This is a genomic window from Streptomyces populi (assembly GCF_002911015.1).
GTDB classification, from domain to species: Bacteria; Actinomycetota; Actinomycetes; order Streptomycetales; family Streptomycetaceae; genus Streptomyces; species Streptomyces populi.
This window is the reverse complement of the sequence record NZ_KZ626846.1, coordinates 113,688-171,358: the sequence shown is the minus strand read 5'-3', so window position 1 is coordinate 171,358 and position 57,671 is coordinate 113,688. Positions and strand designations below refer to the sequence as shown.

Below are 57,671 nucleotides of genomic sequence, written 5' to 3'. Positions count from 1 at the left end.
ACCGAGCACCGAGGTGGTGAGGACGGGCGTCAGGTCGCGGCCGTCGAACCAGTCGGGCAGCGGGCCGAACGCCAGGCCGAACGCGAGCGAGGGGATGGCGAGCACCCACAGCACGGACGTCATGACGACCGGCTGCCGGCCGTGGTCGGGGGCCTCGGCCCCGTGGCCGCGGAAGGCCAGCAGCCACAGTCTGGTGGCGTACGCGGCGGTGAGGACGGCGGTGACCAGACCGGTGACCAGGACGATCCAGCCCGCGGCGCCGGGGGCGTGCTCGGTGTGACCGGCGGCGACGTGCTCGGCGGCGCCGAGGACGGCCTCCTTGGAGAAGAAGCCGCTGAAGGGAGGGATCGCGGCGAGGGCGAGCAGTGCCACGGTCATCGTCCAGAAGGCGTCGGGGACCCGGGTGCGCAGGTCCTTCATCCGGGACATGACGGCCAGCGAGTTGGTGCCGGAGGCGTGGATGATCACGCCGGCGGCGAGGAACAGCAGCGCCTTGAAGGCGCCGTGCGCGAGGAGGTGGAAGACGGCGGCACCGCGGTCACCGACGGCGAGGGCACCGGCCATGTAGCCGAGCTGGCCGATCGTCGAGTAGGCGAGGACCCGCTTGATGTCGTCCTGGGCGAGCGCCGCAAGTCCCGAACCGACCATCGTGACACCGGCCATGACGGCGAGGACGACCATCGCGGCCGCGGAGGCCTGGAAGACGGGGAGGAGCCGGGCGACGAAGTAGATGCCGGCGGCGACCATCGTCGCGGCGTGGATCAGCGCGGAGACGGGGGTGGGGCCCGCCATCGCGTCGGGCAGCCAGGTGTGCAGCGGGAACAGTGCCGACTTGCCCGCCACGCCCGCGAGGAGCAGCAGGGCGACGACGGTCGGGTGGTGCAGCCCGCCGCTCGCGACAGTGCCGAGGACCCTGGTGATCCGGAAGGAGCCGGCGTCGGTGGCCAGCGCGAACAGACCGATGAGGAAGGGGACGTCGCCGAGCTTGGTGACCAGGAAGGCCTTGAGCGAGGCGGCGCGGGCCTCCGGGGTCTCCCAGTAGTGGCCGACCAGGAAGTACGAGCAGATGCCCATGACCTCCCAGCCGACCAGGAGCACCATCAGGTCGCCGGAGTAGACGACGAGCAGCATCGCGGAGGTGAACAGGGAGACGAGGGCGGCGTACGAGGGGTAGCGCGGGTCGTCGTGCAGGTAGCCCGTCGAGTAGATCTGCACGCAGGTGGCGACGACGCCGACGAGTACGGCGACGAGGGCGGCGAAGCCGTCGATGTGCAGGCCCAGTTCGATGGGGACCGAGCCGGTCGGCGTGAGTTCGGTGTGCGAGTCGATGGCCTGGCCGCCGCCCTGGCGCACCGCGACGAGCACGGCGAGGACGAGCGAGGCGAGGGTCGGCAGGACGGCGAGCGGGCGGACGAAGCCCGGGGCCGTGCGGCCGAGGAGGAGTCCGGCGGCGGCGCCGAGGAACGGAAGGAGGGGGACGAGGAAGGCGAGGGTGGTCGTGGTCACGCGGTGGCCTCAGCCTTCTCGGCCGCGGGGGCGTCGGGGTCGTCGGGGCCGTGGCCCTCGGCGGTGTCGCGGAGTTTGTCGATGTCCGAGGTGCCGCGGTTGCGGTACACGGCGAGGACGATCGCCAGGCCGATGCCGATCTCGGCGGCGGCGATGGCGATGGTGAACAGGGTCAGGGCCTGGCCGGAGTGCAGCGTGTCGCGGGCGGCCCGGGAGAGCCAGACGTCGAAGGCGACGAGGTTCAGGTTGACGGCGTTGAGCATCAGCTCGACCGACATCAGGACCAGGATCGCGTTGCGGCGCGCCAGGACTCCGTACAGGCCCGTGCAGAACAGCAGGGCCGCGAGCACGGCGGGATAGGCGAGGTGCATCAGCGGACACCTTCCTTGTCCTGCTCGCCGTCGCGGCTTCCGGGGACGCGCGGGGCGGTGGCCTTCGTGCCTCCCGCGGCGGTGTCCGCCTTCGCCTTGCGGGAGAGGACGATCGCGCCGACCAGGGCGGCGAGGAGGAGGACGGAGAGCGCTTCGAAGGGAAGGACCCAGTTCTGGAAGAGGCTCGCCCCGGTCACCTCGGTGGAACCGGCGGGGGCACCACCCAGGTCGACCCAGGTCGTGCGGAAGGCGTCGACGACGACCCAGACCAGGGCGCCGGCCGAGGCGACGGCCACGGTCAGGGCGGCCCAGCGGTTGCCCGAGTCGGCGTCCGGGGAGCGGCCGATCGGGGCCTTGGTGAGCATCAGCCCGAAGAGGAGGAGGACGACGACGGAACCGACGTAGATGAGGACCTGCACCCAGGCGATGAACTCAGCCGTCAGCAGGAGGTACTCGACGGCGAGGCCGCCGAGGGCGACCACCAGCCACAGGGCGGCGTGCACCAGCTGCTTGGTGGTGACGGTGACGACCGCGGCGCCGAAGGTGAGCAGGCCGACGAGGAGGAAGGCGATCTCGACGCCGGTCGGGGAGAGGAAGCCGTGCTGTCCGGCGGCGACGGTGGTGGCCGCGCGGGCCGCCATGGACGCGGCCGTGGCTGCTGCGAAGGTCACGACTGTCCCTCCTGCGGGCCGGAGGGGGGTGCGGCCGGAGCATCCGGCCGCCCGGCTTCCCCGGCTCCTGCCGCCTGCGCCGCTCGCTCGGCCTCGGCCGCCTGCTCGGCCGCCAGTTTGTCGGCGGTCTTGCGGGCTGCCGCGATCTCCTTGGGCTCCTCGGCGCCGGGGTCCAGGGCGGGCGGGGCCGGGACGGTCCACATCCACTCGCGGAGCTTGTCGCGTTCGTGGGTGAGTTCGTGGATGTCGGTCTCCGCGTACTCGAACTCCGGTGTCCAGAACAGCGCGTCGAAAGGACAGACCTCGATGCAGATGCCGCAGTACATGCACAGGGAGAAGTCGATGGCGAAACGGTCGAGGACGTTGCGGCTGCGCTCGCGGCCGCCCGGCGCGGCGGGCGGGACCGTCTCCTTGTGGGAGTCGATGTAGATGCACCAGTCCGGGCACTCGCGGGCGCACAGCATGCAGACCGTGCAGTTCTCCTCGAAGAGGGCGATGACTCCACGGGTGCGGGGCGGGAGTTCGGGCTGGACGTCCGGGTACTGCGCGGTGACGGTCTTCTTCGTCATCGTGCGGAGGGTGACGGCCAGGCCCTTGGCGAGGCCGGAGCCAGGAATGGGGGCCATGGTTACGCGATCACCACCTTGACGATGCCGGTGAGGGCGATCTGGGCGAGGGACAGGGGGACGAGGAGGGTCCAGGAGAGTTTCTGGAGCTGGTCCTCGCGCAAACGGGGGTAGGTGACGCGGAGCCAGATGACGACGAAGGCGAGGATCGCGGCCTTCAGGAGGGTCCAGACCCAGCCGAGGCCGTCGGCGCCCCAGGGTCCGTGCCAGCCGCCCAGGAAGAGGACGGTGGTCAAGCCGCACAGGACGACGATGCCGGCGTACTCGGCGAGCAGGAACAGGGCGAAGCGCAGACCCGTGTACTCGGTGTACGCGCCGAAGATGATCTCGGAGTCGGCGACGGGCATGTCGAAGGGGGGCCGCTGGAGTTCGGCGAGGCCGGCGACGAAGAACACGATCGCGCCGACGATCTGCCAGGGCAGCCACCACCACCGGAAGGCGTCCACGATGCCGGGGAGCGAGACCGTGCCCGCCGCCATCGCGACCGAGGCCGCGGCCAGGAGCATCGGGAGTTCGTACGCGAGGAGCTGGGCGGCGGTGCGCAGTCCTCCGAGGAGGGAGAACTTGTTGGCCGACGCCCAGCCCGCCATGAGCGAGCCGAGGACGCCCACGCCCATGACGGCGAGGACGAAGAAGATGCCCGCGTCGACGACCTCGCCGACCGCGCCCTCACCCGGGCCGATCGGAATGGCGAGGAGGACCAGGAGGTACGGGAGGAGGGCCACCGCGGGGGCGAGCTGGAAGATGCGCCGGTCCGCGCCCGCGGGTACGACGTCCTCCTTCTGCGCGAACTTCACGCCGTCCGCGACGAGCTGGGCCCAGCCGTGGAAGCCGCCCGCGTACATCGGGCCGAGGCGGCCCTGCATGTGGGCCATCACCTTGTGCTCGGTCTGGCCGACGATCAGGGGGAACGTCAGGAACACGACGAAGACGACGAGGAGGCGTAGGGCGACGTCGAGAGCGTCGTTCACTGCGTACCTCCGGAGGAGTCGTCGGGGTCGGGGGCGGGGTCCTCGCCCGGAGCGGGCGTGGACCCCGGCCGGGTCTGGGACCCGGCCTTCGTCTGCGGTTCGGGCTCGGGCTCCGTGTCAGGGGCCTGGGCACTTTCTGCCTCGGGCTCCGTCTCAGGGGCCTGGGCACTTTCTGCCTCGGGCTCCGTCTCAGGGAGCTGGACGGTCCCTGCCTCGGGCTCCGTCTCAGGGGGCCGGGCAGTTTCTGCCTCGGGCTCCGGCGCGGACCCGGACTCCTCCCGCGGCCGGGACTCCGGCTCGGGCTCCGTCTCAGGGGTCCGGGCGGCCCCGGCTTCGGACTCCGGCGCCGACGTCGAGGTCGGCATCGGGGCCGGTGTCGAGGTCGTCTCCGGCTCCGGGGCCCGGTCGGGCTTCGGTTCCGGGGTGGGCTTCGGTTCCGGGGCGTCGAACGCGGGCTTCGGCTGATGCCACGGCGCGTCCGAGCTGCGCGGCGGGGCGGGCCTTCGGGCGGGCCTCGCCGCCGCGTCGGGCTCGGTCGCCCGGGAGGCGGCACCCGCCGGAGCCGTCGGCCCGGAGGAGGCCGTCGGTTCCGTAGCGGCCGCCGGTTCCGTCGCGGCCGTCGGCTGGTCCGGGGCAGCCGCTTCCGGCGCGGCCGACGGTTCGTTCCCGGCCGTCGTCGGCGGGGCGGCCGTCGGGGCCGGAGGGGTCGCCTGCTGGGCCCGCTGGCTGGCGGAGCCCTGGCTCGCGCTGCGGGACCGGCGCGCGGGACGCGCGGCCTCGGTGCCGGGGGCGGCACCCGCCGCGGCGGACGTCGCGTCCGCTTCCGTGACACCGGTGCCCGCGGTCGTGGCGGGCGCAGTGGTGCCCGCTGCTGTGGCGGGCACAGTGGTGCCCGCCGCCGCGGCGGGGGCCGGTGTCTGGCTGGCCGAGCCCTCACCCGCCGTGCGGGCCCTGCGGACCGGGCGGTCGCCGGCGGGGCGGGCCGCGCCACGGGCCGGGCGGGCCGGAGCCGGGGGGAGCTGGCCCTTGAGAGGACCCCACTCGTTGGGGTCGGGGACGCCGGGCGGCAGCATCTGACGGCGCTTGGGACCGCCGTGCTCGGACTCGCCGGGCTCCTTCGCGCCCGGCCAGGCCTTGGCGACGCGGGCGGCCAGGACGAAGTCCTTGCGCAGGGGGTGGCCCTCGAAGCCCTCCGGCAGGAGCAGGGGGTCGAGGCCGGGGTGGCCCTCGAAGGTCACCCCGAACATCTCGTGGGTCTCGCGCTCGTGCCAGGCGGCGCCCGCGTAGACGGAGACCGCCGACTCGAGCGCCGGGGCCGTGTGCGGGACCGTCGTGCGGACGAGGAGGCGGTGCAGCGGGGACAGGGCCACGACGTGCGCCGAGACGCGGAAGCCCGTGCCGGGTTCGTCGACGGCGCTCAGCCAGTCGAAGTAGGTGCAGCCCAGGGTGGAGCGGGCCGTCTCCAGGGCCGCGGTCCAGGAGGCCGGGGGCACGTCGACGGTCAGGACCTCGTAGGACTCCTCGGCCGTGGCGTCGGGGCCGAAGAGTTCCTCGGCGGGACCGGGAAGCCAGCCGACGGTCATCGGTCCTCCTCACCGGGGGTGGCCGGGTCCGTCCCCGGAGCGGTCGTCGCCGGAGCGGTCGTCCCCGGAGCGGTCGTCGCCTCGGGGGCCGGCGGCTTCACCAGGCCGCTCTGGAGCGCGGCGGCGGACGGGCGCGGCGCGTCGGACCCGTACCGCTCCCCCAGCGATTCCCGGGCGATCTTCTCCTGGAGCTTGAGGATGCCCTGGAGCAGTGCCTCGGGGCGGGGCGGGCACCCCGGGACGTAGACGTCGACGGGGATGATCTGGTCGACGCCCTTGGTGACGGAGTAGGAGTCCCAGTACGGACCGCCGCAGTTGGAGCAGGCGCCGAAGGAGATGACGTACTTGGGCTCGGGCATCTGCTCGTACAGGCGCTTGACGGCGGGCGCCATCTTGTCCGTGACCGTGCCCGACACCACCATCAGGTCGGCCTGGCGGGGCCCCGGCGCGAACGGGATCACACCGAGGCGGATGAAGTCGTGGCGGGCCATCGACGCGGCGATGAACTCGATCGCGCAGCAGGCGAGGCCGAAGTTGAAGACCCAGAGCGAGTAGCGGCGGCCCCAGTTCAGGACCACCTTCATGGGCTCGGGGGCGAGGCGGGCGAGCACACCGAGCCGCTTGGGCTCGGGCAGCGGCACCGGCGCCGACGCGGGCTGCTCCGGGGCGGAGGGGGTCACGTCCATGTCAGGACGCCCTTCTTGTATGCGTACAGCAGGCCCACGGCCAGGAAGCCGAGGAAGATGAACATCTCGACGAGCGTCGCGGCACCGTAGCCGGGAGCGGCGAAGACCGTGGCCCAGGGGAAGAGGAAGATCGAGTCGACGGCGAAGATGACGTAGAGGAAGGCGTACACGTAGTAGCGGACCTGGGTGTGGGCCCAGCCCTCGCCGACGGGGTCGACGCCGCACTCGTACGTCAGCAGTTTTTCGGGGGTGGGTACCACGGGCCGCAGCAGGCGGCCCGCCCCGAAGGCGACGGCGACGAACAGCACGCCCACGACGGCGAGCAGCCCGACGACCGAGTAGGACTGGAAGTAGTCCGCCGCGACGACGGCCCCGGTCGCCGTGACAACGGTCGGTTCCGGCACGTCAGTCCCTCACTCCCTGACCTCGTTGCGCCCCGTCGTGCGCCGTCGCGCACTCTGTGATGCGCCATGTTCGACGATCTGTACGGACGGGAGTCTAGGGCCTGCTAAAGAGAGCGTAAGCAGCCCGTCACACGTCGACCATTCCTCGGTCCCCGGTGACCTGTTCACGTCTCACGGTGTGAACACGGCCCCGTGGTGCTCCGTCGGCCCGTCCCGACCCGCGCCGACCCGTGCCTGCCCCTGCCGGGTCGGTGTCCTGTCCGCTCCTCACCTCCAGGGTTTCTCCAGGAGTCCCCTGGGGGTGGGGTTATCCCCAGTGCATCGCGGCGGCCCACCTCATGGCGCGGCGGCGCGCCGCCGGGCAGGGTAGCGGATATGACCGAACGCATCATGCCCGCCGGTCCGTCGGACGGCCCGTCCGACGGTGACCGGCCACCCGCCGTACGCCTCGCCCTGGACCCGGTGACCTGGAAGGAGATCTCCCATCTCCTGGTGAACCTGCCGGCCTCGATCATCGGGTTCGTGTACGTGGTGACGATGCTCGCCACGGGCGCGGGGCTCGCCGTGACCGTCGTCGGACTGCCGCTGCTCGCGGCCGGGCTGCGGGGTTCGCGGCAGCTGGGCAAGCTGGAGCGGGGACGGGCACGGCGGCTGCTGGGGCTTCGGATCGACGAGCCGAGCCCGTTGCCGGTGCGCCGGACCGGCTTCTTCGGCTGGCTGTGGTCGAGCCTGAAGGACCCGGTGGGCTGGCGGGCGGTGCTGTACGACCTCATACGGCTTCCCTGGGGCATCGCCACCTTCACGATCACGCTGGTGTCGTTGTTCGTGCTGTGGCCGGTGCTGCCGTTCATCGCGCGCGGGCTGACGAACGTGGACCGGGCGATGGTGCGCGGGCTGCTGTCGCCCTCCGACGAGCTGGAGCGGCGCATCGCCGAACTGGAGTCGGACCGCGGGGTGGTGGTCGACACGGCCGCCGCCGATCTGCGCCGTATCGAGCGCGATCTGCACGACGGGGCGCAGGCCCGGCTCGTCAACCTCGCGATGGGGCTCGGCCTGGCGAAGGAGAAGCTCCTGGAGGACCCCGACGCCGCGGCGTCGATGGTCGACGAGGCGCACGGCGAGGTGAAGCTCGCCCTTCAGGAACTGCGTGATCTGGCCCGGGGCATCCACCCCGCGGTCCTCACCGACCGGGGACTGGACGCCGCCCTGTCCTCGATCGCCTCGCGGTGCACCGTGCCGGTGAAGGTGACCACCGAACTGGAGACGCGGCCGGCCCCCGCCATCGAGGGCATCGCGTACTTCACCGTCTCCGAACTGCTCCAGAACGTCAGCAAGCACAGCGGGGCGCGGTCCGCGTCGGTCGACGTCTGGCGGACCGACGACCGTCTGCTCATCCAGGTCCGGGACGACGGCCGCGGCGGGGCCGGTGTCGACGGCGGTACGGGCATGGCGGGGCTCGCGGACCGGCTCGGCGCGGTGGACGGGCTGTTCGTCGTCGATTCGCCGGTGGGCGGACCGACGGTCATCACGGCCGAACTGCCGTGGCGGGACCGCCGGAACGAGCCCGCGCGGTAGCCGCCGCGAGGGGCCCGGGGGTTCACTCGATGGATACCCCGGCCAAGGGCCGCGCATGGAGGGCCCGGGAGCGAGGACCCCGAGCGGTGGTCCCCGGTCCCGGGCCCTCCCCCGTTCGCGCGGCTCTCGCCCGTTCGCGCGGCCCTCCCCCGTTCGCGCGGGCCGGCGCAGGCCCGCCGGGGTAGGGAAAACCCCCCGCCCAAGACGCCGATCCGCTCCATGTCCGGCGGGCCTCCCGGACGGCAGGCTTGAGGAAGCAGCCGACGCGCGGAACGAGTGGACGCGCGGAAGAAGCCGAGGCGCAGGACGAGACGAGAGAACGGACGGACCGATGGCCACGGAGTACGGACACGGATACGGGCACCGCGGCGGGTCAGGATTCGGCGGGGCGGGCGCCGACGGGTGGCGGCACCGTCTCCCGGCGCCGCTGCGGGCTCCGTTCGAGGCGCGCAGCTGGCGCGAGTTCGGCTACGTGATGCTGGGCCTGCCGCTCGGGATCCTCATGTTCACGTTCGCCGTCACGATGGTCTCGCTCGGCGCGGGCCTGCTGGTCACCTTCCTGGGCGTTCCGGTGCTCGCCGCCGCGCTGGCCGGCTGCCGCGGCCTCGGCTCGCTGGAGCGGGCGCGGGCGCGCGGGCTGCTCGGCGCGGAGGTGGCCGAGCCCGAGCCGCTGAGGACGGAGAAGCACGGGGCGATGGCGTGGATGGGGGCCGTGCTCAAGAGCGGCACCTCCTGGCGGCACCTGCTGTACGCGGTGGTCCAGTTCCCGTGGTCGGTGTTCTCCTTCGTCGTCGCGCTGACCTTCTGGACGTACGGATGGGCCCTGCTGACGTATCCGCTGTGGTTCTGGGTCTTCCCGATGTACGGCGGTCAGGACGGACTACAGCTGTACGGCGACGGCACGCACTCGATCTACCTGGACAACCCGTTCGAGATCACGGTGACCGCGCTGGTGGGGCTGCTCTTCACGATGGCGACCCCCTGGATCGTGCGGGCGCTGACGACCGTGGACCGGCTGATGGTGCGCGGGCTGCTCGGTCCCTCGCGGCTGGCCACGCGCGTGGTGGAACTGGAGTCGGACCGGGGGACGGTGGTCGACACGGCCGCCGCCGATCTGCGCCGTATCGAGCGCGATCTGCACGACGGGGCGCAGGCCCGGCTCGTCAGCCTCGCGATGGACCTGGGGCTCGCCAAGGAGAAGCTGGCCGAGGACCCCGCGGCCGCGGCGCGGATGGTGGACGAGGCGCACGGCGAGGTCAAGACGGCGCTCCAGGAGCTGCGGGACCTCGCGCGCGGTATCCATCCGGCGGTGCTGACCGACCGCGGGCTCGACGCCGCGCTGTCCGCGGTGGCCTCGCGGTGCACGGTGCCGGTGCAGGTCGAGGTGGATCTGGCGGCGCGGCCGGCGCCCGCGATCGAGGGGATCGCCTACTTCACCGTCTCCGAACTGCTCCAGAACATCAGCAAGCACTCCCGTGCGACGCGGGCGAGCGTGGACGTGTGGCGGGTGGAGAACCGGCTGATGATCCAGGTCTGCGACAACGGGGTCGGCGGGGCCGGTGTCTCCGGGGGGTCGGGTCTGGCGGGGCTCGCGGAACGGCTCGACGCGGTGGACGGGATCCTGGTGGTGGACTCACCGGTGGCCGGTCCCACCCGGATCACCGCGGAGCTGCCCTGGCGGGGCTGAGACGCCCCAGGTACGCACACGCGCACGCGGATGCCCCGGTGCACCCCACCGGGGCATCCGCGTGCGGCCGGGTGGCCGCGCCGCGCATCCCACCGGGGAACACCCTCGTGGGCGTGGGCGGCCGGCCCGTCGCGCGGTGCCCCGCCGGGGCGGCCGCAACCGCCCCGGGGAGGAGATCCGGGCAAGGTCCGGGTGCGTGATCCGGACCCGAAGTCCGGGCAAGGACGCCGGGGAGCGACCGGGCGACCGGCCTGGCGACCGGAACAGAAAAAGATCAACCCTTCGAGCAGGACCCCTCCGGACCCGTCCGGGTCCGGTCCAGCCCCTCTCCGGACCCCTTCTTCACGTCGCCCGGGCGCGTCCCGGTCCGAATGCTGGAATGCTGGGGTCTGTCGTACGAGCGGGCACGAACCCGGTGGGACCGGGGGCGGCCGGGGTGGGCTCTGGGGGGCCGAGGAATCGTGGAGGACAGGGTGCGGGTGGTCATCGCCGAGGATTCAGTGCTGCTCAGGGAGGGCCTGACCCGGTTGCTGACCGACCGCGGACATGATGTCGTGGCGGGGGTCGGGGACGGCGACGCGCTGATCAAGACCATCACCGAGTTCGCGGCGCAGGACGCGCTGCCGGACGTCGTCGTCGCGGACGTACGGATGCCGCCGACGCACACCGACGAAGGCGTGCGCGCGGCCGTGCAGCTGCGCAAGGCACATCCGGGACTGGGCGTGCTCGTACTGTCACAGTACGTGGAGGAGCGTTACGCCACCGAACTGCTGGCCGGTTCGAGCCGCGGTGTCGGCTACCTGCTCAAGGACCGGGTCGCCGAGGTGCGCGAGTTCGTGGACGCGGTGGTGCGGGTGGCCCAGGGGGGCACCGCGCTCGACCCGGAGGTCGTGGCGCAGCTGCTGGGCCGCAGCCGCAAGCAGGACGTGCTGGCCGGGCTGACGCCGAGGGAGCGGGAGGTCCTCGGGCTCATGGCCGAGGGCCGGACGAACTCCGCCGTCGCCCGTCAGCTGGTGGTCAGCGACGGCGCCGTCGAGAAGCACGTCAGCAACATCTTCCAGAAGCTCGGCTTGTCACAAAGTGACGGGGATCACCGGCGCGTTCTGGCCGTCCTCACGTACCTGAACTCCTGACGGGACTGACAGTCTGTCAGTTGTCGAGCGGGACCGGAGGGCGAGCGGGGGGAAGGGCGCTCGAGGAAGGGTCCGACGGCAGAAAAAATCATAACAAATAAGCATATCAGGACGTCTCGGAACGGCGTCCATCATGCGAATGGCCGAAGGAAGGCGACCCTTACCGACGTAGGGTTGGAAAAGGAAGGGTCTGCGGGAAGGCCACTCCCGGACAGCCGCCTCAAAGGAGGTCCAGTTCAGTGACGAGCAAGGTCAGCAGCCCAACGGAACAGGCCGACGAAGCCGTCGTAGGAGAACAGCGCAAACCGCCGGGGGCGAAGGACGTCCGCCGGCTCGACCGGGTCATCATCCGGTTCGCGGGGGACTCCGGTGACGGTATGCAGCTCACCGGCGACCGCTTCACCTCGGAGACCGCCTCCTTCGGCAACGACCTCTCGACCCTGCCGAACTTCCCCGCCGAGATCCGCGCGCCCGCAGGCACACTGCCGGGCGTTTCGTCTTTCCAACTGCATTTCGCCGACCACGACATCCTCACGCCGGGCGACGCGCCCAACGTGCTCGTGGCCATGAACCCGGCGGCCCTGAGGGCGAACATCGCCGACGTGCCGCGCGGCGCCGAGATCATCGTCAACACGGACGAGTTCACCAAACGGGCGATGCAGAAGGTCGGCTACGCGGCCAGCCCGCTGGAGGACGGTTCGCTGGACGGCTACAACGTCCATCCCGTCCCGCTCACGACGATGACCGTCGAGGCGCTGAAGGACTTCGAGCTCTCCCGCAAGGAGGCCGAGCGCTCCAAGAACATGTTCGCGCTGGGGTTGCTGTCGTGGATGTACCACCGGCCGACCGAGGGCACCGAGAAGTTCCTGCGGACCAAGTTCGCCAAGAAACCCGACATCGCGGCCGCCAACCTCGCCGCGTTCCGGGCCGGCTGGAACTTCGGCGAGACGACCGAGGACTTCGCCGTCTCCTACGAGGTCGCGCCGGCCTCGAAGACCTTCCCGACCGGCACCTACCGCAACATCTCCGGGAACCTCGCCCTGTCGTACGGCCTGATCGCCGCCTCCCGGCAGGCCGATCTGCCGCTCTACCTGGGCTCCTACCCCATCACCCCGGCCTCCGACATCCTTCACGAGCTGAGCAAGCACAAGAACTTCGGGGTGCGCACGTTCCAGGCCGAGGACGAGATCGCGGGCATCGGCGCGGCGCTGGGCGCGGCGTTCGGCGGCTCCCTCGCGGTGACGACGACATCCGGGCCCGGTGTGGCGCTGAAGTCGGAGACGATCGGGCTCGCCGTCTCCCTCGAACTGCCCCTGCTCGTCATCGACATCCAGCGCGGCGGACCCTCGACCGGTCTGCCGACCAAGACCGAGCAGGCCGACCTGTTGCAGGCGATGTACGGGCGCAACGGCGAGGCCCCGGTGCCGATCGTCGCGCCGAGGACCCCGGCCGACTGCTTCGACGCGGCGATGGAGGCGGCCCGTATCGCGCTGATGTACCGGACGCCCGTCCTGCTGCTCTCCGACGGCTACCTGGCCAACGGCTCCGAGCCCTGGCGCATCCCCGAACTCGACGAACTGCCCGACCTGCGCGTCCAGTTCGCCCAGGGGCCCAATCACACCCTGGACGACGGCACCGAGGTGTTCTGGCCCTACAAGCGCGACCCGCAGACCCTCGCCCGCCCCTGGGCCGTCCCCGGAACTCCCGGCCTGGAGCACCGCATCGGCGGCATCGAGAAGCAGGACGGCAGCGGCAACATCTCCTACGACCCCGCCAACCACGACTTCATGGTCCGCACCCGACAGGCCAAGGTCGACGGCATCGACGTGCCGGACCTCGAGGTCGACGACCCCACCGGCAGCGCGCGCACGCTCGTGCTCGGCTGGGGTTCGACCTACGGGCCGATCACCGCGGCGGTCCGCCGGCTGCGCACCGCCGGGGACCACATCGCACAGGCCCATCTGCGCCACCTCAACCCCTTCCCGCGCAACCTCGGCGCGGTGCTGAGGCGTTACGACAAGGTGGTGATCCCCGAGATGAACCTCGGTCAGCTCGCCACCCTGGTGCGGGCCAGGTACCTGGTGGACGCGCACTCCTACAACCAGGTCAACGGCATGCCCTTCAAGGCTGAGCAGCTCGCCACGGCTCTCAAGGAGGCCATCGATGGCTGACACGTCAACGGAAGGCCCGGGCACGATCGAGGCGCTCTCCCTCGTGCCCAAGGCCGAGGCCAGGCAGTCCATGAAGGACTTCAAGTCCGATCAGGAAGTGCGCTGGTGCCCCGGCTGCGGCGACTACGCGATCCTCGCCGCCGTCCAGGGCTTCATGCCCGAACTCGGCCTGGCGAAGGAGAACATCGTCTTCGTCTCGGGCATCGGCTGCTCCTCCCGCTTCCCGTACTACATGAACACCTACGGGATGCACTCCATCCACGGGCGCGCCCCCGCGATCGCCACGGGGCTCGCCTCCTCGCGCCGGGACCTGTCCGTGTGGGTCGTCACCGGTGACGGCGACGCCCTGTCCATCGGCGGCAACCACCTCATCCACGCCCTGCGCCGCAACGTGAACCTGAAGATCCTGCTCTTCAACAACCGGATCTACGGCCTCACCAAGGGCCAGTACTCCCCGACCTCCGAGGTCGGCAAGATCACCAAGTCGACGCCCATGGGCTCGCTGGACGCGCCCTTCAACCCGGTGTCGCTGGCCATCGGCGCGGAGGCGTCCTTCGTGGCCCGCACCGTCGACTCCGACCGCAAGCACCTCACCGACGTGCTGCGCCAGGCCGCCGCCCACCCCGGCACCGCCCTGGTGGAGATCTACCAGAACTGCAACATCTTCAACGACGGCGCCTTCGAGGTCCTCAAGGACCGGCAGCAGGCCGAGGAGGCCGTCATCCGCCTGGAACACGGACAGCCCGTCCGGTTCGGCGCCGACGGCTCACGCGGTGTGGTCCGCGACCCGCACACCGGCGACCTGAAGGTCGTCACCGTCACCCCCGACAACGCCGCGCAGGTCCTGGTCCACGACGCGCGCACCGCGTCCCCGACCACCGCGTTCGCGCTGTCCCGGCTCGCCGACCCCGACACCCTGCACCACACCCCCATCGGGGTGTTCCGATCGGTCGACCGGCCGGTCTACGACACCCAGATGGCCGACCAGCTCGACGCCGCCGTCGAACAGAACGGCAAGGGTGACCTCGCCGCCCTCCTCGCCGGCGGCGACACCTGGACGGTCGTCGGCTGACCCCGCCCGCGGACGGTTCTACGAGGCCCGGGGCCCGAGTCCCCGGGCCTCGTCGTACGCGCTGCGGGCCTTCTCGACGTCGGCCATGCGCTCGTTGGTCCACAGCGCCAGCGACCGCACCTGCTCGGCGGCCTCACGGCCCAGGTCGGTCAGGGAGTAGTCGACGCGCGGCGGGATGACCGGCTTGGCGTCGCGGTGGACGAGCCCGTCGCGCTCCAGGGTCTGGAGGGTCTGGGTGAGCATCTTCTCGCTGACCCCCCTCCCGACCCTGCCGATCGCCCGGCGCAGCTCGCTGAAGCGGTACGAACGCTCCAGGAGCTCGATCAGGACGAGGACGCCCCAGCGGCTGGTGACGTGTTCCAGGACCAGGCGGTAGGGGCACATCGCCTCGCCGGCGTCGTACCCGTCCGCTGCCTTGATACTTACGGCCATACCAGTACCTTACTTCAAGGTGGGTACTTTCCAACAGTTAGTGCAGCTCCTAGGGTGAGTGCATCCGCACCCCACAAGGAGATGTACGCCATGAGCATCGTCGTCACCGGAGCCACCGGACACCTCGGCCGTCACGTGGTCGAGCAGCTGCTGGAGAAGGTCCCCGCCGAGCAGATCACCGCCGTCGTGCGGGACGAGTCCAAGGCCGCCGACCTCGCGGCCCGCGGCGTACGGCTCGCGGTCGCCGACTACAACACGCCCGAGACCTTCGACGGCCTGTTCGCCGCCGGTGACAAGGTGCTGCTGATCTCGGGCAACGAGTTCGACAAGGGCCGCGTCCAGCAGCACCGGGTCGTCATCGAGGCGGCCAAGGCGGCCGGGGTCTCCCTGCTCGCCTACACCAGCGCCCCCGGGGGCCTGACGGCCGCGCTGGCCGACGACCACCGCGCCACCGAGGAGGTCCTGCTCTCCTCCGGACTGCCCTACTCGCTGCTGCGCAACGGCTGGTACCACGAGAACTACACCGAGAACCTCGCCCCGGTGCTGGCGCACGACGCCGTCGTGCAGGCGGCGGGCACGGGCCGGATCGCCTCCGCCTCGCGCGCCGACTACGCGGCCGCCGCGGTCGCGGTGCTGACCGGTGAGGGGCACGAGAACACGACGTACGAGCTGAGCGGCGACGAGGCGTGGGGCTTCGCCGAGTACGCCGCCGAGCTGAGCCGGCAGACCGGCAAGGAGATCGTCTACAACTCCGTCTCCCCCGAGGCCTTCGCCTCCATCCTGACCGGCGCCGGGCTGCCCGAGGCCTTCGCCGGGATCCTCGCGGGCGTCGACGTCTCCATCGAGAAGGGCGAGCTGGCCGCCACCCCCGGCGACCTGTCCCGCCTCACGGGCCGCCCGACCACCCCGATCGCCGAGTCCGTCGCGGCGGCGCTGAAGGGCTGACGCCCCGGCGGACGAGGACCGACGTCCCGGCGGGTGCCGGGCACCCGTCCGGCGCACCCCTGCCTGTCATGACCGTATGGCGATACGGGCATGACAGGCAGGGGTGCGCGGCGCTACCTTGCTTTCACGATGCACGGAAGTTCCCCGACCGCACGGGAGCTCCGGAACGCGGGGCGCGACGGGCGTCCGAGACCGTGGGAGAGGGAGACGCCGGTGGCCGGGAAGTCGAGGAGCGAGCAGCGCACAGGTCTGCTGAACGGCTTCGCGGCGTACGGGATGTGGGGGCTCGTCCCCCTCTTCTGGCCGCTGCTGAAGCCCGCCGGAGCGATCGAGATCCTCGCCCACCGGATGGTGTGGTCACTGGCGGTGGTCGGGGTCGTCCTGCTGGTGATGCGGCGCTGGGCCTGGGCGGGCGAGCTGTTGCGGCAGCCGCGCAAGCTGGGGCTGATCACGGTCGCGGCGGCGGTCATCACCGTCAACTGGGGCGTCTACATCTGGGCGGTCAACTCCGGGCACGTGGTCGAGGCCTCACTGGGCTACTTCATCAACCCCCTGGTCACCATCGCGATGGGCGTGCTGCTCCTCAAGGAGCGGCTGCGGCCGGTGCAGTGGGCCGCCGTGGGCGTCGGCGCCGCCGCCGTCCTCGTCCTGACCATCGGCTACGGCCGTCCGCCGTGGATCTCCCTCTGCCTCGCCTTCTCCTTCGCCACGTACGGCCTGGTGAAGAAGAAGGTCAACCTCGGCGGCCTCGAATCGCTCGCCGCCGAGAGCACGATCCAGTTCCTGCCCGCCCTGGCGTACCTGCTGTGGCTGGGCTCGCGGGGCGACGCGACGTTCGCCGCGCAGGGGCCGGGGCACGCCGCCCTGCTCGCGGCGACCGGCGTGGTGACCGCGATACCCCTGATCTGCTTCGGCGCCGCCGCGATCCGGGTGCCGCTGTCCACCCTGGGCCTGCTCCAGTACATGGCCCCCGTGTTCCAGTTCCTCCTCGGCATCTTCTACTTCCACGAGGCCATGCCGGCCGAGCGGTGGGCCGGGTTCGCGCTGGTGTGGCTCGCGCTGTCGCTCCTGACGTTCGACGCGCTGCGCGCCGCGCGGCGGGGTGCACGGGCGCTGCGGGAGGCGGCCCGTGCGGCCGGTGCCGTGGACGCCCCCGTCCGTGCGGCGGACACCGGCGTCGAGGCCGCAGCCGTCCCCGGCGGGGTCGCGACAGCCGCCACCGTCGCCGCGGCCACCGCCGGATCAGCCGCGGTCACCGCCGGATCAGCCGGTCCGGCCGGTTCGCCCGGCACCTCGTGACGGACGGACGGGCCCGCCCGGGGCGAACCGTGCGGGCCCGTCCTCGTACGGCGTGAGGGCCGGCCCCGGCGCGTGACCTTGCCCGCCCGGCCGTGGGACCACTATGAGTGGCTCCATGACGCCGACCCCCGTGCCCGCGCCCGCACCCGTCCACTGGAAACTCGTCATCGACTCCGCCGATCCGCACGCGCAGGCCGACTTCTGGTCGGCCGCGCTCGGCTACACGGTCGAGGACAACAGCGCCTTCATCGAGCGGCTGCTGGGTCTCGGCGCCCTGCCGGCCGCGGCCACCGTCGACTTCCACGGCCGCCCGGCCTTCCGGGACCTGATCGCCGTACGGCATCCCGAGGACCCGTACGACGAGGAACGCGGGACCGGTCTCGGGCGGCGCCTGCTCTTCCAGCGGGTTCCCGAGCCCAAGACGGGCAAGAACCGGCTCCACCTCGATCTGCACCCCGGCGAGGGGCGCCGCGCCGGGGAGGTGGAGCGGCTCACGTCGCTGGGGGCGGGCGTGCTGCGGGAGGTGGCGGAACCCTCCGGCGCGTGGGTCGTGATGACGGACCCCGAGGGGAACGAATTCTGCGTCCACTGACGCCGGGCAGGGGACGGCGCGGCGCGGGTTCCCTCCCGGCCGCGCCGTTCCTCACCCACCGTGGGCGCGGGGCGTCCTGTCGTACGGGTTGTCCGCGGCGGCGCGGGCGCGTTCCGCGAGGCGGACCATGCGGGTCCGGGCCGACTCGAGCTGTTCGAGGTCGTCGGCGGCGGGACCGTCGTCGGCCGCGAGCTCGGCCCACAGGCCGATCAGGTCGCGCCCGAGGTGCAGGCCCTGGAGGGGATCGCGGACGGCGCGCCACGCGGCGGCCGCGCTCTGGACGTTGCCGTAGGCGGCCCCGCTGTCCCGGTGGCGCCTGCGGACCCTCGCGAGGTCCAGCGACAGGTGGAACGACCTGAGCGCGTCACCGGCCAGGTAGGCGATGTACGCGGTCAGTTCGCGCAGCTTCAGCACCTCGGGGTGTTCCTGGCCCAGCGACCGCGCCGCCTCCGCGACGGCGCGCTCCGCCATGCCCGCCGCGGCCTCGATGCGGCCCATCTTCACGGCCTCGTTGATCCGGGCGACGGGCTCCGCGAGGAACGCCGACGCGGGGTCCTGCTGCGCGGCCTCCTCCTGGGGGCTCGGCGCGAGCACCGCCTCGGCGACGGCGTCGAAGCCGCGGGCGGGAGTGGGCTTCGGGTCCGGGTCCGGCTCCGTGCCCAGCAGCGACAGGGCCTCCATCGCGGGAGCGGACCTGCGCTCCGGGGCGGAAGGCCGCGCCTCCGGGGCGGGTCCGGTCACCGGAGCCGGGCCGAACTCCCCCGTCGGGGCGGACACCGCGGCGGCGGCCGACTCGGGCACCGCCCGCAGGACACGGGTCGACGCGGCCCCGGGCAGCGGCTTCGGCTCCGGTACCGCCCGCAGCACGAAGGTGGACGGCGTGGGAGTACCGGGCGCGGCGGGCTCGGCCGCGGGCACCCGGTCCGGGCCCTGGGCGGCCCCCGTACCGGCGAACCCGTCGGAGTCCGCCGGGGCGACCGGCTCGGACACCGCCGCAGGGGCGGGAACGAATTCCGGGGACGCCGACGGCACGGGCTGCGGCTGCGGCTGCGGCTGCGGCTGCGGCTGCGGCACGAACTCGGCGGTCACCGCCGGTTCCGAACCGCGCACCGGCGCGGGCGCAGGCCGGAACTCCGGGCGGACCGACGGCACGGGCGCGGGCGCGGGCTGCGGCACGAACTCCCCCGTCACCGCAGAGTCCGGGGCGGGTCCGGTCACCGGAGCCGGGCCGAACTCCCCCGTCGGGGCGGGCACCTCGGTGGCGGCCGGCTCGAGTGCGGGCGGCGCCGTGGGCACGTATTCGGGCGCGGGCGGCGGCGCCGGGGCGGGAGCGAATTCCGGGGACGCCGACGGCACGGGCTGCTGCGGCTGCGGCACGAACTCGGCGGTCACCGCCGGTTCCGAACCGCGCACCGGCGCGGGCGCGGGCCGGGACTCTGGGCGGACCGGCGGCACGGGCGCGGGCGCGGGCTGCGGCACGAACTCCGCCGTCACCGCCGGCTCCGGGCGGACCGGCGGCTCGGGGGCGGGTGTCGTCGCCGGGGCCGAGGGGGTTCCGCCCTCCGGCTCCGGGACAGGTCGCGCGTTCGGTTCCGGTACCGCGCGCAGGACGTACGTCGCCTTGTCCCGGCGCGGAACGGCTGGGACCTCGGGGGATGCCGGGACGGGCGGGAGCGGCGGAGCCGGCTGCTCCGGACGCCGCTGAGCCGGCGGCTGCGGCACCCCCTGGACCGGCGCCTGCGGAACATCGCCGGCCGGATGCCGCGGGTGCTCCTCGGCCCCGGAGCGTGGACGCTCCTGAACCGGCGGCTGCGGGGGCCGCTCCGGAGCCTGGGCCTGCGGGCGGTAGGCCTGGGCCGGGGACTGCGGGTGCTCCCCCTCCTCGAAGCGCCGACGCTCCTGGGCGGGCGGCTGCGGCCGGCGCTCCGGAGCCGGCGGCTGCGGCTGCGGCCGGTGCTCCTGGGGCCGGGGCTCGGTGAAGTTCCCGGCCGGGGGCCGGGAGTGGCCCTCGGACGGGGAGTGGCGGTGTTCCTGCGCCGGAAGGTGCGGACGCCGCTCCTGCGACTGCGGCTGCGCGGGCGGTGCCACGCGTACCGGCTCCGCCGTGTAGCGGCTGGAACCGTCGACGTGCACCTGGAGCGGCACGACGTAGCCGATGCGTTCGTCGTGGATGCTGGCGAGGACCGGGTGACCGGTGGCGAGGGCGAGCCGGTGGAGATAGTTCAGGATCGCGCCCTGGACCGTCTCGCCGGGCGCGGCCACGACCGGCATCCCGCCGACCGTGGCGCAGTTCGGGGCCCCTGCGGCACCGGGCGTCACGGTCCCGGCCGCCGCGTCCGCCGACGCCGGTACGTGCACCTCGATCGGCGTCATCCCGGTGGCCGGCTGCCCTCCGGCATCGGCCGCCGAGCGCTGCCGCTTGAGTTCCCGCTTCTGTTCGCGGCTGAGTCGAGACATCGGTTCCCTCACGAAGGGGTGGTCGAGGACGGGGGCGAGGACATCGTCGGCGTCGAGGGCGAGGCCGGCGTCGAGGGCGGGAGCGCGGGCTCGGAGGCCGACGCCGAGGGAAGCGGATCCGCCGCCTCCACGGTCTCCACCTCGGCGACGCGCCACGGCCGGCCGCCACCCGCCCGGGTGAGTTTGAGGTAGACGTTCGCGCGCGGACCCGTGCCCGTCCAGCCGTCGCGGCCGTGCGCCGCGCCCTCCACGAAGAGGGCGCGGTAGGCCAGGACGGCCGTGTCGGCGGGGCCGTCGGCGTCATCGTCCGCGGTCACGGTCACCGTGGTCCAGGCCCGGTGACCGGCCCAGGTGTTCCACGCGGCGCCCGCCCCGCTCGCGGGGTGGTACGACCGCTCGGCCGCGGCCTTGGCCGGGGTGAACCAGCGGGCGGAACGCAGCACGGCGTCGTGGGGGCCGTAGTCGTACTTCGTGTCATAGCCGTACGCCACCTCCGCCCATGCCTCCGATACTTCCGTCGCGTCCGTCCCGTCGACACCCGACGGGCTCGGCACGTGTGCGTCCGCGTCCAGCGGCCTGCCCGACGGGAGGGGCGCCTTCGGCACCACGGACGGCACCGCGGAGGACGACGAACCCGGCGCGCCCACGTCATCACGATGATCCCGCAGACCACAGCCCGTCAACGCCAGAACCCCGGTCACGGACACGACCGCCAGCGCGGCGAACGTCCGGCGGCCCGTCCCGGCACGGGCCGCCGTGCGCCCGTCCGTACCCGTGTCGCCCGCGTCCGCCCGTGTCCCGGTGTCCGTACCCGTCCGTGTCGTCCTCATCCTCGCCTCCCTCCTCACTTCAGTCCCAGCCAGGGCGCCGGGTCCACGTACTTGCCGTTCTGCATGACCTCGAAGTGCGCGTGCGGTCCGGTCGAGAGGCCGGTGGAGCCCACCTCGCCGACCCTCTGACCGACCCGCACGTGCTGGCCGACGCTCACCTCGGGACGGGTCCGCATGTGGTTGTAAGTCGTCGAGATCCTGTCCCCGTTGATGGTCCCGTGCGAGATGACCACGCGGTTGCCGTACCCGTTGGACCAGCCCGCGAAGGTGACGACGCCGTCCCGGGCCGCCTTGAACGGCGTACCCAGCGGCGCGGCGAAGTCGATGCCGGTGTGCAGCTTGTAGACGTGCTTGATCGGGTGCATGCGCATGCCGTACGGCGAGGTTATGCGCGGGTGGCCGGAGAGCGGCATCGCCAGCTCCTGCCCGGCGGGGATCCTGCCCGGCGGATCGTCCACCGACTCGTACTTGGGTATCAGGGACTTGATGCGGGCGACGTAGTTGCGGGTCTCGGTGTACGGCGGCATGCCGTGGTACTGATGCACCGCTCCGGGGCCCGCGTTGTACGCCGCGAGCGCGAGGTCGAGGGTCTCGCCGCTCGCCTCGCCGCGGTTCTTGTACCCCTCGACCGTCTTGGCGAGGGCGCAGTCGTAACGGCCCTGGGCCATGATCGCGTCACCGGGGTCGTACGGAGAGGCCCGGCCGTTGCCGTCGTCGTCCTTGCCCCAGCTCGGCCAGGTTCCCGGCATGAACTGCGACAGGCCCTCGGCACCCACCGGGGAACGGGCGTTGGGGTTCCACCCCGACTCGGCCTCGATCTGCGCGGCGATGACCGCCGGCTTGATGACATCGCACATGGCGCCCGCCTTGAGCACCCAGGGAACATAACTCGCGGGCACGGCACCGTCCTTCAGCCCCCCGCCCGCGCCCGAGCCCGATCCCGGGTCCTCCTCGCTCGACGCCCCGCTCACCGCGACCATCATGACCAGCGGCACCATCACGGCGGCCAGGCAGCCGCCGACCACCCAGGTCATGGTGGATCCGCCCCCGTTGGACATCGGCCCCCCTCAGCCTCATGTTCCGGTCGTGTACATGAAGTCGAGTCTCTCGGTTCCCACCCGATTCCCGCGTCACCACGGCGTCACAGGCTCGTCCCAGGAACTCACGCCCCGTTACCCAATTCCTCCCGGCGCCGGGAGGATCGGTGGACCGACGAGGAGGAGAGAGCACCCATGCAGGGGATCGAGGGGGTGGCGATGCGGACGAACGAGAGGGTGGCCGCGCGCGGGAGCGAGGGGGCACCGTCGCACACGGGCGACGGCGCGGCGCCGTACGGGAACGGGCCGGACGGCCCCGGGATATGGATACGCGGGGCGGTCGGAGAACCGGAACAGCCGTCGCGGCGGTACGAGGAGGACCACCGACCCGTCGTACGCGCACGGCAGTTCTCCTGGGTCGCCACGCACGGCGGAGCGGGCTCCACCACGCTCGCCACCGTCTTCGGCGGCCATGACGCGGGCCGCGACTGGCCCCGGCCGGACCGGGGCGATCCGGCCTCGGTCCTGCTCGTCGGCCGTACGCACGCGGCGGGTCTGGACGCCGTGTCGCACACCCTCGACATCTTCCGCCGGGGCGACGCGCCGCCGGGACTCGACCTCGACGCCATCGTCCTGGTCGCGGACGCGCCCGGCCGGCTGCCGCGCCAGCTCACCCAGCGCATCAAGGTGATCAACTCGGTCGTCGACGTCTACCGGGTCCCGTGGATGCCCGCGTGGCGCACCGGTGACCTCACCGGACCGCTGCCGCGCGAGGCCGCCCCCCTGGCCCGTCTGACGGGAAGGACCGCGCCGTGAACGCCCTGCACACGCTCGCCGCCACCCAGCTGGCCGTGACCGCGGGCGTGACCGATGAGCTCGACAAGGTCCTCGGCATCATCGCCTGGCTCGTCACGGCCGCCGGCGTGGCGGGCCTGATGATGGTGGGGTCCCGCATGGCCCTGGCCGTCAAGACAGGTGAGTTCGAGGAGCACTTGAGCCAGTTCCTGATGGTGCTGGGCGCCTGCGTGATCGGGGCCACGGCGGGACCGATCGTCGGTTTCGTGCTCTGAGCCGTCCGCAGTCCGCCGTCCGGCAAAGGCGACCCGCCACCCCGCGATGCCGCCCGGCGGACGCCCGCGCACCGTCCGCCGGCCCCCGCCCGACGCCCGCGCGCGTCGTGGAGATCTTCCGAGGCGCCATCACACCTGATGGCGCCTCAGCTCTTTCCACGCCTCCCACCTCGCCTTTCGTGACGGTCTCTTCCCGTGTGTCACGGACACGTCACCGACAGGTGCTGGTCTCCTACATCGCTTGGCCCCGGCCCACGGGAGTCGCCAAGCTCGCTGTGCACCGGGAAACACGGGGCGTCCCACGGATCTTCACCGCCCCCAAGTACCGCTCATGGCAAGCACGTACCGCTCGTACCGAGCAAGTGCCGCTCAGACCCGGCCAGTTCCGCACCCGTCCAGGACGCGTGCGCGGACGGTCGGCCATATCGGGGAGAAACCATGTTCAAGGCGATAGCAGCCCAGGCCCACCGTGCCGTCTATCTGGCGGACGGGAAGATCCCCAGCCCCAACCGCGACGCGCCGAACGAGCTGACCGGCAAGGTCGACACCGTCCTCGGCATCCTCGCCTGGGCCGGCACCGCGGCGGGCGTCGCGGGTGTGCTCATCACCGGCGCCATGATGGCGATCTCGATGCGCCGCGGCGAGGGCTCGGAGCACATGGGCCGCCTCGGCATGGTGCTCGGCGGCTGTGTCCTGGTGGCCACCGCGGGCCCCGTCGTCACCTTCGTCTTCGCCTGACCGGCTCCGCGTCAGAGCCTGAGCGAAGGGAGCGCAACCATGCTGAACTCCGGCCGACCCCAAGGGGGCAGCGGGGAGTGGGAACAGCCGTTCTGGCAGCAGCGGAGCTGGGTCCTGTCGGCCGGGTTCCTGCTGGTGCTGCTCGTGCTCGCCGGTTTCACGATGCTCAGCGGAGGCAACGGGACGCCGGCGGACGCCTCGGGCGACGACAGGCCCACCCCGTCCGCGGACGCGGACCGGGCCCGCGGCGGCCGGCCGGACACCCGTCCCGCCGGCTGCCGCACCGACGACAGCGACCAGGCCAAGCCCACCCGGGCCCCGAAGGACTTCACGTGGAAGGCCGACGGGACGGGCCTGGTGCCGGTCTCGAAGACGGTGGGCCCGCTCACGTTCGACGGACCGGTCTGGTCCTGCTTCGCCCACACGCCGATGGGCTCGGTCATGGCCGCCCACACCATCACCGACCATCTGAGCTTCCCGGGCTGGCGCGAGGTCGTCGACCGGCAGGTCGTCCCCGGTGCGGGCCGCGACGCGCTCGTCGCGAGCCGTACCGCGGCGGGCGACAGGCCGACCTCGGGCGAGGCGGACGGGGGCGGCTACGCCGGCTTCACCGTCCTGTCGTACGACAAGGAGAAGTCGACCGTGATGTTCGTCGTGCGGGTCCCCGGCAAGAACTCCTACGGCACCGCGTCGGTGACGCTGCGCTGGCTGGACGGCGACTGGAAACTCGCGCCCGACGCCGACGGGACCGTCTATTCGGGTGTGTCGCAGGTCAGCGGCACCAAGGGCTTCGTCACCTGGGAGGTGTGAGATGTCCTGCTCCTGGCGGGTGTACGACTGTGTGATCGACGAGGTCGGCTCACAGCTCACCGACGGTGCCGTCGTGGCCTTCGCCAAGGCGATCGGCGACGCGACCGCGGACGTGCTCAAAGCGCTCAACGGCGTGTGGCTGGACGTCAACCTGAAAGACTCCTCCGGACCCGTCGCCAAGATCAACTCGGAGGTGGACTGGCTCGTCGGCTACGTGGCCGTGGCCTCGCTGCTGATCGCGGCGATCCGCATGGCACTGGACCGCAAGGGCCAGCCGATGAAGCAGGCGTTCCTGGGGATGTGGAAGGTCATCCTCGTCGGAGCGGTCGCCGTGCCGGTGGTCCAGGCGCTCACCCATGCCTCCGACCTGTACGCGGAGGACGTGTACAACCGGGCCGACCTCGGCGACAAGGCGAAGACGATGCTCGGTGTGCTGACCCTCGATCAGCCGGGCCTCATCCTCGTCTTCGGCCTGCTGGTGATGCTGTCGTGCTTCGTGCAGATCTGCCTGATGTACATCCGCATCGGCGTCCTGATCACGCTCGTCGGCACACTGCCGCTGGCCGCGGCCTCCTCCATGACCGGGTGGGGCGAGGGCTGGTGGAAGAAGCACATCGGCTGGCTCGGGGCCTGGCTGCTGTACAAACCGGCGGCCGCGCTGATCATCTACTCGGCCGCGTCGATGACCGACGACAGCGAGAACCTCAGCGGTACCGCGAAGCTCGACCAGACCATCGCCGGTCTGGGCTTGCTGATCCTGGCGGTCTTCGCCCTGCCCGCCCTGCTCAAGCTGATCGTCCCGGCGACGGCGGCACTCGGCGGCACCTCGGGCGGCACGGTCACCCTGAACGCGGTCAACAACGTCGCCACCGGCGCCGTCAGCATCGCCGCGGGCGGCGCCGGGGGCGGCGGTGGCGGGGGCGCCCCCGGCCCGCAGGGCTCTCCGTCCGCGGGTGCCGGAAGCTCCGCGAGCGGTGGCGCTAGCGGTGCGGGTGCGGCGGGCGGCGCCGGCGGTGCGGCCGCCGCGGGTGGCGCGGCAGCGGCGGGCGCGGCCACGGGCGGCGTGACCCTCGCCGTCCAGGCCGCGGCGGTCGCCGTGCAGACCGGTGTCGCGGCGGCCAGCGAGGTGGCCAACTCCCTGAACGACAACGACGGGATGAAGGGCCACAACCAGTAGGCGGCCACCGGACCGCCAGACCGAGGAGCCGGGAGGCTCCGGCGGTTCCGGGGCGGCGCGCGAGCCGCCCCGGAACCCCACCCCAGTCACGTGTCCAGCGCTTCGAGCCGGAAGAAGGAACCCCATGTCCACCGACGCCATGACGCGTCCCACGTACGGGAACTGGCGCAGGCCCCGCCGTCCCGGACTCGGTCCGCTGGGTCTGCTCGGCACCGTCGTCGCCTTCGGCGGACTGCTGGTGGCGCTGCTGGCTTCGCTGGTCTCGCTGAGCGCCGCGATCGTCGTGCTGGTGCCGGTCGGGCTGTTCCTCGCCCCGCTGGCGCTGCGCACGGTCGACGGCCGCAACGTCTACCAGGTCCTCGCGATCCGCGTCGGCTGGGCACGGCGCAAGTCGGCCGGCTCGCACACCTACCTCTCCGGACCGCTGTCCAAGCGTCCCGGCGGCCGCTACCAGCCGCCCGGACTGCTCGCGCGCACCCGGATGCACGAGGGCCGCGACGCCTACAACCGTCCCTTCGGCGTGCTGCACCACCCGGGCCGCGGCCTGTACACGGTGGTGCTGGCCTGTGAACCGGACGGCGGTTCGCTGGTCGACCCCTCCCAGGTCGACATCTGGGTGGCGTCCTGGGGCGACTGGCTCGCGCGGCTCTCGCACGAGCCGGGCCTGCGCGGCGCCCAGGTGGTCGTGGAGACCGCCCCCGACACCGGGACCCGGCTCGCGGCCGAGGTGCTCCCCCGGATCTCCCCCGACGCGCCGGCCGCCGCGCGCGCCGTGATGGAGGAGGTCGTCGAGCGCTATCCGTCGGCGTCCTCCGAGATGCACACGTACATCGCCCTGACCTACGGCCCGGCGGGCGGGCCCAAGCGCGGCACGGACGACATCGTCACCGACCTGTCCATGCGGCTGCCCGGACTGCTGTCCGGCCTGGTCGCGGCGGGCGGCGGCAGCGCCTACCCGCTGGCGGCCGACCGGCTCGCCGAGATCGTCCGGGTGGCGTACGACCCCGCCATCGCCCCCGACGTGCTCAGCGCCCGCGCCGAGCACGCCACGACCGGGGTGGAGTGGGCCGACGCGGGCCCGGCCGCGGCCGTGGAGACCGTCACCTCGTACAAGCACGACTCGGGTGTCTCGCGCACCTGGATGCTGACGCTCGCGCCGCGCGGCACGGTCCGCTCCAGCGTGCTGCGCGGGCTCCTCGAACCGGCTCCGGGAACCCGGCGCAAGCGGGTCTCCCTGATCTACCGGCCCATCGACCCGGCGACCTCGGCCCGCATCGTCGAGTCCGACCGGCGCACCGCGCACTTCATGGCGGGCTCGAAGCGCGGTCTCGTCCAGGCGCGGGCCAGTTCGGAGATGCAGGCCGCCGAGCAGACCGCGGCCGAGGAAGCGGCCGGCGCGGGGCTCGTGGAGTTCTCGCTGATGATGACGGTCACCGTGGACGACGAGGAACAGTTGCAGGACGCGGGCATCACCGTGCGCAACCTCCAGGCCTCGTCCCGCATCCTGATGCGCCCCGCCGACCGCATGCAGGCCGCGGCCTTCACCTGCACGCTGCCGGTCGGCCTGCTCCCGTGGGAGCACACCCTCGTTCCGTACCAGATCAGGGAGGCACTGTGAGCAGGCAGCCGGCACCGGGACCCCGGACCGCCCCGGGGGGTCCCGCCACCGCGCCGCCGCGCGGCTGGTACGGCCCCGCGGGCGGCCAGGTCGGGCACGTCGACCCGCCCGCGCTGTGGCGCGCGACCACCGTGCAGGCGTGCGGGCTGTGGCCGTTCGCGGCGGGCTCCGGCGCGCCGATGACCGGGGTGCCGCTCGGGCAGCACCTGCACACCGGGGCGACGGTGTGCGGCGACCCCATCTCCTGGTTCACCCGGGCCCGTTACATCTCCAACCCGTCGCTGTTCATGCTCGGCATGCCGGGCCTCGGCAAGTCGACCCTGGTCAACCGCATGCTGATCGGGATGTCCGCGACGGGCATCACGCCGCTGGTCCTCGGCGACCTGAAGCCGGACTACGCCGACACCGTGCGGGCGCTGGGCGGCCAGGTGATCTCCATCGGGCGCGGGGTCGGCGGCATCAACGTCCTCGACCCGGGCGCGATGGGCGAGGCGGCGGCCCGGATCGGCGGCGAGCGCGGCCGGATCCTGGCCGCGGAGGCGCACGGCCGGGTGCTGAACATGGTCGCGGCGCTGATCACGATCGTGCGCGGGCGTCCGATGGACGACCACGAACAGTCGGTGCTGTCCGCCTGTCTGCACCACCTCGCGGCGCGTACGAAGCCGGGGCGGGCGCCGCTGCTGCCGGATCTGCTGAAGGTGCTGGACGAGGGCCCCGACCGGGTCCGCGCGGTGACGCTGGACCGCGGCAACCAGGCCCGCTACCAGGAGGCCGTCGACCCGCTGCACCGCTCGCTGCTCGGCGTGCTCGACGGCCCGCTCGGCGACACCTTCGCCGACGAGACGTCCACCCGGATCGACCCGGCGTCGCCCGCCGTCTGCGTGGACATCTCCCGGATCGGAGAGGCGGACACCCAGCTCACGGCCGCGGCGATGCTCGCGGCCTGGTCGGACGGGCTCGGCACGGTGGCCGCCGCGCACGCCCTCGCGGACGCCGGACTCGCCCCGCAGCGCTGGTTCTTCACCGTCCTCGACGAGCTGTGGCGTCCGCTGCGGGCCGCCTCCGGCATCGTGGAACGGATCGACGCGCTGACCCGGCTGAACCGCTCGCTCGGCCTCGGCGACGCGAAGATCACCCACACGCTGAAGGACGCCGAGGCGCTCGGCAGCGAGGCCGACCGCGCGAAGGCGCGGGGCTTCGTGGAGCGGGCGGGCATGGTCGTGTGCGCCGGTCTCCCGCGGTCGGAGATGCGGGAGCTCGGCGAGATCGTCGGCATGTCCGAGCGCGAGATCGAGCTCGTGTCCTCCTGGTCGTCCCCGCCCGGCTGGGCCAGCACCGGCAGCAACGAGGAGCCGCCCGGACGCGGCCGCTTCCTGATCAAGGTGGGCGGGCGCCCCGGCATCCCGATCAAGGTGTCCATCACGGACACCGAGCGGGCGCTGCACAACACGAACACCCGCTGGTCGGAGGCGGGCAAGCCGTCCCTGCACAAGAATCCCGGCCCGCCCGTCGTATGAGACCGGGCGCGAGATTCAGCCCCTCCGGCGTTTGAGGAGCGGGGTCCGGGGCGGAGCCCCGGGGACGGGCAGGGGCGGCGGGGGCGAAAACCATCGACGGGGGAGCAGGGATGAGCAGCACACGCAAGGCGGGACCCGGAGCAGGGGAGGACCTCCTCCCCTGGATCGTGCCGGGGGCCGCGTTCCTCATCGGCACGATGTTCCTCGGCGCCTGGCTGGGCGGAACGCTCGGTGCGGCGGTGAGCGGCGCCGGCTGGCACCCGCCACCCTTCGCCCTGTCCACGCTCTCGACGCTGGTCGAGGAGGGCCCGGGGCCCCTGTGGCCAACGGCCTCGCCGACCGCGCTCGCCGCGGGCATGGCCACGGTCTTCGGTGCCGTCGTGGCGGTGATCACCGTCCTGATCCTCCTCGTGCGGCGCCGGCTCACCGCGCCCACCGGACTCGCGGGCCGCAAGGAACTGGCCGGTCTGCTGCCCAAGGGCGCCGCGCGGCGGGCCCGCGAGCTCCGGCCGGGGCTGGCCAAGCTGGGGAAGATCACCCCGGACGACACCGGGAACCTGATCGGCGACCTGGAGCCCCGCGGCCCCGAACTGCGCTCCAGCTACGAGGACGTCGAGCTCGACCTGATGGCGCCCCGCGCGGGCAAGTCCACCGGCATCGCGGTCCCGCGCGTCCTGCGCGCCCGCGGCAGCGTGCTGCTGACGTCGAACAAGGCGGACGTGTACAGCGTGACCCGGGCGGAACGCGAACGGGTGGGCCGGGTCTGGACGTTCGACCCCCAGGGCATCGCCCACACCCCGCGCGGCCTGTGGTGGGACATGCTCGCGGAAGCGGCCACGATCGAGGGCGCCCGCAGACTGGCCGGGCACTTCGTCGGCGCGGTCAACGACGACGCCTCCCGCCGCGACTTCTGGATCTCGGCCGCCCAGAACACCCTCACCGCCCTCTTCCACGCGGCCCAGCGCGGCGGGCGGCCGATCGGGGAGGTCCTCGCCTGGCTGGCCGACCCGGCCGACCGCACCCCCGTCGACCTGCTGCGCGACGCCGGGATGACGGCGCTCGCGGACCAGTTGCAGGGCACCGTGCAGGGCGCGGTGGAGACCCGGGACGGGATCTACGAGACCAGCCGCCAGTGCGTGGCCTGTCTGCTCGACCCGGCGATCGCCGCGTGGGTGACCCCGGATCCCGCACTGCCCCAGTTCTTCCCCGACCGGCACGTCCTGTCCCGCGACACGCTCTACCTGCTGTCCAAGGACGGCGGCGGCTCGGCGGCCGGTGTCGTCGCGGCGGCCGCGGATTCCGTGCTGCGCGCGGGAGTCGTCGCCGCGGAACGGATGGGCGGGCGCCTCGAACCGCCGATGACCGCGGTCCTCGACGAGGCGGCGAACGTCTGCCGCATCTCCGATCTCCCGGACCTGTACTCGCACTTCGGCTCACGCGGCATCAACATCGTGACCCTGTTGCAGAGTTACCGCCAGGGCTCACGGGTCTGGGGCGAGTCGGGCATGGACGCGCTCTGGTCGGCCGCGACCATCAAGCTGCTCGGCGCGGGACTGGACGACGCCGACTTCGTGGAGAAGGTCTCCCGGCTGGTCGGCGAGCACGACGTGTCGACGGTCAGCTGGTCCAGAAGCAAGGAGGGGCGGTCCCGGTCGACCTCGTACCGCCTGGAGCGCATCCTGCCCGCCGACCGCATCCGCGCGCTGCCCAAGGGCACCGCCCTGCTCCTGGCCACCGGCATCAGGCCCGCCCTGGTCCGGCTCCGCCCCTGGTACGCCGAACCGGGCGCCGACCGCATCGCGACGGCGGCCCAGGCGGAGGTCAAGGCCATCACGGCACGCGCGGCCGAGAGGATCACGACCCGATGACAGCCACCGCAGCCGTCGGAGGCGGCCGAGACGGTCGAGGCGGCCGAGACCGGACGGGACCAGCCGTCGAAGCGACCCGGACGGCCGGGGCCCGACGAAGTCCGCCGCCGAAGCGCCCCCGAACAGTCGGAGCCCGATGAAGTCCGCCGCCGGAAGGAAGTGTTCTCGATGACGACCGTACCGCCCGAGCAACAGCCCGCCGACGCACCGCCGTTCATCCTCTTCCTCGACGGCCCCGAGTACGCCGAGGAGATGAGCCGGCTGGCCGTCTGGGTGGGTGACCTGCTCCTTCCCGTCTACGGCCGCGAGGTCACCTCGCAGCAGCCCTGGTGCCCCCGCTGGTGGGAGCACCCGGAGGCGGTCGCCCGGCTGCACGGACTGTGGCTGGCCTGGCAGGAGTACACCGACCCGGCGGCGGGACCGTCCGGACCCGCCGTCTGGCACCGGGACCACCTCGGCGCCGTACTGTCGGAACTCCGTTCCCCCAACGGCCCGTTCGCAGGGTGCAAGAGCGGCGGTCACCGCTCGAAGACGCCACCCGCGGCCGAGTCGTACGAGGACGCCGTCGCCGCGTCCCGGCGGCCCGACCCGGATCCGTACGAGACCAGTCTCTGGTAGAGGAGGAACACTCCACCCATGAACGACACCCCTGCACCCGACGCCGGCTCGGCTCCCTCCCTGCGCGCCTACCTCGGCCTCTACGCCGCCGGATTCGTGGAGCGCGAGCAGATGATCGCGACCGTCGCCGCCTGGCCCTTCGAGGCCGAGGAGGGCCTGGACGAGGGTCACCCCGAGCCGACCCACCAGGACAACACGCCCTCCGTGCTCGCCGCGGCGCGCCTGCTCGGGCAGGTGACCCGCGAGGACGTGGAGGAGATCCAGCGCAGGATCGACGGCCGGCCGGACGGCCCGGCGGACGGGACGAAGCGGCGGCCATGACCACGGGCGAGAGGCCGGAGGCGGGGCTCAGACCTGAATACCGCGCGCTGTACCGGGAGTTGCAGACCCGGATGTCACCGGGCGGCGACCTCGCACCGGGCGGCACGGACACGTTCGGACAGTTCCGGCGCGGTGTGCTGTGGACGCCGGACCGCGAACGGATGCACTCCGCGATCCTGGAGGAGTTCAAGGCGCGCTGCGCGGGCCGGCCGCGCGACGGCCATGCCGCCCTGCTCACCGCCGGTGCGCCCGGCGCCGGGAAGGGCGGCGCGCTGCGCGGGCTCGGCGAGTGGCAGGGGCGCGACGACGAACTGGGGCGGGCCCTGAGGCGGGCGCACGGCGTCGACGTGCGCGACTACGTGGTCCTGGACCCGGACGAATTCAAGGTCGCGATCTTCGAGCACGGCGGATCGCCCCGGCTGCCGCCCCACGCACGCGAGTTGCCCGACGGCCGACTGCTCGCACCGTCCGAGACGGCCTCGCTCACCCACCGCGAGTCGGCCTTCCTTCAGGACGTCTTCGAGCAGTGGGCGCGCGCCGAGGGCTACAACCTCCTCTACGACGCGACCCTGCGCGACCAGCGCTGGAACGAGAAGCTCCTCGGCGATCTGCGCGCCGACGGCTACGACCGGCGCGTCCTGCTCTCGGTCGAGGTCCCCGTCGAGCAGTGCCTCGCCCAGAACGCCGCGCGCTGGCAGCACGGCCGCACCGAGTTCGACGCGGGCCGTGACCGGTACGGCGGGCGCATGGCCCCCGAGGTCATGATCGAGGACCTGTACGCGCGGAGCACCTCGGGGCGCGGTTTCTCCATCGGCCGCGAGAACGCGGAGAAGCTGGTCGAGGGGGGTCTGGCCACCGCGCTGATCACCTCGGAGCGGGGGGTGTTCCCCACGGGGCGGGGAACGGATCCGGCCCTGGCGTCGGGGCACGGCGCCTCGGCGGGTGCGGGACCGACGCCGGGACCGGGCGTGCCGACGGGTGCGGTGTCGGGCGTCTCGGCGGGTGCGGGGCCGGGCGTCTCGGCCGGTGCGGGGCCGGGGGGCGTGGTGGCGGGGTCCGGCGTCCCGGCCGGTCATCAGCAGGGCGACGCCACGATCCGGGTCGCCACCGCGGCACGCCTGCGGTCCGGCGGCGGGAGCACCGCCCCGGCGGCAGGACGGACGGCGGGCGCGCCCGGAGCCGTGCCCTCGGCCGCCCCTGCGGTACCTCGCCCGGCGCCCCGGGTCCCTCGAACTCCGTGAGTGCCGTGAGTGCCGTGAGTGCCGTGAGTGCCGTGAGTGCCGTGAGTGTTGTGCGTCCAGTGCGTGCCGGGAGCGCCGTGGGCGCCGAGCGCGCTGTCGAGCGGCTACGGGCCGACGTGGTCGAGGCTCTCCAGGATGCGGCGCTTGCGGGCGATGTTCTCGAGGAGCGCGGCCCGCTCGAAGCGGTGCGGGGTCCTGGCGTACACCTCGCGTCCGCGCTCCGAGGTGAACAGCTCCTCGGGGATCCGGTCGAGGCCCTGCGGAAGGAACTTGAGGACTTCCTCGACCGCGGCGAGCGCGAACGCGGGGCCCTCGCGCTGCTCGTGCCGCTCGGCGGACGGTGTGTGCAGCAGTCGCAGTCCGGCGTCCGTGGCGACCTGGTCTCCGACCCACAGGAACTCCCCGGGGTCGATGATCCGCGAGGGCTCGCTTCCGCCGAACGCCGGTGGCGCGGGCGGAAGTTCGTCGGTGAGCCGGAACGCGAAGGAACGGGCGCGGCCGCACTCGGGACAGACGCCCTCGTACACCGCCACCAGGACACCGTCACGCTCGTCGAGACGGTGCTCGCGCTCGAAGCTCTCCGCCCCGCACGCACACGCGTGCAGGTCCATGTAGAGGTGTGCTTCCTGCGTCGAACGGGCGATCAGCATGCCGAGATCTTACGTGCCACGAGGCCGTTCAAGGGGGAAAGTGCCAGTGGACCAGGAATCACTCGACCGTGGGAACGCCGGTCCTTCCGACCGCGGGAACGCCGGTCGTTCCGACCGGGCGGACGCCCGGGGTGACGCCCGGGACGCCCGGGACGCCCGGCCGGACCCTTCCGTCGCGGGTGCGCCGCGCACGGAGCCCGTCGTCATCACCGCGACCGACGTCGCGGGCAGCCGCTTCGTCTCGGGCACCGGTGCCGCGCCCGACCCCGGACGGCAGACGGCCGTCGTCGCGCAGGCGGAGAGCACCCTGCCGATGGTGGTGCAGAGCCTGTACGCGCAGCGGCTGAGCTCGGTCGAGCTGCGGTCCGGTGCCGCGGGCGACCGCTTCTTCGCGCTCACCGACGACCGGGGCAGGGACCTCACCCTGCGTCTGGACGCCGTGCCGCTCCCCTCCGGCACGGTCGCGCGGACCCATGTCAACACCACCTCGGACCAGCACGTCGTCCAGCTCTCCGACCGGATGGACCCGCGCCAGGTGGGCCGGGCGCTGAGCCACGAGGTCGGCGAACTGCTCGCGGTGCGCGACCGGGCGGCCCGTGCCGCCGCCGGTGACCCCGAGGTCGCGGGGGTCGCGCCGAACCGCCAGGACGTCCTGGCCCGCGGCGGGCTCGGGAGCGCGGAGCGGCGTCTGAGCCTCACCGAGGAGGACCTCGGCCGGGTCGGCGAACTGAACCATCTGGCCGCCCGCATGAACGACGCCACTCTCGACGCCGGCCAACGGGCGGAATCCCGTGGTGAGTTGTCGGCACTGATCGACCACCTCGGACTGCGTCCGCAGGTCCCGGCCGACTCCGACCGCTACGCGCAGGAGCTCCAGGCCGCCGACATCCGCCGCGACGTCGTCGACCCGCACCTGACCCCGGCGGCGGCCGGAGCCCTGCGCGAACTGGCCGTCCCCGTCGAGCGGTTGAACGCGGCCGATGTCGCCGAGCTGCGGGAGTTCCGGTCGCGGGCCGAACACGCCCGCCCCATCGGAACGTCCGTGGACGCCCCGGTCATGCCGGGGCTCCGGCCCGACGGCTCCCCCCTGCCGCGCGAGGAGCTCGCCGCGGCGGCGGCCCGGGCCGCCGACCAGCGCACCCGTGCCGGTGCCGCCACCCTGGACCAGTTGCGCGCGGAGATCGCCGCCACCGGCGAGTGGCCCACCCGCCAGGTCGTCGTCGGCGGTGGTGCCAGCCTCGTCGGGCGCGACCCCGAGGCCCTGCTCGTCGACGCCCGCGGCCGCTGGCACCTGGACCCGGGTCAGGGCATCGTCCAGTCCCCCGACCAGACGAGGGACATGCGGGCCAACGGGATCGGCGACGCCCACCAGTTCGCCGACCCGACCGCACGGGTGCCGCGCGACGCGGTGCGCCTGTGGGAGGACCAGCTCGCCGTACGCGGACCGGTCGTCGACGGGACCGCCGCCCTGCTCCCGGGACAGGACGGCCGGCTCTACACGCACATCCGGCCCTCCGACGGCTCCCCCGACCTCTACGTGAAGGTCGAGGGCACGCCGACCGTGGCCACCGGGCTGCCGCCGGAGATGGTGCCGGGCGTCGACCGCCGGGACGCGGTGGATCTGCCGGAGGCCCTCGACGCCGTACGCGGGCAGTTGCCCGCCGGGTCACCGGCGCACGCCCGGCTGACCGGGGAGGTCGGCACCGGGGAGGTCGGCGCGGAGCGGGCGCTCCAGGTGCTGCGGGAGGAAGGGGTGCTGGACGGGCTGCGTTCGAACGGCGGGGCGCGGGCCGCGCTCCAGACGCTCGACGCGACCGCCCGGTGGGAGCGGGCGCGGGCCGCCGCGCCCGGCCGTGTCTTCATCGGGGACGAGATCGCCGAGGGGCGTTTCGACGCGCGGGCTGCGGGGGCCGAGGGGGCTCCGAAGACGTGGCTGGTCGCGGGCGCGGGCGGCACGGGGGTGGCCAACGCCGAGATCATCCTGGAGGCCGACCCCGAGGCGCGGGTCACCGTCTACGGGCCGAACCTGCCTCCGGCGCTGGAGAACCAGGTGCAGTTCACGGCGCTCCGGGAGCGGTTCGTCAGCGAGTACGGGGGTGACGGGCGGCTCACCATCGACATCCACCCCGACAACCGGGTCGGTGCCGTGCAGATGTCCCTCGGGGCCGATGGGAGACCACGGTTCCGGGAGGGGCGGGTGGAGGCGGAGGCGTACGTGGCGAGCCTCGGGCGCACCGCGCCGATGCCGGAGGCCCTCCGGGCGCTGAGCGAGCGGACCCGGGCCGGGGGCGGGCAGGTACGGGGGGACCTGATGTTCGACCGGGACCGGCAGTACCTCGGCTACGGCGTCACCTTCGAGGCGGGGGGAAGACAGCAGCGCGTCGAGGTGACCGGCGCGGCCTCGCAGTTGCTGCCCCGGGACGTGTTCCCCCGTGACACCCAGGCCGCGCTGACCGCCATGGCCGTCCGTCAGGTGCCTTCTCAGAGCGGCAACGCGGCTCCGGGGTTCGCTCCCGTGGCGGAGCAGACGGCACGGCTCGCGGAGGCGCGGGCGCGGGGGACGGTGGAGCGGCACGCGTCTGTTCCCGAGAGCTGGGGCAGGCCGGCCGTGGCGGGTGCGACGGCCTCCGGCGGGTCCACCAGCCCGGTCGCGAACGCGGCCCGTCTCCAGTCGGGCCGGCGTTCCGGTTCTCCGGGCGGGGGTGTGCCCGGCTCGGCGGCGGGTGGGGGTACGGGTGCGGGTGCGCCGGGGCCGGTTCCTCGGGCTCCGCGGCCGCCGCGGCCGGGGCGGTGAGACCGGTGGGTGGGGCGGGGCCGTGCCGGTGCATCAGCCCGTCGCCGTCGGACAGGGATGTGGGCGTCGGTGGCGACGGGCATCGATGTACCGGCACGGCCCCTCACGCCGGATCCCGGGTGCGGGCACACTCCGGGAAGGTTCCAGTGGGAAGGTTTCGGCCCCTCCGGCGTTTGAGGAGCGGGGTCCGGGGCGGAGCCCCCGGGGGCGATGGGGGTTCCCCCTGGTCTGGGGGTCCCTCCCGGCCGAAGGCTGGGGGAGAAGCCGAGACCTCGGGGGAGGGTAGGGGCGGAGGGGGCGAAAGAAGCTTGTGGGGGCGGGCGCGGGCCGGACGGGGGTCTCTGGTCGGGGCGGGGCCCTGGACAGGTAGATGCGTGTGCATATATTGTTCACGCAAGTGATGGGCGCCGACGTATCTCAGGGGGAACCATGACCCGCCGATTCCTGTTCCTGCTCGGCAGCAGCCGCACCGGCGGCAACACCGAGACCCTGGCCCGCAGGGCCGCCGAACAACTGCCCCCCGGCACGGAGCAGCGCTGGCTGTCCCTGGCCGAGCACCCGCTCCCCGACTTCGCGGACCTGCGCCGGGACAGCGATCACGTGCGTCCTCCCGCCTCGGGCACGGAGGGCATGCTGCTCGACGCCACGCTCGACGCCACCGACATCGTGATCGCCTCACCGCTGTACTGGTACTCGGTGTCCGGGCTGACCAAGCGCTACCTGGACCACTGGTCGGGCTGGCTGCGCACGCCCGGCCTCGACTTCAAGGCCACCCTGGCCGGGCGCACCCTGTGGGGTGTCACCGTGCTCGCGCACGAGGAGCAGGAGGTCGCCGACCCCCTGATCGGTACGCTGAACCACTCCGCCGCCTACATGGGGATGCGCTTCGGCGGGGTCCTGCTCGGGAACGGCAGCAGGCGCGGCGACGTGCTGAACGACACCGGGGCGCTGACGCGCGCGAAGACCTTCTTCGCGCGGGAAGCACCGCTCGCCCGTTTCCCGTACGAGCGGTGACGTGCCGCTCAGGCGGTGATGTCCTTCGTCGTGAACCGCGCCCACGCGGCCGACCCGAACACGGCGACGTACAGGCCCTGGAGGCCGAGGTCGCGGACCAGGCCGTCCCAGTAGACGGGGTCGCGCATGAGGTCGGCGAAGGACAGCCAGTAGTGGGAGAAGAAGTACGGCTGGAGCGCGTGCAACTGGGGGATCTGGTCGAGGATCTGGACGGTGATCAGGAGGCCGACCGTCGTCGCCATGGCCGCGATGCCGCTGTTGGTGAGGGTGGAGACGAACAGGCCGAGCGCGGCGACACCGGTCAGTGACGCGGCGACGACGAGGGCGATGAGCAGCGCCCGGCCGAGCCCCTCGGCGAAACCGATGCGGGTCCCGGAGATCGTCGTCAGCTCGCCCAACGGGAACAGCAGGGCCCCCACCGCGAACGCCGAGACCGCCACCACCAGGGTCGCCACCAGGCAGAACGTCATCGTCGTCGCGTACTTCGTGAGCAGCAGCCGCGTACGGCCGGCGGGCGCGACGAGGAGGTAGCGCAGGGTGCCGGCGTTGGCCTCGCCGGCGATCGCGTCGCCCGCGATGACACCGATCGCCATCGGCAGGAAGAAGGGGAGGGTCGCGGCCAGCCCGGTGAACACCAGGAACAGGCCGTTGTTGGTGATCTGCGCGATGAACGCGGGGCCCTCACCCCCGCCACCGCCCGCGCTCGAGCCGCCTCTCGTCTCGATCTTCACGGCGACACCGATGAGGACCGGCACGGCCGCGAGCACGCCGAGCAGCGCGATCGTCCGCCAGCGGCGGAAGGTGGTGACGAGTTCGTCGCGGAAGAGGCCGAGTGTCCACAGCGGGCTCGGCCCGCGTCCGGTCCTCGGATCCGGGCCCGTCTTCCGGGCCGCTCCCTGGTCCGTCGGTGTCGCCATCGGCCTCGCGTTCTCCGTCTTCGCATCCCTCTTCGGGGGACTCTCAGCCCGCGACATCGAAACCCTCCCCGGTCAGCGCCACGAACGCGTCCTCCAGCGAGGCCCGTTCGATCCCGAAGCCGCGGACCCGGACGCCCGCCGTGACCAACGCCGCGTTCAGTTCCGCGGGCTCCCGGTCGGGGGGCTCCGCGGTCACTCCCGTCTCGGTCACGACGAGATCGGTGACGCCCTGCTCCTTGAGGATCCGGGCCGCGTCCCCGGTGTCCGGGGTGGTCACCACCAGCCGGCTCCGCGCACCGGCCGCGAGGTCGGCCACCGGGCCCTGGACGATGAGCCGCCCCTGGGCCATCACGGCCGCGTGGGTGCAGACCTGCTCGATCTCGTCCAGGAGGTGCGAGGAGAGGAAGACGGTCGTGCCGTCGGAGGCCAGTTCCCGCACCAGGGCGCGGATCTCGCGCATCCCCTGCGGGTCGAGGCCGTTGGTCGGCTCGTCCAGGACGAGCAGGCGGCGGGGCTGGAGCAGCGCGGCCGCGAGTCCGAGCCGCTGTTTCATGCCCAGGGAGTACGCCTTCGCCTTCTTCCCCGCGGCGGCGGACAGTCCGACCCGGTCCAGCGCGGTCCCGACGCGTGCCCTGCGGGTCCGGGGATCGGCGGTCGGGTCCGCGGCGTCGTACCGAAGGAGGTTGTCCCGCCCGGAGAGGAAGCCGTACAGGGCGGGGCCCTCGATCAGCGCCCCGACGTGCGGGAGCACGGCGCGCGCGGACCGGGGCATGGGCCGCCCCAGCACGCTCGCCGTGCCCGAGGTCGGCTCGATCAGGCCCATCAGCATGCGGATGGTGGTGGTCTTTCCCGAGCCGTTGGGTCCGAGGAAGCCGAAGACGCTGCCCGCCGGGACGGTGAGGTCCAGGCCGTCGACGGCGAGCTGTCCGCCGCGGTACCGCTTGCTCAGCGCGCGGGTGGCGATCACCGCGTCCTCGGCGGGCACGGCGCCGGTGCCTCCCGGCTCCCGGGCCGGCTCCGGACGGGCGCTCCCCGTCCGCCCCGCGGGGACGACGGCGCCCGAGGCCCGCGCCGGACCGGGCTCGTCGGCGGACAGCTCCTCCATGGGCTCCCTCGGTTCGGTTCGCCTGACTGGGCCTACTGGGCCGCGTTCGCCGCCTTCACCAGCGCGGCCTTGGTGACGGCACCGGCGTACACCTTGCCGTCGTCCGTGATCAGCGCGTTGACCAGGCGGGTTGAGAAGACCGTGCCCGAGCCGAACTTACCGGTGACGTGGTCGCCGAGGGAGTTCAGGAACCCGTCGACGTCGCTGTTGCCGGTCGAACCGGACGCGCCGGTCGGCATCCCCTTGCCACCGGTCTCGAGCACGATGATCGAGTTCCAGCCCTCGCCGATGGTCTTCGGACCGCCGGGGGCGTCGGCCGTCCCCTCGTGACCCTTCCGCCATTCCTTCTCCAGGCGCTTCGGACCGTCGCCCTTCGTGTCCTTCGACTCGCCGCCCTTCGCGTCCTTCAGGTCGTCGCCCTCGGTGACCTTCGCGCCCTTCGGCGGGGTGAAGGCGAACGTCGACGCGGCCGGCCGGGAGAAGTCGACCTGGGTGAAGCCCGCGTCCACGACGGCCGCGCCCCCGCTCGCCGGGGTCAGCGTGAACTTCAGCGGCAGCCCGGTCTTCGCGTCCACCGCGATGCTGATGGCGCCGACCGTGGTGCCGGACTGCCGGGGCTTGATGACCAGCTTGTAGGCGTCGCGGCCCGCGACGTGCGCGGTGCCGTCGACCGTCACGGAGGTCGTGTCGTCCACGGACTTGAGGGCCTCGTCGGCGAAGTCCTTGGGGGTGGCCGGGACGTCCCGCGGCGCCTTGCCCCCGGCGCCCTCGCCGGCGTGTCCGGAGTCGGGAGACGTCGAGTGGAACACCTCGTTCGACTTGCTGTCGTACCCCCACACGTCCTTGCCGTTGTGGATGACGCTGTACTCGGAGGCGTTGTCCAGGAGAGAGACCTTGCCCCTGTCCGGGCCGTCGGCCGCGACGCGGAGCGTGTGCGTGCCCGAGGCCAGTTCGAGCAGCTTGGACTGCGGGTCGGCGGAGGAATCGCCGTGGCCCTCGGCCGCGCCGGACAGCAGGCCGCTCTCCAGCCCGCCCAGGTCGGGAAGCCCCAGATCGGTGCTGATCTTGACCGTGCCGGACAGCTGCTGGACGTCCGACTTGGCGATCTTCTCGATGAGTTGCTGCGCGCTGATCTTCGGCAGGTCGGGGTCTCCGGAGTCGGCGAGCGCCGGGACGAGTCCGATCGTCGCCGCCGCCACCCCCACCACCGCGACCGGAACGACGTACCGCGCGGCCTTGCGTCGCCCGGCGAGCCTGTCGTCGGCCTCCGCGGCCCTCGCGCTGTCGTCGGTTTCGTACGGTGCCATGTGTGCCTTACCTCCGTCGTCGGCGGCGGCCCTGCCCTCGTTCCGTGCTCCACTCCCAAGCCGCCATTCTCACCCTGTCCGGTGAGGAGTGGTGTTCTCCATCTGACCAAATACGCCGGATGAAAGCGTCAACCCCCGGACTCAACTGCGCGTAGTCCTGCGGTATGACGTGAGAGGGCGGTGCCTCCACCGGACCCGTAAGGGTCGCTCGCGGGGGACACCGCCCGGTCGCGGGCCGGCCGGTTTCCCGGCGGGCCACCGCTGCACGAACACGTGGTCCACCGCTCGGCTCAGCGCTGCACGAACACGTAGTCCGCGCGGTAGGGGACTGCCACGACCGTGCCCGGCGAGCAGGGGCCGGCCGGGGCGACGCCGCCCACGGTGTTCAGGCGCAGGATCTCCTGCGTGCCGGCCAGCAGGCCGCGTCCCCTGCCGGACTGCGTGGCCCGGAGGTCGAGCTCGGGGATGTTCGCCGCGCCGTTCGGGGTCTTCGCGACCAACGCCCCGGTGACGGCGCTGCGGTCGGGCGCGATCCACTGCGGGGTACCGGAGTTGGGCTTCACGAACGAGTGAGCGATGCGACCGCCGAGCCGTGCGGCCACATCGCGCTGGGCGAAGGCGTAGCCACCCGACTCGGCCGCCTTGCACTCGTAGATCTGTTCGCCCTCGACCACGGACTCCTGGAAGTTGCGCAGGGCGTCACGGAAGTCGAAGGTGCCCGTCACCTTGTGGAGCTGTCCCCGGACGGCTCCGCCCGGGAACTTCGTGGTGTGGAGGTCGGTGTAGAAGGAACCGGGGTCGGTCTTCAGCTTGTCGAGCAGGCCCGCGTCCTCGACCTCGACGGTTCCGACCACGCTGTGGCCCTTGATCCGGTCGAGCAGCCCGCCGAAGTCGATCCTCACGTCGCCGTCGGCACCCTTGGCGCCCTGGTGGATGTGGAGCAGCGTGGGCCTTCCGGTACCGCGCCAGGTGACGGCGACGGACACCTTGTCGCCCTCGACCTTGATGAACTCCAGCGCCGTGCCGTCCGGGTCACCGACGGCGGGGGCGCCCTGGACAGGCACCTCGGCGGCACGGCGCAGGCTCGCGGCGAGGACGGTGCCGCCGCTGCCGCCCACGACCGCGTGACTCGTGACGACGGCCCGCCCGTCGCTCCCCCGGTCGCGCGCGGCACCGCTCCCGTGCCGGTGCACGACTCCGCTCCCGCCGTGAGCGCCGTGGCCGACGGCGACCGCCGGGACTACGGCCGCGGCGACTCCCGTCGCGGCGGCCACCGCGACGCTGGCCAGGACCACGCCGGTGCGGCGCGCCGTGAACGTGACGCTCGATCCGTTCGATCCGTTCGATCCCATGGTTCCGGTTCCTCCCCGTACATCGGCCGACGTCCCCTGCGTCAGCTTCCGTGCGTGACTACGGAAACGATCCGACCCGGCACTCATTGCAATCTTGTGGCGCCGGTCACATGACCTCGCACCGATCGAAGCTCTCGAATGCGGCGGCCATTCGAGTAGAAAACGGCTCGAATCCGTACTTACGGGTGGCAGCGATCGGATCGTCCGGCACTCCAGGGATCAAAGGATCGAGGAATCGCCATGGTCGCCATCAGGCACGTCACGGGATACGCCGCCACGGGCGCCGCCGTCCTGGCGCTCGCGCTCGCCGGATGCGGAGGGGGAGGCGGCGGAAGCGGCGGCAGCAGCAGCAAGACCAGCACTCCGCAGAACAGCGGCTCGACGCAGAAAGCCGCCACGGGATCGGCGACCTCGATGCTGACCACCGCCAACATCGCGAAACTGGGCACGGTCGTGACCGACGGCAAGGGGTACGTCCTGTACCGCTTCGACGCGGACTCGGCGAACCCGACCAAGGTCAGCTGTTACAGCACCTGCGCCGCGCTCTGGCCCGCGGCCACGACCACGAACCAGGGCTCGGTGACCACGAAGGGCATCGACAAGAGCCTGGTCTCCACGGTGAAGCGCAACGACGGCAGCACTCAGATCACCCTCGCCGGCTGGCCCCTCTACCGGTACGCCAAGGACGACGAGCCGAAGGAGCCGTACGGCCAGGGAGTGGACGGGACGTGGTGGGCCGTCACACCCAGCGGAGCGAAGATCACCACACCCGCCTCGACGTCGTCGGCACCGGCTCCGGCCACCACCGGCACGGGAGGTGGCGGAGGGTACTGACAACCGCCCCGGCCGCACCCGGGCGATCCCGGAACCGAGGCCGACGGTGCCCGGCACGCACGGGGCCGGTCCGATCGGTACCGGTGGACCCGGGGCGGACCCGAAAACGGATCCGGTCGGCCCGGTGGCACGGGAACGGCCCGTTCCGTCCTTGGTGGACCCGGGGACGGACTCGGCCGACCCGGCGACGCGGAGACGGAGGCGGTCCCGCCCGACCCGGCGACGCGGGCCGGTCCGATCCGTACCGGTGGACCCGGGGACGGACTCGGTCGGCCCCGTGGCCGGCGTGCCGCGAGACGGTGTCCCGGTCGGCTCATGGACCGTGATCCACCCGAGGGCGTCTCAGCCCGCCCGGTGCACCACGGCGTCCACCAGCTCCACCAGTGCGGCCTTCGCGTCGCACTCACGCAGCGGGGCCAGCGCGGCGCGCGCCTCCTCCGCGTAGCGCACGGTGTCCCGGCGCGCCTGCTCCAGGGCGGGGTGCTCCCGCAGCCGGGCCAGCGCCTCCGCGTGCCGCGCGTCGTCCGTCAGGTCGGATTCCAGCAGCTCGCACAGCGCGATGTCCTCGGCGAGCCCCAGCCGCTCGGCGCGCTCGCGCAGCCGCAGCACCGGCAGCGTGGCGATGCCCTCGCGCAGGTCCGTGCCCGGCGTCTTGCCGGACTCGTGCGAGTCGGACGCGATGTCGAGGACGTCGTCCGCGAGCTGGAAGGCGACGCCCAGCCGCTCGCCGTACTGCGTCAGCACGTCCACGACCGTCTCGTCGGCGCCCGACATCATCGCGCCGAACCGGCACGCGACCGCGACCAGCGACCCGGTCTTGCCGCCGAGCACGTCGAGGTAGTGATCGACCGGGTCGCGGCCGTCGCGCGGCCCCGCGGTCTCCAGGATCTGCCCGGTCACCAACCGCTCGAACGCCTCGGCCTGGATGCGGACGGCCTCGGGTCCGAGGTCGGCCAGGATGTAGGAAGCACGGGCGAAGAGGAAGTCGCCGGTGAGGACGGCCAGCGAGTTGCCCCAGCGGGCGTTGGCGCTGGCCACCCCGCGCCGGACCTCGGCCTCGTCCATCACGTCGTCGTGGTACAGCGTGGCGAGATGGGTCAGCTCGACGACCACGGCCGAGGGCACGACACCCGGCGCGTAGGGGTCGCCGAACTGTGCGGCGAGCATCACGAGCAGCGGCCTGAACCGCTTCCCGCCCGCCCGCACGAGGTGCTGGGCGGCTTCCGTGATGAAGGGGACCTCGCTCTTGGTGGCTTCGAGCAAACCCTCCTCGACAGCCGCCAATCCGGCCTGGACATCGGCTTCGAGAGCCTGGTCCCGCACGCTCAGCCCGAACGGCCCGACGACGGTCACGAGAGGTTCTCCTGTCTGCTGACGATCACATGGCGAACTCGGTCGATCATTCGGTCGATGACACGGTTTGTCGATGTGTCGCTGCCATCACTCAAGTCAGCGTATCCGGTCACGTTTCGATCACCGCGAGCGCCCACCGTCCCCCGGCCCACTTCGCTCCGCCAGGAGGTATGCGGGAGTACACCCGGAAGGCACACCGGAAGCACCTGCGTGCCCCGACGGCGGGTGCTCCGACTCGCGGACGCCACCCGGTCACCGACGGTATGCACATGATCAGACGACGCGAAACGACTCGCGACGACATGCGGAGAAGTGCCCGGAAGGGGCGACCGGTCATGTCCGGCGGCCGCACCAGCCCCGTGCCCGGCCGGAGCACTGCGGCCCCCGCCGCCCGGCCGCGCCGCACCGCGTCTTCCATCCACCGAGATGACGTTCATGCGCATCCGTACGTCCTTCCCCTACGAGACCACTCATAAGGGCGTCCCCCACCCCCTTCCCGGACGACCTCCTTCCGGTACCCCCGGACCTGGCTGCCACCGACCGAGGAACCCGTACCCGGCCACTCCCGGAGCACCCCCTTCACCGCCCGACCGGCCCCCACACGACCGACGGCGCCACCCGGACACGGCAACGCCGAGGAAGCGCCGGGGAGGCACCGGGGCGGCACCGGGGCGGCGGACACTCGAGGCCGATCGGGCGGCAGAGGGAGGAGGACAGAGGCACCTGCCACCGGAAGCGGAAACGGAAGTGGCCCCGGTCACGGTGGCTCCCGGGCGCACCCCGCGACCTCGAACGCACGGAGTGGTCGGGAAAGGCCGGGAAGGGCCGGGAAGGGCCGGGAAGGGTCGGGAAGGCATACGCGATCGACACGCCGGACCCGTCGGCCGCGCCCTCTCGGCCCGGTCGGCTCCCGGTCGCACCGCCCCGGACCCGCCACGGAACCCCCTCGTCGGAACGGCCCCGCCGTCACCTGTGGGCCCCGGGGCCTCGCCACGCCCGACACGGTCCTCCACAAGGACCGCGTCGAGGCCGCCCCCATCCCCAGGGGGAAGAGAATCCCTTGCACGGACGGCTGACAGAGCGCGCAAGCAAGGGAGTTCACCCCCTGCGGCCTCCGCGCGCCCTGGCCCGCACCGGCACAACACGCGTACGCCGAGCACCGACGCATGGCGCGCACGCCGAGCACCGACGCATGGCGCGCACGCCGGGCGCCGGTGCATGGCGTGCGCATCGGGCGCCGTCGCGACGCGCGCACACCGAACGCCGAACGCCGTTCAAGCGGGCCGCACTTGGCCTTGCGACCGCCTGGACCCGACTCGCGTCCAGGCCGGTCCCGCACGACATCCGAGGTGGGAGAACCGGCCGCACATCGACGCGGCCCGGTGGCCGGAGAGCGAGCCACCGGGCCGCACTCTCCGACGTGTCCCGCACCACAATTCCCGCCGCACGAAGGGCCGCTCGGCGCCCTCGGGAGGGTCCGGCGACCGCCGCCACCACGAGCAAGATGCCCGAATTACCCGCCATGCCGACTTGATGCCCTTTGGTCTCGTGAATTGGGTCACCGGTGAATCGGGCCCCCGCCACACGCCCCCACTCGACCAACCCATTTGCCAAAGGCAAGTTGAGGATCCGATTCCGGCACAATCGGACTTTTTACCCCCTCATCAACCAGGCCAAAGCGATCTTCGCGGTCAAATCTCGTCTTGTTTCGGACATGTGCTCTCGCATACGTTCTGGTCGACCCCGGGCGGATCGCCGAATCCTGCCGCCGCCCGGTAACCCATCGACCCACGCACGGCAGGAGCGGGGGAACCACAGGTAAGCCGCCGATCCGGACGCACCGGACCGGCTAGGGGTGAAGCCGTGCCCACAGCACGGCCGGGCATCTCCCGCCCGAACCCGACAGCTCACCTCGCAGGCGTCGGAGAGGAAATTCGCCATGCTCGCACGAGGCAAGCACCGCCGCATGAAGTCCAACGTCATCACCCGGGGCATGATCGCCGCCGGAACCGGCGGTATCGCTCTCGCCCTCCCGCTCGTGAGCGCGACCGGCGCCAACGCCGCCACCCCGGCGCAGGCCCCCCAGGTCGCGAAGACCGCCCACACCGCGGTGGTGCCCAACGTGCAGCTCATCACCTACAAGGTGGTCAAGGGCGACACCCTCTCCAAGGTCGCGCAGAAGTACCCCAAGAGCGGTGGCTGGAAGAAGCTGTACGCGGCGAACCGCGCCGTCATCGGCGACAACCCCTCCGTGCTCCGTCCGGGCCTGAAGCTGACCGTGGGCACGAAGACGCTGAAGTCGAAGACCGTCAGCACCACGGCGAACGCGACCGCCGCCGTCGCCAAGTCCAAGGTGACCACCGTCACCCAGGCCTCCGCCAAGACGTACGCCAACAACCTCGACGGCTGGATCAAGGAATCCCTCGACGTCATGGCCAAGGCCGGCATCCCGGGCAGCTACGACGGCATCCACCGCAACGTGATGCGTGAGTCCTCCGGCAACCCCAACGCCATCAACAACTGGGACTCCAACGCCGCCGCCGGCATCCCCTCCAAGGGTCTGCTCCAGGTGATCGACCCCACGTTCCAGGCGTACCACGTCGCCGGCACGTCGACGAACATCTACGACCCGGTCGCGAACATCACCGCCGCCTGCAACTACGCGGCCGACAAGTACGGCTCCATCGACAACGTCAACGGCGCCTACTGATCGCACCCCGCACCCCCGACTTCACCGCACCCGCCGACGGCGCCCTCCGGGCCCGTCGGCGGGTGCGTCAGCGGGTGCGTCGACGCGGCTAGAAGCCGAAGACGCGCTCCAGGACCACCGCGATGCCGTCGTCCTCGTTCGACAGGGTGACCTCGTCGGCCACCGCCTTCAGCTCCGGGTGGGCGTTGGCCATGGCCACGCCCCGGGCGGCCCAGTCGAACATCGGGATGTCGTTGGGCATGTCGCCGAAGGCGAGCGTCGCGCAGGGGGTGAGCCCGAGGTGCGCCGCGGCGAGAGCGAGGCCCGTCGCCTTGGTCACCCCGCATGGCTGGAGTTCGACGGTGCCGGGCCCGGACATGGTGACCGTCGCCAGCGAACCGACCACTCCCCGTGCCGTGGCCGCCAACTCGTCGTCGGACAGCGACGGGTGACGGAGCAACACCTTGCTGATCGGCTCCGCCCAGAGGTCGTCCCGGCGCGGCACCCGCACCGCCGGCAGCGTGGGATGCGGCATCACGTACCCCGGTTCGATGAGCGTGAGCCCGTCCACTCCGTCCTGGTCGACCGCCGCGTACAGCAGCCCGACCTCCGCCTCGATCTTGCCGAGCGCCGTCTCCGCCAGTTCCCTGTCCAGGGTCACCGACCACAGCATCCGGTCCGCGCCGGCGTCGTACAGCTGCGCCCCCTGCCCGCACACCGCCAGTCCCTCACCGCCGAGTTCGTCGAGAAGCGGTCGCACGCGCGGTGCGGGGCGGCCCGTGACCACGAGATGCCGGGCGCCCGCCCCGGTCACCTTCGCCAACGCGGCGCGTGTCCGGTCGGAGAGCGTGTCGTCGCCGCGCAGCAGCGTTCCGTCCAGGTCAGTGGCGATGAGTGAATATGCAGTCGGAGCGGCCATGATCCGAAGAATACGGATCGAACGACTCATCGGCCCGGCCTGAACCGGACGACGTCCGGTATCCCGTCAGCAACGCCGTTCACCGCACGGTGGCAAGCGCGTTGCGACCGTTTTGGATCACCCAGGCTCCGCTTCCGCCCACACCGACTTTCCCGCACACGACCGACCACAACACCCCAACACCCCCTGGAACAAGGGCGACTCGCCAACGAGCCGCCTCGGCACGGGCGCAGGCCGGAGCAGTCTTCATCGGCAAGCGTCGACAAGTGCGTTACGGAACAGCGTCATTGAGCCAGCCATCTCCAACTCCGGCTCGACAGAGGTCGGTCCGGACACGGTTCGCCGATCCGGGGGTGCGGCCGAGAGCGTGGCCGAGGGGGCGACCGGGGGCACGGCCGAGGACGCAGCCGTGCGCGCGAGGCGGCCCGGAAGGTTCCTGCCGGTGTCGGCAGGTGTCGGCCGACACGCACCTGGGGGCACCCGTCTTCGGGGAGTCCGACCTTGGGGGCCCCTCCCCCCTCCCCTCCCCACCCCGCGCCCCCAAACAACACCAAGACGGAATTACCGAAGCAGATAACAGCAATACGGACATCGCAAACCCTTTAGGCCCTGCCACAGCAGGGGCACTCCCCCGTAACGTGGGCCCCGACCACATAAAACGCGTGGAACGCATGCACCACATGGCGAGTACGAACCCGAAAGCGAGGCACCAACCGATGCCCCCCTTCGATGTCCCCGAGGGCGATCCCTTCGGCCCGCACAACCTGCCGTACGGCGTGTTCTCCCTGACCGACCCGGCCGGCGCCCCCGAGCGACGCGTCGGCGTACGGCTCGGCGACCATGTGCTCGACGCGGGCGCCGCCGCCCACGCGCTCGGCTCCCCCTACGCCGGGCTGCTCGCCCAGCCGACCCTCGACCCGCTGCTCGCCGCCGGCCGCACCGCGTGGTCGGATGTCCGGCGCGCGCTGACAGCCTGGGTGACCGTCCCCGCCCACCGGGAGACCCTCGCCCCCCATTTCCACCCGCTCTCCGACGTGACGCTGCACCTCCCGTTCACCGTCGCGGACTACGTCGACTTCTACGCCTCCGAGAACCACGCACGGAACGTCGGCCAGATCTTCCGCCCCGACGCCGCCGATTCCCTCACGCCCAACTGGAAGCACCTGCCGATCGGCTATCACGGCCGCTCCGGCACGGTCGTGGTCTCCGGCACGGATGTCGTACGCCCGTCGGGCCAGCGCAAGGCCCCCGCGGACACCGCCCCGGTCTTCGGCCCCTCGATCCGCCTGGACATCGAGGCGGAGGTCGGCTTCGTGGTCGGCACTCCCTCGGAACAGGGCCGGCCGGTGCCCCTGGGCGACTACCGCGACCACGTCTTCGGCCTCTGCCTGCTCAACGACTGGTCGGCGCGCGACATCCAGGCCTGGGAGTACGTCCCGCTCGGTCCCTTCCTCGGCAAGTCCTTCGCGACGTCCGTGTCGGCGTGGATCACCCCGCTCGACGCCCTGGACGACGCCCGCGTGGCCCCGCCCGTCCGTACGCACCCCCTTCTCCCCTATCTCGACGACGCCTCCGAGGAACCGGGCGGCTACGACCTCCGGATCTCCGTGGCCATCAACGGCCACGTCGTCTCCGAGCCCCCCTTCTCCACCATGTACTGGACGGCCGCCCAGCAGCTGGCCCACATGACGGTCAACGGCGCCTCCCTGCGCACCGGTGACCTCTACGGTTCCGGGACCGTCAGCGGCGCCTCCGAGGGCGAGCGCGGCTCCCTGCTCGAACTCACCTGGAACGGGCGCGACGCCCTCGAACTCCCCGACGGCAAGCGCACGTTCCTCGAGGACGGCGACGAGGTCACCCTGACGGCCTGGGCTCCCGGTCCGGGCGGCACCCGGGTGGGCCTCGGCGAGGTCCGGGGCCTCATCACCCCGGCCGTCTCCCCGTAGCCCTCTTCAGCGGGGTACGGGACGGTCCGTGTCACGGTGGCCAGGGCCCTGGCCACCGTGCCCCACGACGACTCCCACTACATCCAGTCCTCGGGCTCCGGCTCCTGGTCCAGCTCGGGCCAGTCCGGGTCCGGTCCCGCGGCGGCCGCCGGAACCGGTGCGGCTTCGGGTCCGCCGCCGGTGGGCGGCTCCTCGGGCGTGCCACCGCCCAGCGAGGCGAGCACCCCGATGACGCCCTCTCCGTATGTGGCCAGCTTCTTCTCGCCCACCCCGCTGATGCCGCCCAGGTCCTTCACGGAGGTGGGCCACACCGTGGCGATCTCCCGCAGCGTGGCGTCGTGGAAGATGACGTACGCCGGGACACCCTGCTCCCGCGCCCGCTCGCCACGCCAGGCGCGCAGCGCCTCGAACGCGGGAACGAGCTCGGCGGGCAGTTCGGCAGCCGCCGCCTTGGTCTTGCGCTCACCCTTGGACGCCGACGACCGGGACACGACCGGCTTCGGAGGCTCCTTGCGCAACGGCACGTCGCGCTCGCGCCGCAGCACGGTGCCGCTCGCTTCGGTCAGCACCAGCGTGCCGTACTCACCCTCGACCGCGATCAGCCCCTGGGCCAGCAACTGCCGTACGACACCGCGCCATTCGGACTCCGCCAGCTCCTCACCGATGCCGAAGACGGACAGCTGGTCATGGTCGAACTGGATCACCTTGGCGGTCTTGCGTCCCAGCAGGATGTCGACGATCTGGCCCGCGCCGAACTTCTGTCCCCGCTCGCGCTGGAGGCGCACCACCGTGGACAGCAGCTTCTGCGCCGCGACCGTGCCGTCCCAGGTCTCCGGGGGCGTCAGACAGGTGTCGCAGTTGCCGCAGGCCGGGGTGTCGGGGTCCTGGCCGAAGTAGGCCAGGAGCTGTGAGCGCCGGCACTGTGCCGTCTCGCACAGGGCGAGCATCGAGTCCAGGTGGGAGGCGGCCCGGCGCCTGAACGCCTCGTCGCCCTCCGAACCCTGGATCAGCTTGCGCTGCTGGACCACGTCCTGAAGGCCGTAGGCCATCCAGGCCGTGGAGGGGAGTCCGTCACGGCCGGCGCGCCCCGTCTCCTGGTAGTAGCCCTCGACCGACTTCGGCAGGTCGAGATGGGCGACGAACCGGACGTCCGGCTTGTCGATGCCCATGCCGAAGGCGATCGTGGCCACCACCACGAGACCTTCCTCCCGCAGGAAGCGGGACTGGTGCGCGGCACGGACGCCCGCCTCCAGGCCCGCGTGGTACGGCACCGCCTCGATGCCGTTGCGGGAGAGGAACTCGGCGGTCTTCTCGACCGAGTTGCGCGAGAGGCAGTACACGATGCCCGCGTCACCCGCGTGTTCCTCGCGCAGGAAGGACAGCAACTGCTTCTTCGGGTCGGCCTTGGGGACGATCCGGTACTGGATGTTGGGCCGGTCGAAGCTCGCCTCGAAGTGGCGGGCCGTGGGCATGCCCAGGCGCTGGGTGATCTCCCTGTGCGTCGCACGCGTGGCCGTGGCCGTCAGCGCGATGCGCGGGACGTCCGGCCAGCGTTCGCCGAGCAGCGAGAGCGCCAGGTAGTCGGGACGGAAGTCGTGGCCCCACTGCGCCACGCAGTGCGCCTCGTCGATCGCGAAGACGGAGATCTTCCCGCGGGACAGCAGGTCCAGCGTGCTGTCGAGACGCAGCCGCTCGGGGGCCAGATAGAGCAGGTCGAGTTCTCCGGCCAGGAACTCCGCCTCGACCACGCGCCGCTCGTCGAAGTCCTGCGTGGAGTTCATGAACCCGGCGCGCACGCCCAGTGCCCTCAGCGCGTCCACCTGGTCCTGCATGAGCGCGATGAGCGGGGAGACCACAACGCCCGTACCCGGTCTGACCAGGGAAGGGATCTGGTAGCAGAGGGACTTTCCGCCACCGGTCGGCATCAGGACGACGGCGTCACCGCCCGCCGCCACATGCTCGATGATCGCTTCCTGCTCGCCGCGGAAGGCGTCGTACCCGAAGACCCGGTGGAGGGTGGCCAGTGCCTCGCTCTCTCCCAGCTTCTCCGTCACGTCCGCTCCGGTCATCACACCCGTCCCGCCCATCGTCCTGTCCCCCGTACGTCGCCCCTCGACCACTGCGTCCACGATAGGGGTCCGCGCCGACAGTCCGAGAGTTGTCCACAGGCTGCGAGGGACCGGCTTCCCTACGTATCGGTGTCCGTTCCGTCTCACTCCCCTGCACGGCGCGCCCCGGCCGGGTTCAACCCGATGGCCCCGCTCGTATGGCGGCGTTTCGGAGCCGAGGGCCATGCTGCTCGGGCGGGAGGAGGGGGCCCGCAGTCGACGGACCCGTGCAGTCCGTACGCCTCTCTCGTGCCTCTAGGAGTCCTCGCATGCCCCAGCGTCCCCTCAGGACCGCCATCACCCTCGTGACCGCCGCCACCGCGTCGCTCGCCCTGTCCACGGGTCCCGCCCCCACCGCGAGTCCCGCCCGGGCCGCGGACCGCCCGGCCGATCCGAAGGCCATGCGGGATCTGGTCAAGGCGTACCTGGCCAGCGTCAAGTACCGCGACGAGAAGGTCGCCCTCGCCGACGGGTACGTCCCCCACCAGTGCTCCTCGGACCCCGCGGGGCACGGCAGCATGGGCTACCACTACTTCAACGAGTCCCGCTACGGCTCGCTCGATCCGGCGAAGCCCGCGGCTCTCCTCTTCGAGGACGGCAAGGACGGAAAGCGCCGGCTGGCCGGGGTCGAGTGGATCGTGCTGGACTCCGACCAGAACCTGAAGACCAGCAAGGACCGGCCGTCGATGTTCGGCGGCCAGAAGTTCGACGGTCCGATGCCGGGTCACTACCCGGGCATGCCGATCCACTACGACCTGCACGTCTGGCTCTGGAAGCAGAACCCCAACGGGCTGTTCGACCGCTGGAACCCCAGGGTGAAGTGCCCGGCCGCTCCGGCCCACCCCGGCAAGTCGGACACGGCCCACACCGGCTCGTCCGGGACGGCCCACACCGGCTCGTCGTCGACGGCGCACACAGGCTCGTCGTCCACCACGCACACCGGGACCGCGGGCAAGGCGCGCGCCGTCCGCTGAGAACGACTCGGGCCCCGCTCCCCCGAAGGGGGCGGGGCCCGGGACCGCGCAAGGCTCTGCTCAGCGCACGAAGACCCCGGCCTGGTTCGCCAGGTTCAGGAAGTACTGCGGCGCCACACCGAGCACCAGCGTGACCACCACGCCCGCCGCGATCGCCGTCATCGTCAGCGGTGACGGCACGGCGACCGTCGGTCCCTCGGGCTTCGGCTCGCTGAAGAACATCAGCACGATCACACGGATGTAGAAGAACGCCGCGATCGCCGACGAGATCACACCGACCACGACCAGCGCGCCCGCGCCACCCTCGGCCGCCGCCCTGAACACGGCGAACTTTCCGGCGAATCCCGAGGTGAGCGGGATGCCGGCGAAGGCCAGCAGGAAGACCGCGAACACCGCGGCCACCAGCGGGGACCTGCGTCCGAGCCCCGCCCACTTGGACAGGTGCGTGGCCTCTCCGCCCGCGTCCCGTACGAGCGTGACGACGGCGAAGGCGCCGATCGTGACGAAGGAGTACGCGCCGAGGTAGAAGAGGACCGACGAGACGCCGTCCGGCGAGGTCGCGATGACACCCGCGAGGATGAATCCGGCGTGGGCGATCGACGAGTACGCCAGGAGCCGCTTGATGTCGGTCTGGGTGATCGCGACGATCGCACCGCCCAGCATGGTGACGATCGCGACGGCCCACATGACCGGCCGCCAGTCCCAGCGCATACCCGGCAGGACGACGTACAGCAGGCGCAGCAGCGCGCCGAACGCCGCCACCTTCGTCGCCGCCGCCATGAAGCCGGTGACCGGGGTCGGCGCGCCCTGGTAGACGTCGGGCGTCCACATGTGGAAGGGCACCGCGCCGACCTTGAAGAGCAGACCCATGACGACCAGGGCCATGCCCATGAGCAGCAGCACGTCGTTGCCCATGGTGCCGGCGAGGGCGGGGTCGACGTTCGTGACCGTGCCGTCGACGACGTGCGCGATCGTCGCGTAGGACATCGAGCCCGCGTAGCCGTACAGCAGGGCGATGCCGAAGAGCGTGAACGCGGAGGCGAAGGCGCCGAGCAGGAAGTACTTGACCGCCGCCTCCTGCGACATGAGCCGCTTGCGGCGGGCCACGGCGCACAGGAGGTACAGCGGCAGGGAGAAGACCTCCAGCGCGACGAACAGGGTCAGCAGGTCGTTGGCCGAGGGGAAGACCAGCATGCCGCTGATGGCGAAGAGCAGCAGCGGGAACACCTCGGTGGTGGTGAACCCGGCCTTCACGGCGGCCTTCTCGCTGTCGCTGCCGGGCACCGACGACGCCTGCGCGGCGAACGCGTCGACCCGGTTTCCGTGTGCCTCGGGGTCCAGGCGCCGCTCGGCGAAGGTGAAGACGCCGAGGATTCCGGCGAGCAGGATCGTGCCCTGGAGGAACAGGGCCGGTCCGTCGACGGCGATCGCGCCCATCGCCGCGATGTGTGCCTTCGTCGTGCCGTATCCGCTCGCCGCGAGGGCGACGACCGCGGAGAAGGCCGCGGCCAGTGCGACGACGGCGACGAACACCTGTGTGTAGTAACGGGACTTGCGCGGCACGAAGGCCTCGACCAGAACCCCGACGACCGCCGCGCCGATGACGATCAGGGTGGGCGACAACTGCGCGTACTCGATCTTCGGCGCATCGATCTTGGAGATCGGCTCGGCCGCGGTCGCGGCCGTTGTCCACAGGCTGTGGACGGCTGATGCACTCACTTGGCCGCCTCCACCTCGGGCTGGGGGTCCGTCTTCTGGACGTCTGACATGGTCTGCTTGACCGCCGGGTTGACGATGTCGGTGATCGGCTTCGGGTAGACGCCCAGGAAGATCAGCAGTGCGATCAGCGGGGCGACCACCAGGAGCTCACGCACCCTGAGGTCCGGCATCTCGGCCACCTCGGCCCTGACCGGGCCCGTCATCGTCCGCTGGTAGAGGACGAGGGTGTAGAGCGCGGCGAGGACGATGCCGAAGGTGGCGATGATGCCGACCACCGGGTAGCGCGTGAACGTTCCGACCAGGACAAGGAATTCACTCACGAAGGGCGCGAGGCCCGGGAGCGAGAGGGTCGCGAGGCTGCCGATCAGGAAGGTGCCGGCGAGCACCGGGGCGACCTTCTGCACCCCTCCGTAGTCGGCGATCAGGCGCGAACCGCGCCGCGAGATCAGGAAGCCGGCCACCAGCATCAGGGCGGCGGTCGAGATCCCGTGGTTGACCATGTAGAGCGTCGCGCCCGACTGGCCCTGGGTGGTCAACGCGAAGATGCCCAGGATGATGAACCCGAAGTGCGAGATCGACGCGTAGGCGACCAGCCGCTTGATGTCGCGCTGTCCGACGGCGAGCAGCGCCCCGTAGACGATGCTGATCAGCGCCAGTACGAGGATCGCGGGCGTCGCCCACTTGCTCGCCTCCGGGAAGAGCTGGAGGCAGAAGCGGAGCATCGCGAAGGTGCCGACCTTGTCGACGACCGCCGTGATCAGCACGGCGACCGGCGCGGTGGCCTCGCCCATGGCGTTGGGCAGCCAGGTGTGCAGCGGCCACAGCGGCGCCTTCACCGCGAAGGCGAAGAAGAAGCCGAGGAACAGCCACCGCTCGGTGCTGGTCGCCATGTGCAGCGACCCGTCGGCCCGCGCGTGGACGATCTCCTGGAGCGAGAAGCTCCCGGCCACCACGTAGAGGCCGATCACGGCGGCCAGCATGATCAGGCCGCCGACCAGGTTGTAGAGCAGGAACTTCACCGCGGCGTACGAGCGCTGCGTCGCCGCCGCCTCGTCGCCGTGCTCGTGGGCACGGTCCCCGAAGCCGCCGATGAGGAAGTACATCGGGATCAGCATGGCTTCGAAGAAGATGTAGAAGAGGAAGACGTCGGTGGCCTCGAAGGAGATGATCACCATCGCCTCGACGGCCAGGATCAGGGCGAAGAAGCCCTGGGTCGGACGCCAGCGCCTGCTTCCGGTCTCCATCGGGTCGGCGTCGTGCCAGCCCGCGAGGATCACGAACGGGATCAGCAGCGCGGTGAGCGCGACGAGCGCCACCCCGATGCCGTCCACGCCCAGTTGGTAGCGCACCCCGAAGTCCGGGATCCAGGCGTGGGACTCGGTGAGCTGGTAGCGGGCGCCGTCGGGGTCGAAACGCACCAGGGTGACCGCGGCGAGCGCCAGCGTGCCGAGGGAGACGAGCAGCGCCAGCCACTTGGCCGCGACGCGCTGCGCGGCCGGCACGGCGGCCGTGGCGATCGCCCCGAGGGCCGGGAGCACCGCCGTCGCTGTCAGGAGGGGAAAGGACATCGGTATCAGACCGCCCTCATCAGCAGGGTCGCGGCGACGAGGATCGCCGCGCCGCCGAACATCGAGACCGCGTAACTGCGCGCGTAGCCGTTCTGCAGCTTGCGCAGCCGTCCGGAGAGGCCGCCCACCGAGGCCGCCGTCCCGTTGACGACTCCGTCGACCAGGGTGTGGTCGACGTACACCAGGGAGCGGGTGAGGTGCTCACCGCCGCGGACCAGCACGACGTGGTTGAAGTCGTCCTGGTACAGGTCGCGCCGGGCGGCGCGGGTGAGCAGGGAGCCGCGCGGGGCGGTGACCGGGACGGAGCTGCGTCCGTACTGGAGGTAGGCGATGCCGGCGCCGACGACCAGGAGGACCATGGTGGCCGCGGTGACCGTGAGGGCGCTCACGGGCGAGTCGCCCTCCGAGTGCCCGGTGACCGGCTCCAGCCAGTGCACGAAGCGGTCGCCGATGCTGAAGAAGGCGCCCGCGAACACCGACCCGAAGGCCAGCACGATCATCGGGATCGTCATGGAGCTCGGCGACTCGTGCGGGTGCGGCTCGTGGCCTTCCGCGTCGGGCTGCCAGCGCTTCTCGCCGAAGAAGGTCATGATCATCACGCGCGTCATGTAGTACGCGGTGATCGCGGCGCCCAGCAGGGCCACGCCGCCGAGGATCCAGCCCTCGGTGCCGCCCTTGGCGAAGGCCGCCTCGATGATCTTGTCCTTGGAGAAGAAGCCGGACAGGCCCGGGAAGCCGATGATCGCGAGATAGCCGAGGCCGAAGGTCACGAACGTGACCGGCATGTACTTCCTGAGACCGCCGAACTTCCTCATGTCGACCTCGTCGTTCATGCCGTGCATGACCGAACCGGCGCCGAGGAAGAGCCCGGCCTTGAAGAAGCCGTGCGTCACCAGGTGCATGATCGCGAAGACGTAGCCGATCGGGCCGAGGCCGGCCGCCAGCACCATGTAGCCGATCTGCGACATGGTCGAACCGGCGAGGGCCTTCTTGATGTCGTCCTTCGCGCAACCGACGATCGCACCGAACAGGAGCGTGACGCCGCCCACGACGGTGACGACGAGCTGGGCGTCCGGTGCCGCGTTGAAGACGGCGGCCGAGCGCACGATCAGGTACACGCCCGCGGTCACCATGGTGGCGGCGTGGATGAGGGCCGAGACCGGGGTCGGGCCCTCCATCGCGTCACCGAGCCAGGACTGCAGCGGCACCTGGGCCGACTTGCCGCAGGCGGCGAGCAGCAGCATCAGCGCGATGGCCGTGAGCTTGCCCTCGCCGGCGTCCCCGGCGATCCCGGAGTGCCCCTCGGTGCCGAGCAGCGGCCCGAAGGCGAAGGTCCCGAAGGTCGTGAACATCAGCATGATGGCGATGGACAGGCCCATGTCGCCGACGCGGTTGA

Annotated in this window: 48 protein-coding genes and 1 riboswitch (2 of these 49 cut by a window edge); of the genes, 25 read left to right on the top strand and 23 right to left on the bottom strand. The window is 72.2% G+C overall.

Annotation, left to right across the window (positions count from 1 at the left end):
- The 8 genes in view from CW362_RS06410 to CW362_RS06375 are tightly spaced (at most 26 nt apart) and all read right to left on the bottom strand, a layout consistent with a single transcriptional unit that may run on beyond the window.
- Positions 1-1,506, bottom strand: partial view of an NADH-quinone oxidoreductase subunit 5 family protein gene (locus CW362_RS06410; RefSeq protein WP_103548374.1) — the 5' portion only. 486 nt of this gene lie to the left of the window's left edge; the window shows 1,506 of its 1,992 coding nt (coding positions 1-1,506); its start codon is at positions 1,504-1,506; the stop codon falls past the left edge of the window.
- Positions 1,503-1,877 (bottom strand): NADH-quinone oxidoreductase subunit NuoK, encoded by a 375-nt coding sequence (nuoK, locus tag CW362_RS06405; protein ID WP_103548373.1) that lies wholly within the window; start codon positions 1,875-1,877, stop codon positions 1,503-1,505. The genes CW362_RS06410 and nuoK overlap by 4 nt, the downstream gene beginning before the upstream one ends.
- Entirely contained in the window at positions 1,877-2,518 is a 642-nt protein-coding gene (locus tag CW362_RS06400) for an NADH-quinone oxidoreductase subunit J family protein (protein WP_103548396.1), read from the bottom strand. Before CW362_RS06400 ends, nuoK begins: the two co-directional genes overlap by 1 nt.
- A gap of 26 nt (positions 2,519-2,544) precedes the next feature.
- Positions 2,545-3,174, bottom strand: coding sequence for a NuoI/complex I 23 kDa subunit family protein (locus tag CW362_RS06395; RefSeq protein WP_103548372.1), 630 nt, complete (start codon positions 3,172-3,174; stop codon positions 2,545-2,547).
- A gap of 2 nt (positions 3,175-3,176) precedes the next feature.
- Positions 3,177-4,145, bottom strand: a complete 969-nt coding sequence (locus CW362_RS06390; protein WP_103548371.1) for a complex I subunit 1/NuoH family protein — start codon at positions 4,143-4,145, stop codon at positions 3,177-3,179.
- On the bottom strand, positions 4,142-5,728 hold the full coding sequence (locus tag CW362_RS06385) for an NADH-quinone oxidoreductase subunit C (protein WP_103548370.1): 1,587 nt from the start codon (positions 5,726-5,728) through the stop codon (positions 4,142-4,144). Before CW362_RS06385 ends, CW362_RS06390 begins: the two co-directional genes overlap by 4 nt.
- On the bottom strand, positions 5,725-6,414 hold the full coding sequence (locus CW362_RS06380; RefSeq protein WP_103548369.1) for an NADH-quinone oxidoreductase subunit B: 690 nt from the start codon (positions 6,412-6,414) through the stop codon (positions 5,725-5,727). Before CW362_RS06380 ends, CW362_RS06385 begins: the two co-directional genes overlap by 4 nt.
- Positions 6,405-6,818, bottom strand: a complete 414-nt coding sequence (locus CW362_RS06375) for an NADH-quinone oxidoreductase subunit A (RefSeq protein ID WP_095936005.1) — start codon at positions 6,816-6,818, stop codon at positions 6,405-6,407. The genes CW362_RS06380 and CW362_RS06375 overlap by 10 nt, the downstream gene beginning before the upstream one ends.
- Positions 6,819-7,193: 375 nt before the next feature.
- On the opposite strand from CW362_RS06375, the gene CW362_RS06370 reads away from it, so the two are divergent.
- The 5 genes from CW362_RS06370 (at position 7,194) to CW362_RS06350 (ending at position 14,456) form a co-directional block, all read left to right on the top strand.
- Positions 7,194-8,393: a sensor histidine kinase gene (locus tag CW362_RS06370; RefSeq protein WP_103548368.1), complete on the top strand. Its 1,200-nt coding sequence runs from the start codon at positions 7,194-7,196 to the stop codon at positions 8,391-8,393.
- A gap of 331 nt (positions 8,394-8,724) precedes the next feature.
- Entirely contained in the window at positions 8,725-10,080 is a 1,356-nt protein-coding gene (locus CW362_RS06365; protein ID WP_103548367.1) for a sensor histidine kinase, read from the top strand.
- Positions 10,081-10,553: 473 nt separating this feature from the next.
- Positions 10,554-11,213: a response regulator transcription factor gene (locus CW362_RS06360; protein WP_276313648.1), complete on the top strand. Its 660-nt coding sequence runs from the start codon at positions 10,554-10,556 to the stop codon at positions 11,211-11,213.
- 239 nt (positions 11,214-11,452) lie between these two features.
- A complete protein-coding gene (locus tag CW362_RS06355) occupies positions 11,453-13,384 on the top strand; it encodes a 2-oxoacid:acceptor oxidoreductase subunit alpha (protein WP_103548365.1) in 1,932 nt (643 codons plus the stop codon).
- Complete coding sequence (locus CW362_RS06350) at positions 13,377-14,456, top strand: 2-oxoacid:ferredoxin oxidoreductase subunit beta (RefSeq protein WP_103548364.1); 1,080 nt, start codon at positions 13,377-13,379, stop codon at positions 14,454-14,456. Before CW362_RS06355 ends, CW362_RS06350 begins: the two co-directional genes overlap by 8 nt.
- Before the next feature lie 18 nt (positions 14,457-14,474).
- On the opposite strand, the gene CW362_RS06345 is transcribed toward CW362_RS06350, so the two are convergent.
- Complete coding sequence (locus tag CW362_RS06345; RefSeq protein ID WP_103548363.1) at positions 14,475-14,888, bottom strand: winged helix-turn-helix transcriptional regulator; 414 nt, start codon at positions 14,886-14,888, stop codon at positions 14,475-14,477.
- A 90-nt stretch (positions 14,889-14,978) separates the two neighbouring features.
- On the opposite strand from CW362_RS06345, the gene CW362_RS06340 reads away from it, so the two are divergent.
- The 3 genes from CW362_RS06340 (at position 14,979) to CW362_RS06330 (ending at position 17,724) form a co-directional block, all read left to right on the top strand.
- Entirely contained in the window at positions 14,979-15,833 is an 855-nt protein-coding gene (locus CW362_RS06340) for an SDR family oxidoreductase (RefSeq protein WP_103548395.1), read from the top strand.
- Between the two features lie 213 nt (positions 15,834-16,046).
- A complete protein-coding gene (gene rarD, locus CW362_RS06335; RefSeq protein ID WP_103548362.1) occupies positions 16,047-17,132 on the top strand; it encodes an EamA family transporter RarD in 1,086 nt (361 codons plus the stop codon).
- Positions 17,133-17,247: 115 nt separating this feature from the next.
- Complete coding sequence (locus tag CW362_RS06330; RefSeq protein WP_103548361.1) at positions 17,248-17,724, top strand: VOC family protein; 477 nt, start codon at positions 17,248-17,250, stop codon at positions 17,722-17,724.
- A gap of 51 nt (positions 17,725-17,775) precedes the next feature.
- Here the strand turns inward: CW362_RS06330 and CW362_RS06325 are convergent, their stop codons facing one another.
- From CW362_RS06325 to CW362_RS06315, 3 genes are read right to left on the bottom strand one after another with little or no spacing between them, the layout of a single operon-like run.
- A complete protein-coding gene (locus tag CW362_RS06325) occupies positions 17,776-20,181 on the bottom strand; it encodes a hypothetical protein (protein WP_103548360.1) in 2,406 nt (801 codons plus the stop codon).
- Between the two features lie 8 nt (positions 20,182-20,189).
- The gene (locus CW362_RS43190; RefSeq protein ID WP_162683979.1) at positions 20,190-21,011 is read right to left on the bottom strand and encodes a hypothetical protein; all 822 of its coding nucleotides are present in this window, start codon (positions 21,009-21,011) and stop codon (positions 20,190-20,192) included.
- Between the two features lie 14 nt (positions 21,012-21,025).
- Complete coding sequence (locus CW362_RS06315) at positions 21,026-22,069, bottom strand: peptidoglycan DD-metalloendopeptidase family protein (protein ID WP_103548359.1); 1,044 nt, start codon at positions 22,067-22,069, stop codon at positions 21,026-21,028.
- Positions 22,070-22,243: 174 nt separating this feature from the next.
- Here CW362_RS06315 and CW362_RS06310 point away from each other — a divergent pair, with 174 nt between their 5' ends.
- From CW362_RS06310 to CW362_RS06260, 11 genes are all read left to right on the top strand, one after another.
- Positions 22,244-22,864, top strand: a complete 621-nt coding sequence (locus CW362_RS06310; protein WP_240657691.1) for a DUF6668 family protein — start codon at positions 22,244-22,246, stop codon at positions 22,862-22,864.
- Positions 22,861-23,118, top strand: coding sequence for a hypothetical protein (locus tag CW362_RS06305; protein ID WP_103548358.1), 258 nt, complete (start codon positions 22,861-22,863; stop codon positions 23,116-23,118). Before CW362_RS06310 ends, CW362_RS06305 begins: the two co-directional genes overlap by 4 nt.
- A 438-nt stretch (positions 23,119-23,556) precedes the next feature.
- Complete coding sequence (locus CW362_RS06300) at positions 23,557-23,856, top strand: hypothetical protein (RefSeq protein WP_103548357.1); 300 nt, start codon at positions 23,557-23,559, stop codon at positions 23,854-23,856.
- A gap of 39 nt (positions 23,857-23,895) precedes the next feature.
- On the top strand, positions 23,896-24,666 hold the full coding sequence (locus CW362_RS06295; protein ID WP_103548356.1) for a DUF8175 domain-containg protein: 771 nt from the start codon (positions 23,896-23,898) through the stop codon (positions 24,664-24,666).
- A gap of 1 nt (position 24,667) precedes the next feature.
- Positions 24,668-25,843, top strand: coding sequence for a TrbL/VirB6 family protein (locus CW362_RS06290; protein ID WP_103548355.1), 1,176 nt, complete (start codon positions 24,668-24,670; stop codon positions 25,841-25,843).
- A gap of 124 nt (positions 25,844-25,967) precedes the next feature.
- Positions 25,968-27,461 (top strand): SCO6880 family protein, encoded by a 1,494-nt coding sequence (locus CW362_RS06285; RefSeq protein ID WP_103548354.1) that lies wholly within the window; start codon positions 25,968-25,970, stop codon positions 27,459-27,461.
- On the top strand, positions 27,458-28,978 hold the full coding sequence (locus tag CW362_RS06280; RefSeq protein WP_240657689.1) for an ATP/GTP-binding protein: 1,521 nt from the start codon (positions 27,458-27,460) through the stop codon (positions 28,976-28,978). The genes CW362_RS06285 and CW362_RS06280 overlap by 4 nt, the downstream gene beginning before the upstream one ends.
- Before the next feature lie 110 nt (positions 28,979-29,088).
- A complete protein-coding gene (locus CW362_RS06275) occupies positions 29,089-30,846 on the top strand; it encodes a type IV secretory system conjugative DNA transfer family protein (RefSeq protein WP_103548353.1) in 1,758 nt (585 codons plus the stop codon).
- Between the two features lie 168 nt (positions 30,847-31,014).
- Positions 31,015-31,464 carry a DUF4913 domain-containing protein gene (locus tag CW362_RS06270; RefSeq protein WP_103548352.1) on the top strand — a complete coding sequence of 150 codons (450 nt, stop codon included), beginning with the start codon at positions 31,015-31,017 and terminating at the stop codon, positions 31,462-31,464.
- A gap of 18 nt (positions 31,465-31,482) precedes the next feature.
- A complete protein-coding gene (locus CW362_RS06265) occupies positions 31,483-31,785 on the top strand; it encodes a hypothetical protein (RefSeq protein WP_103548351.1) in 303 nt (100 codons plus the stop codon).
- Positions 31,782-33,026: a zeta toxin family protein gene (locus CW362_RS06260; RefSeq protein WP_103548350.1), complete on the top strand. Its 1,245-nt coding sequence runs from the start codon at positions 31,782-31,784 to the stop codon at positions 33,024-33,026. Before CW362_RS06265 ends, CW362_RS06260 begins: the two co-directional genes overlap by 4 nt.
- A gap of 104 nt (positions 33,027-33,130) precedes the next feature.
- Here the strand turns inward: CW362_RS06260 and CW362_RS06255 are convergent, their stop codons facing one another.
- On the bottom strand, positions 33,131-33,676 hold the full coding sequence (locus CW362_RS06255; RefSeq protein WP_103548349.1) for a hypothetical protein: 546 nt from the start codon (positions 33,674-33,676) through the stop codon (positions 33,131-33,133).
- A gap of 46 nt (positions 33,677-33,722) precedes the next feature.
- On the opposite strand from CW362_RS06255, the gene CW362_RS06245 reads away from it, so the two are divergent.
- Together CW362_RS06245 and CW362_RS06235 are read left to right on the top strand one after the other, a co-directional pair.
- On the top strand, positions 33,723-36,470 hold the full coding sequence (locus tag CW362_RS06245) for a hypothetical protein (protein WP_162683978.1): 2,748 nt from the start codon (positions 33,723-33,725) through the stop codon (positions 36,468-36,470).
- Positions 36,471-36,899: 429 nt separating this feature from the next.
- Positions 36,900-37,484, top strand: a complete 585-nt coding sequence (locus CW362_RS06235; protein ID WP_103548345.1) for a flavodoxin family protein — start codon at positions 36,900-36,902, stop codon at positions 37,482-37,484.
- 8 nt (positions 37,485-37,492) lie between these two features.
- Here the strand turns inward: CW362_RS06235 and CW362_RS06230 are convergent, their stop codons facing one another.
- From CW362_RS06230 to CW362_RS06210, 4 genes are all read right to left on the bottom strand, one after another.
- Positions 37,493-38,401: an ABC transporter permease gene (locus CW362_RS06230; RefSeq protein ID WP_103548344.1), complete on the bottom strand. Its 909-nt coding sequence runs from the start codon at positions 38,399-38,401 to the stop codon at positions 37,493-37,495.
- A 43-nt stretch (positions 38,402-38,444) separates the two neighbouring features.
- The gene (locus tag CW362_RS06225) at positions 38,445-39,506 is read right to left on the bottom strand and encodes an ABC transporter ATP-binding protein (RefSeq protein ID WP_162683977.1); all 1,062 of its coding nucleotides are present in this window, start codon (positions 39,504-39,506) and stop codon (positions 38,445-38,447) included.
- Between the two features lie 32 nt (positions 39,507-39,538).
- Positions 39,539-40,813, bottom strand: coding sequence for a LolA family protein (locus CW362_RS43185; protein ID WP_162683969.1), 1,275 nt, complete (start codon positions 40,811-40,813; stop codon positions 39,539-39,541).
- A gap of 290 nt (positions 40,814-41,103) precedes the next feature.
- The gene (locus tag CW362_RS06210; RefSeq protein WP_103548341.1) at positions 41,104-42,165 is read right to left on the bottom strand and encodes a CHRD domain-containing protein; all 1,062 of its coding nucleotides are present in this window, start codon (positions 42,163-42,165) and stop codon (positions 41,104-41,106) included.
- 240 nt (positions 42,166-42,405) lie between these two features.
- Between CW362_RS06210 and CW362_RS06205 the strand changes: the two genes are divergently transcribed.
- Positions 42,406-42,999, top strand: coding sequence for a COG4315 family predicted lipoprotein (locus CW362_RS06205; protein ID WP_103548340.1), 594 nt, complete (start codon positions 42,406-42,408; stop codon positions 42,997-42,999).
- Between the two features lie 342 nt (positions 43,000-43,341).
- On the opposite strand, the gene CW362_RS06200 is transcribed toward CW362_RS06205, so the two are convergent.
- Positions 43,342-44,352 (bottom strand): polyprenyl synthetase family protein, encoded by a 1,011-nt coding sequence (locus CW362_RS06200; protein ID WP_103548339.1) that lies wholly within the window; start codon positions 44,350-44,352, stop codon positions 43,342-43,344.
- A 1,775-nt stretch (positions 44,353-46,127) separates the two neighbouring features.
- Positions 46,128-46,288, top strand: a riboswitch (cyclic di-AMP (ydaO/yuaA leader).
- A 3-nt stretch (positions 46,289-46,291) separates the two neighbouring features.
- Here CW362_RS06200 and CW362_RS06195 point away from each other — a divergent pair.
- On the top strand, positions 46,292-47,062 hold the full coding sequence (locus tag CW362_RS06195; protein ID WP_103548338.1) for a transglycosylase SLT domain-containing protein: 771 nt from the start codon (positions 46,292-46,294) through the stop codon (positions 47,060-47,062).
- Positions 47,063-47,150: 88 nt separating this feature from the next.
- Here the strand turns inward: CW362_RS06195 and CW362_RS06190 are convergent, their stop codons facing one another.
- A complete protein-coding gene (locus tag CW362_RS06190; RefSeq protein WP_103548337.1) occupies positions 47,151-47,960 on the bottom strand; it encodes an HAD family hydrolase in 810 nt (269 codons plus the stop codon).
- 716 nt (positions 47,961-48,676) lie between these two features.
- Between CW362_RS06190 and fahA the strand changes: the two genes are divergently transcribed.
- Positions 48,677-49,906: a fumarylacetoacetase gene (gene fahA / locus CW362_RS06185; protein ID WP_103548336.1), complete on the top strand. Its 1,230-nt coding sequence runs from the start codon at positions 48,677-48,679 to the stop codon at positions 49,904-49,906.
- 77 nt (positions 49,907-49,983) lie between these two features.
- Here the strand turns inward: fahA and recQ are convergent, their stop codons facing one another.
- Positions 49,984-51,993 (bottom strand): DNA helicase RecQ, encoded by a 2,010-nt coding sequence (gene recQ / locus CW362_RS06180; protein ID WP_103548335.1) that lies wholly within the window; start codon positions 51,991-51,993, stop codon positions 49,984-49,986.
- A gap of 290 nt (positions 51,994-52,283) precedes the next feature.
- Between recQ and CW362_RS06175 the strand changes: the two genes are divergently transcribed.
- Positions 52,284-52,988, top strand: a complete 705-nt coding sequence (locus tag CW362_RS06175; protein WP_206300876.1) for a hypothetical protein — start codon at positions 52,284-52,286, stop codon at positions 52,986-52,988.
- Between the two features lie 60 nt (positions 52,989-53,048).
- Here CW362_RS06175 and nuoN read toward each other — a convergent pair whose 3' ends face one another.
- The 3 genes in view from nuoN to nuoL are tightly spaced (at most 5 nt apart) and all read right to left on the bottom strand, a layout consistent with a single transcriptional unit that may run on beyond the window.
- Positions 53,049-54,707 carry an NADH-quinone oxidoreductase subunit NuoN gene (gene nuoN / locus CW362_RS06170; RefSeq protein WP_103548334.1) on the bottom strand — a complete coding sequence of 553 codons (1,659 nt, stop codon included), beginning with the start codon at positions 54,705-54,707 and terminating at the stop codon, positions 53,049-53,051.
- Positions 54,704-56,275 carry an NADH-quinone oxidoreductase subunit M gene (locus CW362_RS06165; protein WP_103548333.1) on the bottom strand — a complete coding sequence of 524 codons (1,572 nt, stop codon included), beginning with the start codon at positions 56,273-56,275 and terminating at the stop codon, positions 54,704-54,706. Before CW362_RS06165 ends, nuoN begins: the two co-directional genes overlap by 4 nt.
- Positions 56,276-56,280: 5 nt before the next feature.
- A protein-coding gene (gene nuoL / locus CW362_RS06160; RefSeq protein ID WP_103548332.1) for an NADH-quinone oxidoreductase subunit L crosses the window boundary here: on the bottom strand, positions 56,281-57,671 show its 3' portion. Its footprint extends 523 nt past the window's final position; only the last 1,391 of its 1,914 coding nucleotides appear in the window; the start codon falls outside the window, past its right edge; its stop codon occupies positions 56,281-56,283.

Bases quoted from the DNA above. Each gene is read 5' to 3' on its own strand.
- CW362_RS06315 (WP_103548359.1), bottom strand. From the start codon at position 22,069: ATGTCCAACGGGGGCGGATCCACCATGACCTGGGTGGTCGGCGGCTGC.
- CW362_RS06195 (WP_103548338.1), top strand. From the start codon at position 46,292: ATGCTCGCACGAGGCAAGCACCGCCGCATGAAGTCCAACGTCATCACC.
- CW362_RS06230 (WP_103548344.1), bottom strand. From the start codon at position 38,401: ATGGCGACACCGACGGACCAGGGAGCGGCCCGGAAGACGGGCCCGGAT.
- CW362_RS06190 (WP_103548337.1), bottom strand. From the start codon at position 47,960: ATGGCCGCTCCGACTGCATATTCACTCATCGCCACTGACCTGGACGGA.
- CW362_RS06270 (WP_103548352.1), top strand. From the start codon at position 31,015: ATGACGACCGTACCGCCCGAGCAACAGCCCGCCGACGCACCGCCGTTC.
- CW362_RS06165 (WP_103548333.1), bottom strand. From the start codon at position 56,275: ATGTCCTTTCCCCTCCTGACAGCGACGGCGGTGCTCCCGGCCCTCGGG.
- CW362_RS06325 (WP_103548360.1), bottom strand. From the start codon at position 20,181: ATGTCTCGACTCAGCCGCGAACAGAAGCGGGAACTCAAGCGGCAGCGC.
- CW362_RS06210 (WP_103548341.1), bottom strand. From the start codon at position 42,165: ATGGGATCGAACGGATCGAACGGATCGAGCGTCACGTTCACGGCGCGC.
- CW362_RS06370 (WP_103548368.1), top strand. From the start codon at position 7,194: ATGACCGAACGCATCATGCCCGCCGGTCCGTCGGACGGCCCGTCCGAC.
- recQ (WP_103548335.1), bottom strand. From the start codon at position 51,993: ATGGGCGGGACGGGTGTGATGACCGGAGCGGACGTGACGGAGAAGCTG.
- CW362_RS06330 (WP_103548361.1), top strand. From the start codon at position 17,248: ATGACGCCGACCCCCGTGCCCGCGCCCGCACCCGTCCACTGGAAACTC.
- CW362_RS06350 (WP_103548364.1), top strand. From the start codon at position 13,377: ATGGCTGACACGTCAACGGAAGGCCCGGGCACGATCGAGGCGCTCTCC.
- CW362_RS06300 (WP_103548357.1), top strand. From the start codon at position 23,557: ATGTTCAAGGCGATAGCAGCCCAGGCCCACCGTGCCGTCTATCTGGCG.
- CW362_RS06260 (WP_103548350.1), top strand. From the start codon at position 31,782: ATGACCACGGGCGAGAGGCCGGAGGCGGGGCTCAGACCTGAATACCGC.
- CW362_RS06265 (WP_103548351.1), top strand. From the start codon at position 31,483: ATGAACGACACCCCTGCACCCGACGCCGGCTCGGCTCCCTCCCTGCGC.
- CW362_RS06290 (WP_103548355.1), top strand. From the start codon at position 24,668: ATGTCCTGCTCCTGGCGGGTGTACGACTGTGTGATCGACGAGGTCGGC.
- CW362_RS06225 (WP_162683977.1), bottom strand. From the start codon at position 39,506: ATGGAGGAGCTGTCCGCCGACGAGCCCGGTCCGGCGCGGGCCTCGGGC.
- CW362_RS06255 (WP_103548349.1), bottom strand. From the start codon at position 33,676: ATGCTGATCGCCCGTTCGACGCAGGAAGCACACCTCTACATGGACCTG.
- CW362_RS06385 (WP_103548370.1), bottom strand. From the start codon at position 5,728: ATGACCGTCGGCTGGCTTCCCGGTCCCGCCGAGGAACTCTTCGGCCCC.
- CW362_RS06345 (WP_103548363.1), bottom strand. From the start codon at position 14,888: ATGGCCGTAAGTATCAAGGCAGCGGACGGGTACGACGCCGGCGAGGCG.
- CW362_RS06285 (WP_103548354.1), top strand. From the start codon at position 25,968: ATGTCCACCGACGCCATGACGCGTCCCACGTACGGGAACTGGCGCAGG.
- CW362_RS06395 (WP_103548372.1), bottom strand. From the start codon at position 3,174: ATGGCCCCCATTCCTGGCTCCGGCCTCGCCAAGGGCCTGGCCGTCACC.
- CW362_RS06340 (WP_103548395.1), top strand. From the start codon at position 14,979: ATGAGCATCGTCGTCACCGGAGCCACCGGACACCTCGGCCGTCACGTG.
- CW362_RS06205 (WP_103548340.1), top strand. From the start codon at position 42,406: ATGGTCGCCATCAGGCACGTCACGGGATACGCCGCCACGGGCGCCGCC.
- CW362_RS06310 (WP_240657691.1), top strand. From the start codon at position 22,244: ATGCAGGGGATCGAGGGGGTGGCGATGCGGACGAACGAGAGGGTGGCC.
- CW362_RS06275 (WP_103548353.1), top strand. From the start codon at position 29,089: ATGAGCAGCACACGCAAGGCGGGACCCGGAGCAGGGGAGGACCTCCTC.
- CW362_RS06380 (WP_103548369.1), bottom strand. From the start codon at position 6,414: ATGGACGTGACCCCCTCCGCCCCGGAGCAGCCCGCGTCGGCGCCGGTG.
- CW362_RS43190 (WP_162683979.1), bottom strand. From the start codon at position 21,011: ATGAGGACGACACGGACGGGTACGGACACCGGGACACGGGCGGACGCG.
- fahA (WP_103548336.1), top strand. From the start codon at position 48,677: ATGCCCCCCTTCGATGTCCCCGAGGGCGATCCCTTCGGCCCGCACAAC.
- CW362_RS06235 (WP_103548345.1), top strand. From the start codon at position 36,900: ATGACCCGCCGATTCCTGTTCCTGCTCGGCAGCAGCCGCACCGGCGGC.
- CW362_RS06295 (WP_103548356.1), top strand. From the start codon at position 23,896: ATGCTGAACTCCGGCCGACCCCAAGGGGGCAGCGGGGAGTGGGAACAG.
- CW362_RS43185 (WP_162683969.1), bottom strand. From the start codon at position 40,813: ATGGCACCGTACGAAACCGACGACAGCGCGAGGGCCGCGGAGGCCGAC.
- CW362_RS06365 (WP_103548367.1), top strand. From the start codon at position 8,725: ATGGCCACGGAGTACGGACACGGATACGGGCACCGCGGCGGGTCAGGA.
- CW362_RS06175 (WP_206300876.1), top strand. From the start codon at position 52,284: ATGCCCCAGCGTCCCCTCAGGACCGCCATCACCCTCGTGACCGCCGCC.
- nuoK (WP_103548373.1), bottom strand. From the start codon at position 1,877: ATGCACCTCGCCTATCCCGCCGTGCTCGCGGCCCTGCTGTTCTGCACG.
- CW362_RS06400 (WP_103548396.1), bottom strand. From the start codon at position 2,518: ATGGCGGCCCGCGCGGCCACCACCGTCGCCGCCGGACAGCACGGCTTC.